Origin of the sequence: Micromonospora pattaloongensis, assembly GCF_900107255.1 — a bacterium.
GTDB lineage: Bacteria > Actinomycetota > Actinomycetes > Mycobacteriales > Micromonosporaceae > Micromonospora_I > Micromonospora_I pattaloongensis.
Genome location: NZ_FNPH01000002.1, coordinates 171350 through 228708, shown reverse-complemented (window position 1 = coordinate 228708; position 57359 = coordinate 171350). Strand labels below are relative to the sequence as shown.

At 69.5% G+C, this 57359-nt stretch carries 55 protein-coding genes and 2 pseudogenes (2 of these 57 running past the window's edge); 32 read left to right on the top strand and 25 right to left on the bottom strand.

What is annotated here, in order from left to right:
* Positions 1-78 carry the beginning of a transposase gene (locus BLW47_RS26015; RefSeq protein WP_425435370.1) on the bottom strand. It extends 438 nt beyond the left edge of the window, so the window shows 78 of its 516 coding nt (coding positions 1-78); the start codon lies at positions 76-78; its stop codon lies beyond the left edge, outside the window.
* Positions 79-359: 281 nt separating this feature from the next.
* On the opposite strand from BLW47_RS26015, the gene BLW47_RS07035 reads away from it, so the two are divergent.
* The 4 genes from BLW47_RS07035 to BLW47_RS07020 all read left to right on the top strand — a co-directional run bounded on the left by BLW47_RS07035 (position 360) and on the right by BLW47_RS07020 (position 7940).
* Positions 360-2405, top strand: coding sequence for a PAS domain-containing sensor histidine kinase (locus BLW47_RS07035; protein ID WP_091553111.1), 2046 nt, complete (start codon positions 360-362; stop codon positions 2403-2405).
* Between the two features lie 186 nt (positions 2406-2591).
* Positions 2592-4841: a catalase/peroxidase HPI gene (katG, locus tag BLW47_RS07030; protein ID WP_425435369.1), complete on the top strand. Its 2250-nt coding sequence runs from the start codon at positions 2592-2594 to the stop codon at positions 4839-4841.
* A gap of 107 nt (positions 4842-4948) precedes the next feature.
* Entirely contained in the window at positions 4949-6187 is a 1239-nt protein-coding gene (locus tag BLW47_RS07025; RefSeq protein WP_245736488.1) for a DUF2786 domain-containing protein, read from the top strand.
* Positions 6188-6356: 169 nt separating this feature from the next.
* Positions 6357-7940, top strand: coding sequence for a DHA2 family efflux MFS transporter permease subunit (locus BLW47_RS07020; RefSeq protein ID WP_091553100.1), 1584 nt, complete (start codon positions 6357-6359; stop codon positions 7938-7940).
* 132 nt (positions 7941-8072) lie between these two features.
* On the opposite strand, the gene BLW47_RS07015 is transcribed toward BLW47_RS07020, so the two are convergent.
* On the bottom strand, positions 8073-9281 hold the full coding sequence (locus BLW47_RS07015) for an MFS transporter (protein WP_091553097.1): 1209 nt from the start codon (positions 9279-9281) through the stop codon (positions 8073-8075).
* A 162-nt stretch (positions 9282-9443) separates the two neighbouring features.
* Between BLW47_RS07015 and pdxY the strand changes: the two genes are divergently transcribed.
* Positions 9444-10295, top strand: a complete 852-nt coding sequence (gene pdxY / locus BLW47_RS07010) for a pyridoxal kinase PdxY (RefSeq protein WP_091553094.1) — start codon at positions 9444-9446, stop codon at positions 10293-10295.
* A gap of 46 nt (positions 10296-10341) precedes the next feature.
* Here pdxY and BLW47_RS07005 read toward each other — a convergent pair whose 3' ends face one another.
* The 11 genes and pseudogenes from BLW47_RS07005 to BLW47_RS06955 form a co-directional block, all read right to left on the bottom strand.
* Positions 10342-10659, bottom strand: coding sequence for a helix-turn-helix domain-containing protein (locus BLW47_RS07005; RefSeq protein WP_091553091.1), 318 nt, complete (start codon positions 10657-10659; stop codon positions 10342-10344).
* Positions 10656-11017: pseudogene (locus BLW47_RS07000) on the bottom strand (type II toxin-antitoxin system RelE/ParE family toxin). The gene BLW47_RS07005 and the pseudogene BLW47_RS07000 overlap by 4 nt, the downstream one beginning before the upstream one ends.
* Positions 11018-11305: 288 nt before the next feature.
* On the bottom strand, positions 11306-12079 hold the full coding sequence (locus tag BLW47_RS06990) for an enoyl-CoA hydratase/isomerase family protein (protein ID WP_091553087.1): 774 nt from the start codon (positions 12077-12079) through the stop codon (positions 11306-11308).
* Positions 12080-12140: 61 nt separating this feature from the next.
* Positions 12141-12587: a DUF1707 SHOCT-like domain-containing protein gene (locus BLW47_RS06985; RefSeq protein ID WP_175543535.1), complete on the bottom strand. Its 447-nt coding sequence runs from the start codon at positions 12585-12587 to the stop codon at positions 12141-12143.
* Positions 12588-12672: 85 nt separating this feature from the next.
* Entirely contained in the window at positions 12673-14280 is a 1608-nt protein-coding gene (locus BLW47_RS06980; RefSeq protein ID WP_091553080.1) for a glycoside hydrolase family 64 protein, read from the bottom strand.
* Between the two features lie 92 nt (positions 14281-14372).
* Positions 14373-15458 carry a sulfite oxidase gene (locus BLW47_RS06975; protein WP_175543534.1) on the bottom strand — a complete coding sequence of 362 codons (1086 nt, stop codon included), beginning with the start codon at positions 15456-15458 and terminating at the stop codon, positions 14373-14375.
* Positions 15459-15514: 56 nt separating this feature from the next.
* Positions 15515-15679, bottom strand: coding sequence for a hypothetical protein (locus BLW47_RS25055; protein ID WP_175543533.1), 165 nt, complete (start codon positions 15677-15679; stop codon positions 15515-15517).
* A gap of 85 nt (positions 15680-15764) precedes the next feature.
* On the bottom strand, positions 15765-16283 hold the full coding sequence (locus BLW47_RS06970; protein WP_091553074.1) for a pyridoxamine 5'-phosphate oxidase family protein: 519 nt from the start codon (positions 16281-16283) through the stop codon (positions 15765-15767).
* Positions 16284-16402: 119 nt separating this feature from the next.
* A complete protein-coding gene (locus BLW47_RS06965; protein WP_091553070.1) occupies positions 16403-17014 on the bottom strand; it encodes a GNAT family N-acetyltransferase in 612 nt (203 codons plus the stop codon).
* Between the two features lie 10 nt (positions 17015-17024).
* Entirely contained in the window at positions 17025-18488 is a 1464-nt protein-coding gene (locus tag BLW47_RS06960) for an APC family permease (RefSeq protein ID WP_245736486.1), read from the bottom strand.
* A gap of 11 nt (positions 18489-18499) precedes the next feature.
* On the bottom strand, positions 18500-19312 hold the full coding sequence (locus BLW47_RS06955; RefSeq protein WP_139307181.1) for a GOLPH3/VPS74 family protein: 813 nt from the start codon (positions 19310-19312) through the stop codon (positions 18500-18502).
* 283 nt (positions 19313-19595) lie between these two features.
* On the opposite strand from BLW47_RS06955, the gene BLW47_RS06950 reads away from it, so the two are divergent.
* From BLW47_RS06950 to BLW47_RS06935, 4 genes and pseudogenes are all read left to right on the top strand, one after another.
* Complete coding sequence (locus BLW47_RS06950; protein WP_091553066.1) at positions 19596-20963, top strand: helix-turn-helix domain-containing protein; 1368 nt, start codon at positions 19596-19598, stop codon at positions 20961-20963.
* Positions 20960-21874, top strand: coding sequence for a phosphotransferase enzyme family protein (locus tag BLW47_RS06945; RefSeq protein ID WP_091553064.1), 915 nt, complete (start codon positions 20960-20962; stop codon positions 21872-21874). The genes BLW47_RS06950 and BLW47_RS06945 overlap by 4 nt, the downstream gene beginning before the upstream one ends.
* Before the next feature lie 96 nt (positions 21875-21970).
* Positions 21971-22149, top strand: a pseudogene (locus BLW47_RS06940) (transposase family protein); the annotation flags it as partial.
* A 32-nt stretch (positions 22150-22181) separates the two neighbouring features.
* On the top strand, positions 22182-22697 hold the full coding sequence (locus tag BLW47_RS06935; RefSeq protein ID WP_091553061.1) for an NUDIX domain-containing protein: 516 nt from the start codon (positions 22182-22184) through the stop codon (positions 22695-22697).
* Positions 22698-22836: 139 nt separating this feature from the next.
* On the opposite strand, the gene BLW47_RS06930 is transcribed toward BLW47_RS06935, so the two are convergent.
* Together BLW47_RS06930 and BLW47_RS06925 are read right to left on the bottom strand one after the other, a co-directional pair.
* Positions 22837-23478, bottom strand: a complete 642-nt coding sequence (locus BLW47_RS06930; RefSeq protein WP_091553059.1) for a hypothetical protein — start codon at positions 23476-23478, stop codon at positions 22837-22839.
* 135 nt (positions 23479-23613) lie between these two features.
* Positions 23614-26022 (bottom strand): ATP-binding protein, encoded by a 2409-nt coding sequence (locus tag BLW47_RS06925; RefSeq protein ID WP_091553057.1) that lies wholly within the window; start codon positions 26020-26022, stop codon positions 23614-23616.
* 226 nt (positions 26023-26248) lie between these two features.
* Here BLW47_RS06925 and BLW47_RS06920 point away from each other — a divergent pair, with 226 nt between their 5' ends.
* Positions 26249-27016, top strand: coding sequence for a hypothetical protein (locus tag BLW47_RS06920; protein WP_091553054.1), 768 nt, complete (start codon positions 26249-26251; stop codon positions 27014-27016).
* Between the two features lie 250 nt (positions 27017-27266).
* Here the strand turns inward: BLW47_RS06920 and BLW47_RS06915 are convergent, their stop codons facing one another.
* On the bottom strand, positions 27267-27776 hold the full coding sequence (locus tag BLW47_RS06915) for a pyridoxamine 5'-phosphate oxidase family protein (RefSeq protein ID WP_091553051.1): 510 nt from the start codon (positions 27774-27776) through the stop codon (positions 27267-27269).
* 1322 nt (positions 27777-29098) lie between these two features.
* Here BLW47_RS06915 and BLW47_RS06905 point away from each other — a divergent pair.
* The 13 genes from BLW47_RS06905 (at position 29099) to BLW47_RS06850 (ending at position 41015) form a co-directional block, all read left to right on the top strand.
* A complete protein-coding gene (locus BLW47_RS06905) occupies positions 29099-29674 on the top strand; it encodes a TerD family protein (RefSeq protein WP_091553049.1) in 576 nt (191 codons plus the stop codon).
* Positions 29675-29852: 178 nt separating this feature from the next.
* Entirely contained in the window at positions 29853-30431 is a 579-nt protein-coding gene (locus BLW47_RS06900) for a TerD family protein (RefSeq protein WP_091553046.1), read from the top strand.
* A gap of 151 nt (positions 30432-30582) precedes the next feature.
* Positions 30583-31725: a DUF475 domain-containing protein gene (locus tag BLW47_RS06895; protein WP_091553044.1), complete on the top strand. Its 1143-nt coding sequence runs from the start codon at positions 30583-30585 to the stop codon at positions 31723-31725.
* Positions 31726-31796: 71 nt separating this feature from the next.
* Positions 31797-32489, top strand: a complete 693-nt coding sequence (locus BLW47_RS06890) for a TerD family protein (protein ID WP_091553041.1) — start codon at positions 31797-31799, stop codon at positions 32487-32489.
* Between the two features lie 53 nt (positions 32490-32542).
* Complete coding sequence (locus BLW47_RS06885; RefSeq protein ID WP_091553038.1) at positions 32543-33118, top strand: TerD family protein; 576 nt, start codon at positions 32543-32545, stop codon at positions 33116-33118.
* A gap of 40 nt (positions 33119-33158) precedes the next feature.
* Positions 33159-34382, top strand: coding sequence for a toxic anion resistance protein (locus BLW47_RS06880; RefSeq protein WP_091553035.1), 1224 nt, complete (start codon positions 33159-33161; stop codon positions 34380-34382).
* Between the two features lie 109 nt (positions 34383-34491).
* Positions 34492-34899: a hypothetical protein gene (locus BLW47_RS06875; protein ID WP_139307178.1), complete on the top strand. Its 408-nt coding sequence runs from the start codon at positions 34492-34494 to the stop codon at positions 34897-34899.
* Positions 34899-35462, top strand: coding sequence for a TerD family protein (locus tag BLW47_RS06870; RefSeq protein ID WP_091553030.1), 564 nt, complete (start codon positions 34899-34901; stop codon positions 35460-35462). Before BLW47_RS06875 ends, BLW47_RS06870 begins: the two co-directional genes overlap by 1 nt.
* 548 nt (positions 35463-36010) lie before the next feature.
* Entirely contained in the window at positions 36011-36403 is a 393-nt protein-coding gene (locus tag BLW47_RS06865; RefSeq protein WP_139307177.1) for a hypothetical protein, read from the top strand.
* Between the two features lie 13 nt (positions 36404-36416).
* On the top strand, positions 36417-37577 hold the full coding sequence (locus BLW47_RS06860) for an HpcH/HpaI aldolase/citrate lyase family protein (RefSeq protein ID WP_091553024.1): 1161 nt from the start codon (positions 36417-36419) through the stop codon (positions 37575-37577).
* Between the two features lie 17 nt (positions 37578-37594).
* Entirely contained in the window at positions 37595-38989 is a 1395-nt protein-coding gene (locus BLW47_RS24620; protein WP_175543532.1) for a phosphoribosyltransferase family protein, read from the top strand.
* Entirely contained in the window at positions 38986-40149 is a 1164-nt protein-coding gene (locus tag BLW47_RS24615) for a cysteine protease StiP family protein (protein ID WP_139307175.1), read from the top strand. The genes BLW47_RS24620 and BLW47_RS24615 overlap by 4 nt, the downstream gene beginning before the upstream one ends.
* A complete protein-coding gene (locus BLW47_RS06850) occupies positions 40146-41015 on the top strand; it encodes an HAD family hydrolase (protein ID WP_175543531.1) in 870 nt (289 codons plus the stop codon). Before BLW47_RS24615 ends, BLW47_RS06850 begins: the two co-directional genes overlap by 4 nt.
* On the opposite strand, the gene BLW47_RS06845 is transcribed toward BLW47_RS06850, so the two are convergent.
* Positions 40981-42003, bottom strand: coding sequence for a GlxA family transcriptional regulator (locus BLW47_RS06845; RefSeq protein ID WP_091553022.1), 1023 nt, complete (start codon positions 42001-42003; stop codon positions 40981-40983). The genes BLW47_RS06850 and BLW47_RS06845 overlap by 35 nt on opposite strands.
* Positions 42004-42108: 105 nt before the next feature.
* Here BLW47_RS06845 and BLW47_RS06840 point away from each other — a divergent pair, with 105 nt between their 5' ends.
* On the top strand, positions 42109-42549 hold the full coding sequence (locus BLW47_RS06840; RefSeq protein ID WP_217634800.1) for a DUF6010 family protein: 441 nt from the start codon (positions 42109-42111) through the stop codon (positions 42547-42549).
* A 193-nt stretch (positions 42550-42742) separates the two neighbouring features.
* Here the strand turns inward: BLW47_RS06840 and BLW47_RS06835 are convergent, their stop codons facing one another.
* Together BLW47_RS06835 and BLW47_RS06830 are read right to left on the bottom strand one after the other, a co-directional pair.
* Positions 42743-43195 (bottom strand): GNAT family N-acetyltransferase, encoded by a 453-nt coding sequence (locus tag BLW47_RS06835; RefSeq protein WP_091553020.1) that lies wholly within the window; start codon positions 43193-43195, stop codon positions 42743-42745.
* Positions 43196-43372: 177 nt separating this feature from the next.
* On the bottom strand, positions 43373-43555 hold the full coding sequence (locus BLW47_RS06830; RefSeq protein WP_091553018.1) for a hypothetical protein: 183 nt from the start codon (positions 43553-43555) through the stop codon (positions 43373-43375).
* A gap of 140 nt (positions 43556-43695) precedes the next feature.
* Here BLW47_RS06830 and BLW47_RS06825 point away from each other — a divergent pair, with 140 nt between their 5' ends.
* Together BLW47_RS06825 and BLW47_RS06820 are read left to right on the top strand one after the other, a co-directional pair.
* Positions 43696-44310 carry a winged helix-turn-helix domain-containing protein gene (locus BLW47_RS06825; RefSeq protein WP_091553015.1) on the top strand — a complete coding sequence of 205 codons (615 nt, stop codon included), beginning with the start codon at positions 43696-43698 and terminating at the stop codon, positions 44308-44310.
* Positions 44307-45578: an MFS transporter gene (locus tag BLW47_RS06820; protein ID WP_091553012.1), complete on the top strand. Its 1272-nt coding sequence runs from the start codon at positions 44307-44309 to the stop codon at positions 45576-45578. Before BLW47_RS06825 ends, BLW47_RS06820 begins: the two co-directional genes overlap by 4 nt.
* A 319-nt stretch (positions 45579-45897) precedes the next feature.
* On the opposite strand, the gene BLW47_RS24610 is transcribed toward BLW47_RS06820, so the two are convergent.
* The 4 genes from BLW47_RS24610 to BLW47_RS06800 all read right to left on the bottom strand — a co-directional run bounded on the left by BLW47_RS24610 (position 45898) and on the right by BLW47_RS06800 (position 50002).
* On the bottom strand, positions 45898-46254 hold the full coding sequence (locus BLW47_RS24610; protein WP_139307174.1) for a hypothetical protein: 357 nt from the start codon (positions 46252-46254) through the stop codon (positions 45898-45900).
* A gap of 270 nt (positions 46255-46524) precedes the next feature.
* Positions 46525-47769, bottom strand: coding sequence for a trypsin-like serine protease (locus BLW47_RS06810; protein WP_175543530.1), 1245 nt, complete (start codon positions 47767-47769; stop codon positions 46525-46527).
* A gap of 334 nt (positions 47770-48103) precedes the next feature.
* The gene (locus BLW47_RS06805) at positions 48104-48847 is read right to left on the bottom strand and encodes a class I SAM-dependent methyltransferase (RefSeq protein ID WP_091553004.1); all 744 of its coding nucleotides are present in this window, start codon (positions 48845-48847) and stop codon (positions 48104-48106) included.
* 69 nt (positions 48848-48916) lie between these two features.
* Positions 48917-50002 carry an ROK family transcriptional regulator gene (locus tag BLW47_RS06800; RefSeq protein WP_091553002.1) on the bottom strand — a complete coding sequence of 362 codons (1086 nt, stop codon included), beginning with the start codon at positions 50000-50002 and terminating at the stop codon, positions 48917-48919.
* Positions 50003-50094: 92 nt separating this feature from the next.
* Here BLW47_RS06800 and BLW47_RS06795 point away from each other — a divergent pair, with 92 nt between their 5' ends.
* The gene (locus tag BLW47_RS06795; protein WP_245736484.1) at positions 50095-51393 is read left to right on the top strand and encodes a DUF1479 domain-containing protein; all 1299 of its coding nucleotides are present in this window, start codon (positions 50095-50097) and stop codon (positions 51391-51393) included.
* Between the two features lie 74 nt (positions 51394-51467).
* On the opposite strand, the gene BLW47_RS06790 is transcribed toward BLW47_RS06795, so the two are convergent.
* Positions 51468-52238, bottom strand: a complete 771-nt coding sequence (locus BLW47_RS06790; protein WP_091553000.1) for a TerC family protein — start codon at positions 52236-52238, stop codon at positions 51468-51470.
* Between the two features lie 230 nt (positions 52239-52468).
* On the opposite strand from BLW47_RS06790, the gene BLW47_RS06785 reads away from it, so the two are divergent.
* Positions 52469-53107 (top strand): GNAT family N-acetyltransferase, encoded by a 639-nt coding sequence (locus BLW47_RS06785; protein WP_217634799.1) that lies wholly within the window; start codon positions 52469-52471, stop codon positions 53105-53107.
* Between the two features lie 7 nt (positions 53108-53114).
* Here BLW47_RS06785 and BLW47_RS06780 read toward each other — a convergent pair whose 3' ends face one another.
* On the bottom strand, positions 53115-54236 hold the full coding sequence (locus BLW47_RS06780) for a winged helix DNA-binding domain-containing protein (RefSeq protein ID WP_091552997.1): 1122 nt from the start codon (positions 54234-54236) through the stop codon (positions 53115-53117).
* Between the two features lie 168 nt (positions 54237-54404).
* Between BLW47_RS06780 and wrbA the strand changes: the two genes are divergently transcribed.
* From wrbA to BLW47_RS06760, 4 genes are all read left to right on the top strand, one after another.
* Entirely contained in the window at positions 54405-55016 is a 612-nt protein-coding gene (gene wrbA / locus BLW47_RS06775) for an NAD(P)H:quinone oxidoreductase (protein ID WP_091552995.1), read from the top strand.
* 283 nt (positions 55017-55299) lie between these two features.
* Positions 55300-56091: a polysaccharide deacetylase family protein gene (locus tag BLW47_RS06770; RefSeq protein ID WP_091552993.1), complete on the top strand. Its 792-nt coding sequence runs from the start codon at positions 55300-55302 to the stop codon at positions 56089-56091.
* 154 nt (positions 56092-56245) lie between these two features.
* A complete protein-coding gene (locus BLW47_RS06765) occupies positions 56246-57310 on the top strand; it encodes an MGDG synthase family glycosyltransferase (protein ID WP_245736482.1) in 1065 nt (354 codons plus the stop codon).
* Positions 57311-57332: 22 nt separating this feature from the next.
* Positions 57333-57359, top strand: the 5' end (the start) of a protein-coding gene (locus BLW47_RS06760) for a DMT family transporter (RefSeq protein WP_091552988.1). It continues 834 nt past the right edge of the window; the window shows 27 of its 861 coding nt (coding positions 1-27); the start codon lies at positions 57333-57335; the stop codon falls past the right edge of the window.

Sequence of the window (57359 nt, the reverse complement as noted above, 5' to 3'; positions counted from 1 at the left end):
CTTACGCCCGGGGTACCAAGGATTGCGCTCAGGTTTGGGCAGCAACGGCTCGATGCGCTGCCACAGCCCGTCCGGCACGACCCGCGGCGGCTGCTCCCCACGCGTCACGGTCCGACGTCGTAGATCACCCTCTACAAGGGACGACGGGCCTGTGGATCATTTTGTTGGGAACTCTTAAGTGCGGGCGTCAGGGGCCGATCAGGACGAGACCAGCGTTGAACACCAGTTTGTAGGAAGAGGGCCATGTCGCCGGTGATCGTGACGCCGTTGGACGGGCCGACGGGGCCGTTGCGGGTGAATGGGCCGGCGGGGAGCACTGCTCCTGCCGCGTCCACTGCCGCCTGATAGAGACGCGCGCCATGTCTGCCAGCCCAGTACCGCGGGACTGTCCGCATCAGGTCGATGACCCGGTTGCCGCCCAGGGGGTGATGTTGCCGGAGAGCGACCTGCGGGTGCTCGCTGATTCGCTCCCGCACATCATGTGGGCTTCTCGGCCCGACGGGTTCACGGAGTACGTCAATCGATGGGTGGTCGAGTACACCGGGTTCCCTGCTGAGGCGAATTGTGGCTGGGGCTGGCTCTCGCTGATTCATCCGGACGACGCCGACCACGCCCGGGCCGCCTGGGAAGAGGCCAGCCGGACGGAGACCTTCTTCGAGTCGGAGTACCGGATCCGCCGCGCCGACGGTGAGTTCCGCTGGCACGCCTGGCGGAGCCTGCCGATACGCGGTGGTGACGGTCAGATCGTCAGGTGGATCGGCACCGCCACTGACATCGACGAGCGAAGGGCGCTGGAGGAGAGCCTGCACCGCTCCGAGCGGAAGACCGCGGAGACGCTCACCCTCCTGGAGTCGATCCAGTCGGCCGCGCCGGTCGGCCTCGGCTTCGTCGACCGCGACTTCCGGTACGTCCGCGCCAACGACTCGCTCGGCGCAATGGCCGGTTGCACTGCAGACCAGATGGTCGGACGAACCATGGCCGAGGTCGTCCCGGCGCTCTGGTCCGGGCTTGAGCCCATCTACCGCGGGGTGCTGGCTACCGGCGAGGCCGCCCTCGGCCGCGAAACGCTGGGACCGACGGCCGCTGAGCCGGACCGCATCCGCCACTGGCTCGCCAGCTGCTACCCGGTGCGCGTCGAGGGTGAGATCGTCGGCGTCGGCATCGTCGTGGTCGACCTGACCGAGCGCAAGGACGCTGAGGCGTTTCGGTCGGTCGTGATGGAGAAAATGGCCGAGGGACTCTACGCGCAAGATGACCACGGGCGCCTGACCTCGATGAACCGGGCCGCTTCGCAGATGCTGGGGTGGACGGAGGCGGAGCTGCTCGGGCGGCGCATGCATGACGTGGTGCATTTCCAGGCGGTCGACGGCACGCTGATACCGGCCAGTGAATGCCCCATGATCAAGGCTCGCGGCGACGGCCTGCCCATCAGGGTCGAGGACCAGGTCTTCACTCGGAAGGACGGGTCGACGTTCCCGGTCTCCTACTCCTCGGCTCCGCTGCATACGGGCTCCGGGACCGGCGGCGTCGTGGTCGTCTTCCGTGACATGACCGAGGCGCGGGAGCGGCAGCGCCGTGAAGTGGAGACCCGCCATGACCAGCAGCTGGAGTCGTTGGGGCGGTTGTCGGCCGGGATCGCGCATGAGATCAACACGCCGATCCAGTTCGTCGGGGACAACACCCGGTTTCTGGCCGAGGCGTGCCAGGAGATGCTGGATCTGCTGCGGGTCTACCGCGACTGCCTGAACGTCGCCAACGGCGAGGTCGACTGGGACGATCGCATCGCGCGGGCCGCGGAGGCCGAACGGGCCGCCGACATCGAGTACCTGACCGAGGAGGTGCCGTCGGCGATCAATCAGAACCTGGAGGGCGTCGAGCGGGTGGCGTCGCTGGTGCGGGCGATGAAGTCGTTCAGCTACAAGGATTCCAGGGACCGTTCGTACGCGGACGTGAACGAGGCGCTGACCACGACGGTGACGGTGGCCCGTAATGAGGTGAAGTACGTCGCCGACGTGGTGCTCGATCTGGGTGAGTTGCCGGAGGTGTTGTGCCACGCCGGTGACCTCAACCAGGTGTTTTTGAACCTGCTGGTCAACGCCGCAGACGCCATGCAGGACAGGCCGGAGCGCGGGGAGATCCGTATCAGTACCCGCGTCGAGGGGCCGATGGTGGTCGTCAGCATCGCGGACAACGGCAGCGGGATTCCCGAGCACCTCCAGAAGAGGATCTTCGAGCCGTTCTTCACCACCAAGGAGGTCGGCAAGGGCACCGGCCAGGGCCTGGCCCTGGCGCGGACGGTGGTCGACAAGCACGGCGGCGGCATCCAGGTGCACTCCACCCCGGGGGAGGGCACCGAGTTCGTCCTTCGCCTTCCCATCGACGGCAAACGCCCAGAACCGAAATGACCCTCACCAGCACCCGCACTCCGTCGTCGTGAACGAAGCCGGCCGTGCGGTGGCCAGGGCGAGTTCGGCGGCGCGGATCGGGACAACAACCACGTCGTCTGCCGGTTCTGCGGCGCGATCGCCGATGGCGACTGTACGGTCGGCTCCACACCGTGCCTGACGGCCCCCGACGACTCGGGCTACCACATCCGGCAAGACGGGAGAAGGGCCGTGTCTGACACGTCTGACAAGAAGGACGTCACCGAGAGCATCAGCGAGAGCGAAAACCCGGCGATCCCCGCGCCCGCTGCCAAGCCGCCGACGCGGCCGAGGACGAACCGGGACTGGTGGCCGAACCAGTTGGACCTGTCGGTTCTGCATCACCACTCGCCCCGAGCCAACCCGATGGGCGAGGACTTCGACTACGCGAAAGAGTTCCAGAGCCTCGACGTCGACGCGCTGAAGCGCGACATCTTCGAACTGATGACGACGTCACAGGACTGGTGGCCGGCCGACTACGGCCACTACGGCCCGCTGTTCATCCGGATGAGCTGGCATTCGGCCGGCACGTATCGCACGCCCGACGGTCGCGGCGGCGGCGGCGACGGCGCTCAGCGGTTCGCGCCGCTCAACAGTTGGCCCGACAACGCGAGCCTCGACAAGGCGCGCCGGCTGCTCTGGCCGATCAAGCAGAAGTACGGCCGGAAGATCTCCTGGGCCGATCTGCTGCTCTTCGCCGGCAACTGTGCGTACGAATCAATGGGGTTGAAGACCTTCGGCTTCGCCTTCGGCCGGGAGGACATCTGGGCGCCCGAGGAGATCTTCTGGGGGCCCGAGGACACCTGGCTGGGCGACGAGCGCTACAGCGGCGACCGGGAGCTGTCCGGTCCGCTCGGCGCCGTCCAGATGGGCCTGATCTACGTGAATCCCGAGGGGCCGGCCGGTCACCCGGATCCGCTGGCTTCCGCCCGCGACATCCGGGAGACCTTCGGTCGGATGGCGATGAACGACGAGGAGACGGTCGCGCTCATCGTCGGCGGCCACACGGTCGGCAAGTGCCACGGTGCGGTCGATCCGCGGTACCTCGGCCCCGAACCCGAGGGCGCCCCGATCGAGCACCAGAACCTCGGCTGGCACAACACCTACGGCAGTGGCAAGGGCCCCGACACGCTCACCAGCGGGTTGGAGGGCGCGTGGACCACCGACCCGATCAGATGGGACAACGGCTTCCTGGACAACCTGTTCAGGTACGACTGGGAGCTGACCACCAGCCCCGCCGGCGCGAAGCAGTGGACGCCGAAGGATCCGGCGGCCCGGGGCACCGTGCCGGACGCGCATGATCCGTCGAAGCGGCACGCGCCGATGATGCTGACGTCCGACCTCGCGCTGAAGGTGGACCCGATCTACGGGCCGATCGCGAGGCGTTTCTACGAGAACCCGGACCAGCTCGCGGACGCGTTCGCGAAGGCCTGGTACAAGCTGCTGCACCGCGACATGGGACCCGTCTCGCGCTACCTCGGCCCGTGGGTGCCGGAGCCGCAGCTGTGGCAGGACCCGGTGCCGCCGGTCGACCACGAACTGGTGACCGCCGAGGACGTGGCCGCCCTGAAGGCCAAGGTCCTCGGGTCGGGGCTGTCCATCTCCCAGCTGGTCGCGACGGCCTGGGCGTCGGCGGCGAGCTTCCGCACCACCGACAAGCGCGGCGGGGCCAACGGCGCGCGGGTCCGCCTCGCGCCGCAGAAGGACTGGGAGGTCAACAACCCGCGCGAACTCGCCGCCGTGCTCCGGACCCTTGAGCAGGTCCGGCAGGACTTCAACGGCGCGCAGACCGGCGGAAAGAAGATTTCGCTCGCCGACCTGATCGTCCTGGGCGGCTGCGCGGCGGTCGAGCAGGCGGCGAAGAACGCGGGGTACGACGTCACGGTCCCGTTCGCGCCGGGGCGTACGGACGCGTCGCAGGAGCAGACCGACGTGAACTCGTTCGCCGTGCTCGAGCCGACGGCGGACGGGTTCCGCAACTACCTGCGGGCCGGGGAGAAGCTGTCGCCGGAGACCCGGCTGGTGGACCGGGCCTTCATGCTGGACCTGAGCGCCCCCGAGATGACGGTTCTGGTGGGCGGCATGCGGGTTCTGAACGCCAACGTCGGGCAATCCCGGCACGGCGTCTTCACCGACCGGCCCGAGACGTTGACCAACGACTTCTTCGTGAACCTGCTCAGCATCGGCACGGAGTGGAAGGCATCCGCCTCGGCCGAGAACGTGTACGAGGGTCGGGATCGCGCCACCGGCGAGATCACGTGGACGGCGACCGCCGTCGACCTTGTCTTCGGGGCGCATTCCCAACTGCGCGCCATCGCGGAGGTCTACGCGTCCAGCGACGCGGGAGAGAAGTTCGTGCGCGACTTCGTGGCCGCGTGGGGCAAGGTCATGAACCTCGATCGGTACGACCTCACCTGATCCCGCGGTCCAGGTCGGCCGCTCATCGCCCAGACCTGGCGCTGTTGACCGTCAGGGTGGTCACATCTTCCGGGGCCAGTCGGACGTGTCGCCGTAGCCTTGGCCGGGTGACATCGGTGCGGGGGAAGATCAGCGCGGTACTCAACGGGGCGGTCGGCTACGAAGCCGGCCTCGACGCGCTGACCATCGCGCCACCGGCTGAGGTGGACCCCGTGCTGATCGCCGTTCTCCATGAGGCGTGCGCCGCGCTGTGGCGGGGCGGCTGGCAGCCGGTCGAGTTGCACCGGGTCGTCGCCCGACGGGGCCAGACGACGCACGCACAGCTGGTCACCGACGCGGTCGCCGCGCACCTACGGCAGTTCCCCCCGCGCGCCGTCGACGAGCGCTGGCTGGCGCAGGCCGACGCGCTCGGCGCGCACGTCTGGTGGACCGGCGACCCGACGTACCTCGACGAGATCGGCACGCGCTGGAAGTTCGACCGGGTGGCCGTACTCGATGTGGTGTTGACCCTGCTCGCCATCCTGTCCGACCTGCCACCGATCGAGGTGCTGGTCCCGCCGCCCGGGACGGCCCTCCCTCCGCGCGACCGCTCCGGCATCGGTGGGTCGCGTACCCGCCGCTCGGTCGACTCGCGACTGCTGGACCGGGTGCGTGCCCTGCTGGCCAAGGCGGAGTCGACCACGTACCCGGCAGAGGCCGAGGCGTATACCGGCAAGGCGCAGCAGCTCATCACCCGACACAGCCTCGACGAGGCGCTGTTGGTGGCGCGGGCCGGTGACGTGGCGGTTGTGCCCCTGGCGCGGCGGATCGGCGTGGACCACCCGTACGAAGGTGAGAAGGCCGCGCTGCTGGATGCCGTCGCCCGGGCGAACCGTTGTCACATGGTGTGGTCGTCCGAGCTCGGGTTCGCGACGGTCTTCGGCTTCGACGCTGACATCGATGCGGTCGAGCTGCTGCACACCTCGCTGCTGCTCCAGGCGCACCGGGCGATGGCCCAATCCGAGCCGCGTGGCGGCAAGGCCGGCCGGGCGCGGCTGAAGACGTTCCGGCAGTCGTTCCTGGTGGCGTTCGCGGTGCGGATCGGTGAGCGGTTGGCCAGCGCCGCCGAGGTGGCCCTGGCGGACGCCACCCGCACCGGCGACGGGACGGAAAGCGCCGACGCGGCTGGTTTGCTGCCGGTGCTCGCCTCCCGCGAGGAGCAGGTTCACGAGGTCATGCGCAGCGTCTTCCCCCGCACGGTGCGGGCCCGGGGCAGCCGGGTCGAGAGCCGCGAGGGTTGGGAGTCCGGTCGCGTCGCCGCTGACCGTGCTGCCCTGCATACCCGTGACGCCTCGACAGCCCGCTAACCATGGTGCGGGCAAGAGCACACGGTGTCATCGCGAAACCGCGCACGAAGTGTCGCTGGTGCTCATTAGTCTGCGTGCCGACGTCACCTTTCGCGGGTGACACCCGGCGCGCGCGAGGCGGGGGCGTTGCTGACCGTGCGCCGGCCGAACTGAACTCAGGAGATTTTTTGTGACGCACCAACCTGTCGCAACATCGGACAAGCTCGACGCGGCGGTTCTCAAGGTGGCGGGGGTCGTCGTTCTTGGGGCGATCATGTCGATTCTCGACGTGACGGTCGTCAGCGTCGCGCTGCCGACGTTCCAAAGCGAGTTCGACGCGTCCTACGCCCGAGTGGCGTGGACGATGACCGGCTACACGCTCGCGCTGGCCACGGTGATCCCGCTCAGCGGGTGGGCCGCGGACCGGTTCGGCACCAAGCGCCTGTACATGGTCGCGCTGGCGCTGTTCACGATCGGGTCCGCGCTGTGCGCCACCGCCGATACGATCGGGCAGTTGATCGGCTACCGCGTGCTCCAGGGGCTCGGCGGCGGAATGCTCATGCCGCTGGGCATGACGATCATGACTCGGGCGGCCGGACCGAACCGGATCGGTCGGTTGATGGCCGTGCTCGGCATCCCGATGCTGCTCGGGCCGATCGGGGGCCCGATCCTCGGCGGCTGGTTGATCGACGTGGCGAGCTGGCACTGGATCTTCCTGATCAACCTGCCGATCGGTGCCGTCGCGCTCGTCTACGCTCAGCTGGCACTGCCGAAGGACAACCCGCAGCCGTCGGAGTCGTTCGACTTCCTCGGCATGCTGATGCTCTCGCCGGGACTCGCCCTGTTCCTCTACGGCGTCTCGACGCTGCCCGAGACCGGCACCTTCGCCGACCCCGAGGTATGGGTGCCCGTGCTGATCGGGGCCGCGCTCGTGGTGGGGTTCGTCCTGTACTCCTTCAAGCCGCGGCACCCCCTGCTCGACCTGCGGCTGTTCACGAACCGCAACCTGACGGTCGCGACGGTGGCCCTGTTCGTGTTCATCATCGCGTTCATGGGCGCCGGCATGTTGTTCCCGAGCTACTTCCTGCAGATCCGGGGCGAGTCGACGCTCGCCGCCGGCCTGCTGATTGCACCGCAGGGCATCGGCGCGATGCTCACGATGCCGGTCGCCGGGATGCTGGCCGACCGGGTGCCCGTCGGTCGCACGGTGCCGTTCGCGCTCGCGCTGATCGCCCTCGGGTTCTTCACCTTCACCCAGATCGACCCGCACACCTCGTACTGGCTGCTGTGCGGGTCGCTGTTCGTGATGGGCCTGGGCATGGGCGGCACGATGATGCCGATCATGACCTCGGCGCTGAAGACCCTGCACGCCGACCAGGTGGCCCGGGGCTCCACCCTGGTCAACATCATCCAGCAGATCGGCGGCTCCGTCGGCGCTGCGGTGATGTCGGTGATCCTCACCAACGAACTGAACGACGCCCGGCCGATCCCCGGCGTCACCGATCCGCACGGCAACCCGGTCACCGAGGCCGGACTGGCCATCGCCGCTGCGCAGCAGCCGCAACTGACCCAGCAGTTCCCGGTCGATCAGTCGCTCATCGAGCGCGGACTCGACTTTGCGGCCAGCTCGTTCGCCACCACGTTCTGGGTCGGGTTCGCGCTCGTGCTGGCCACGTTCATTCCGATCGCGTTCCTGCCCCGCCGACGCGAGCCGTCGCGCCTGCACGGCGACCAGCCGGCGGAGCAGATGAAGGCCCCCCTGGGCATTCACTGACGCCAGGCGGTATCGCGCACCAGGTCAAGAGGCCATGCCCCTGTGCGGGGCATGGCCTCTTGCTGTCTGTCCGGCGCCGCGTGAGGCGCTTCCCGCCTCGCCCGGCGGTGACACCCGAGGCGGACGCCTTCCTCACCTTGTGCGCATGGCGGGTGCCGCCGGCGGCACGGGGGTGGCGCCGAGCCGGGCGGCGTTTCGTCGGTCGACGGCGAGGATCCCGAGCGCGGTCAGCGTCAGCACGCCGCCGACCAGTGCGAGTAGCCGTGGACCCGGACCGGGTAGCAGGGCTCCGCCGAGCAGAGATCCGGCGGCGATGCCGACGTTGAAGGCGGTGCTGACGCCGGCTGACGCGAGATCGGTGCTGCCGGGGGCGAGTTGCAGCATGCGGCTCTGCACGGCGGTGGCGAATGCCGCGTACCCGCCGCCGACGCCGACGAGCAGGACGACCGTGACGGGCTCGAGCGCGCCCAGTGCCCACAGGCCGAGCAGGGATGCCGTGCCGATGCTCAGCGGTGCCAGCAGCGAGGTGACCGGGTGGGCGTCGAGGGCGCGGCCCACGGCGATGGTGCCCGCGACGCCGGCCGCGCCGGAGGCGAACAGCAGCGGTGCCAGCGCGGCGTCGGTGAATCCGCTGACGTCGAGCAGGAACGGCGTGATGTAGGTCTGCAGGGTCAGGAAGCCGGCGACGCCGACGGCGGTCGCGGCCAGGAGCATCCCGAAGCGCCGCGCGTCGGGCGCCGTGCCGCGCGCGGCACCGCCGGCCGCCGGCGGGTACGACGGGATCAGCGCGACCACCGCGGCGGCGATCGCCAGGCCGACCCCCGCCAGGACCGCGAACGCCGCGCGCCAGCTGGCCTGCTGCCCGATCCAGGTGCCGAGCGGGACCCCGAGCACCGGGGCGAGCGCCGCTCCGGTGGAGAACAGCGCGACGACCCGGCCCCGCATGGCAGCCGGGAAGGGCCCGGTCACGGTCGCCGAGGCCACGGACCAGAACAGGGCCTGCGTCAGGGCGGTGACGACGCGGGCCCCGGCCAGCACGGCGTACGTCGACGCGAGCGCGGCCACGGCGTTGGCCGCCGCGAACAGCACCATGGTGACGCCGAGCAGCTGGCGGCGGGGGACCCGATGGGTCAGCCGGGTCAGCGGCACGGATGCGAGCACGACCACGATGGCGTATCCGCTGACCAGCAGGCCGATCTGCGAGCGCGAGCGGCCGAGCTCGGGCGCCATGAGGGTGAGCAGCCCGATCGGCAGTAGCTCGGTCGTGATGAACGCGAACGCGGCGAGGGAAAGCACGACCAGCGCGCCCTTGGCCCTGCGCGGTGAAACCCCGGGCGCCATCTCCCATCCTTTCCCGTCGCCACCGCATGATCCCACGGAAGCCTCCCCACCTGCTTTAACCACACCGACGTGCCGGTCCACCCGCACGACGGTGATCCCGGGTTGCGGCGCGAAACGCTGATCGGTGCGTCCGGCCCGGCGGGGGAGTGGCACCATTTACCGGTGAAGATCTTGTCTATCCAGTCCTCGGTCGCCTACGGCTACGTCGGAAACTCCGCCGCCGTGTTCCCGCTGCAGCGGCTGGGGCACGAGGTCTGGCCGGTGCTGACCGTGCACTTCTCCAACCACACCGGATACGGCGCGTGGCGCGGGCCGCTGCTGACCCCGGCCGACGTGGCCGAGGTGATCGCGGGCATCGAGGACCGCGGGGTGCTCGCGGACGCCGACGCGGTGCTGTCGGGCTACCAGGGCGACCCGGCGATGGGCACGGTGATCCTCGACGCGGTGGAGAAGGTGAAGGCAGCCAACCCGGACGCCGTCTACTGCTGCGACCCGGTGATGGGCGACGTCGGCCGGGGCATGTTCGTGCGGCCGGGGATCCCGGAGTACATGCGGGACACCGTCGTGCCGCGCGCGGACATCGTCACCCCGAACCAGTTCGAGCTGGAGTTCCTCTCCGGCCGTACGACCGGTTCGGTGACGGAGTTGCTGGAGGCGGTCGATGTCGTGCGGGCGATGGGGCCGCGGCACGTGCTGGTCACCAGCGTGCTGTACCGCGACGCCCCCGAGGGGTCGCTGGACGTCGTGGCCGTGTCCGACGAGGGCGCCTGGGCGGTGACCACACCCCTGCTGCCGATCAGCCCGAACGGCGGCGGCGACGTCACCGCCGCGCTGTACCTCGCGCACCTGTCGACGACCGGCTCGCCCGCGGCGGCGCTGGAGCGCACCACCTCCGCCATCTTCGCCGTCCTCGAGGCGACTCTCGCCGCGGGCACCCGGGAGCTCCAGCTGGTCGCCGCCCAGGACGCGATCGCCGAGCCGTCGGCGAGGTTCGCCGCCCGGCGGCTGCGCTGACGGTTCCCTCCGCGGTGGTCAGTCGGATCTTAGTGTGCTGGTTGAGCTATGCGATGGCGGCGATGTCGCCGTCGTCGAAGTAGATCGCTTGGTGGAGGCGCCCGCCGAGGGCTGCGGCGTATCGGGCGAGCACGTCCTGTCCCGAGATCTTGCCCTGTTCGATCTGAGATACCCGGCCCTTGGTGATACCCATGCGGTCGGCGACCTGCTGTTGGGTCAGTCCGCGGGCGCGGCGCACCTCGGCGAGGCGGTGCCCGACGACGCTGGCAAGCAGTTCCTGCTTGCCAGCGTCGACTGCCTGTTCGCCACCGGCGCGCTCGACCTGCGCGGCGCGGATGTCCTTCCAACGTACGTAGCTGCTCATGACTGTCCCTCCTCCTCGGCGCGTTCCTTCAGGTAGGTCTCGTAGCGTTGCTCTGCCAGGGGGATGGCTTCGCGGTACCAGTCGTTCCACCGTCCGGTCTTGTCCCCAGCGACCAGCAGGATGCTGGAGCGCCACGGGTCGAAGACGAACAGGATCCGTACGGTGCCGGGGCGTAGCTCTTTGAGGTTGGCGATGGTCGAGCCGTGGATCGTGTCGACCAGTGGTCGACCAAGCCCGGGTCCGGCCTCGGCGAGGGTGTCGATGGCTTGCACGACGCGGGTGTGGGTGGTCGGGTCGAGCTGTCGAGCCAGTCGCGTACCTCGTTGACGAGGTAGATCTCCCACTCATCGCCATGCACTCGTCGAGTATAGCGGACGCTAAACTCGGGCGACTTGGCGACGGAATTGGTGAACTGTATGGCCGCGGTGCGGGCGCGGTGGTAGCGGGTGATGATGGCCTGCTGGTCGGCAAGATAGGCGCCGACTCGGCGGCGTAGCTCGGGGTCATCGATGGGTTTGCGGAGGGCGCTGCCGCGTAGCAGTCAAAGGCGGCGGGGTGGACGAAGGTCCCGTTGCGGCGCACCTGCTCAGGCACCTTGATCACGGTGAAGACGGCTCATGGAGTAACACGGCCGGGCCAACAGTCGTCAGTGCTGGATCGGTGGTGTCCAGCCGAAGCGGGGTGGGCGGCGGTCGTGGAACGCGGCGACGCCCTCGCGGGCTTCGCCGCTGTCCCGGACCTGCCCCCACCACCAGGCCACGCGATCGTCGTCGGCCCGATCGTCGATGATTTCCTTCGCCGCCGCGATGCTGAGCTGCGAGCGGGCCGCGATCGCGGCGGTGAGCTCGGCGACGCGCCCGGCGAGCCCGTCGACCGGTAGCACCTCGTCGACCAGGCCGATCCGCAGCGCCCGGTCCGCGTCGATCAATTCGGCGGTGAACAGCAGGTGTTTGGCGGCGGCGGGACCGACCAGCCGGGCCAGCCGCCGGGTGGTGGGGGCCGGGTAGACCAGGCCGAGCCGCGCCGGTGGCACCCCGAACCGGGCGTCGGTGGCGGCGATCCGAAGGTCGCAGGCGACGGCGAGCTGGCATCCGCCGCCCACGCAGGCGCCGCGGATCGCCGCGATGGTCGGCTTGGCGAACGCGGCCAGCCGCTCCTCGGCGGCGACCGCGATGCTCGCGTCGCCGGCCTCGACCAGTTCGTCCAGGTCGCCGAGGTCGGCGCCGGCGCAGAACGCGTCGCCTGCGCCGGTGAGCACCAGGGCGCGTACGGTCGCGTCGGCCTCCAGGTCGTCGAGCAGCGCCGGCAGTTGCCGCCACATCGCGGGCGTCATCGCGTTGCGCCGCGCGGGGTTGTGGATGGTCACCGTCGCCACCGGTCCGGTCACGTCGACGACGAGTTCCGAGTCCGCCACCGTCACCCCTTTCCCGCGGGTACGGGTGACCATAACGGCTCCCACCGGCGGCCCGGCCCTGTGGGGGTCAGTCGTCGTCGTCCCTTTTGGCGACCCCGGCTCCGGGCGTACGCAGGTGTTCGATGTAGGCCATCGCCACGGTGACAGCGACCGGCACGATGAGCCCCCACCACGCGTCGTAGACGTACCCGAGCACGACGGCGACCGGCAGCCCCAGCCCCAGCGTCAGGCAGCCGGCCGTGGCCAGTGGGGGGATCGGGATGTTCTCGTCTTCGGCATCCGGGGCAGCGGTGGCGGACGGCATCTCGGGATGCGGCGCCGGAAGATCGGCGAAGATCCGCAGCAGCTCCGCCTGCGTGCTCGCCCGCTCGGACGCCTCGAAGCGCCGCTCGAACTCGGCGACGTCCAGCCGCTTCGCGCTGAGGTGTTCCTCGAGTGCGGTCTGGGCGGCGCGGCGTTCGGGCGTGCCGATGCGTACGTCCGGCTCCGGCGGGCGGTCTTCGGTGCTGGTCACGACATCCAGCCTAGCCGTGATGATCATCGTGACCGCTGAGGCGCGGCGGGCCCGTGACCTGCACGGACCCGCCGCGTCAATGCGATCAGCCCTTGCGCCACTTCTGGTTCGCGCTGCCGCCGCAGTCCCAGAGGTGCAGCTGCGCCCCGTCGTTGCCGTTCCAGTCCTTGATGTCGACGCACCGGTTGGCCTGCAGGTTGACCAGGTCGCCGGCCGCGTTCAGCGTGAACTGTTGCGCCCCGCTGCCGTTGCAGGTGTAGAGCTGCACGACCGCGCCGTTGCCGGTGGCCCCGCCGTCGATGTCGATGCACTTGTTGTTCTGGCTCTGGATCGCGTTGCCGGTGAACGTCCACTTCTGCGCGTTGCTGCCGTTGCAGGTCCACATCTGCAGCCGCGCGCGGTCGACGAAGTTCGAGCTCGGCACGTCGATGCACTTGTTGTTCCAGTTACTCAGCAGCGACACCGCGCCACCGGGGTTGCCGGGGTTGCCCGGATTGCCGCCGCCCGCACCGAACGGGCTGAGGATCAGGCCGGCCGAGCGGGGGTCGCCGTCGTGGACCAGGGACTCGAAGGCGCCGACGTCGTCGAAGGCGAAGGCGTACGCCTTGCCGTCGACCATGTTGGCGTGGATGACCCGGGCGTAGTGGTTGGTCGGGTTGTTGCGGTAGAACTCGGCGGCGTTCGTGCTGGGCTGGGTGTCGACGGTGCCGAGCGTGCCGCGGTTCAGCGCCGCGCAGAGCGTACGCGAGATCGGGCCGACCACCTGGTCGTTCGGCGCGGGCAGGTCGCCGTCGCAGCCCCAGACGCTCGCCGACGAGGGCCGGTTGAACGAGGCGACCACCTGGCCGGCGCTGTTGGTGAACGTCATGACGTTGCCGGAGGTACGGCCGAAGTAGCGGACGTTTGGCTGGTCGCCGAACGGCACCACGGTCAGCGTCTTGGTGGTGTACGCGTTCCACGCCGAGGCGATGTAGGAGTCCAGGTAGGTGGAGCTGAAGGCCCCCACGCCGGCCGCCTTGCCCGGCGCCAGCGCCCGCAGCACCGTGCCGTCGGCGCGGGTGTAGACGGTGTTCGCCCAGCCGGACTGCGACCGGATGCCGTCGATGATGGCGTTGCGGCCGTTGTTGACGACGTCGCCGGTCCGCTTGGTGACGCCGTTCGCGCCGGTCACCGTGACCGCGTGCGGCACCGCGAACATGTCGACCTGCGAGCTGTTCAGCCACAGGCCCGCGTCGTTGTAGGTGAACTCGCTCCAGTCGAAGAGGATGTCGCGGTTCGGGTCGCCGCCGGCCCACGGCGCGGGCTGCACCAGGCCGTTCGGGGTGAGGAAGAACTTGAGCTTCTCGCCGAACGAGAAGTAGACCCGGCCGGAGAAGCCGCGCGGGAACTGGATCGTGGCGGTGCCGCCGTTGCCGGGGCCGGGGATCGACGCGTCCGGCGCGGGCGACGGCGGGTTCTGGCCGCCGGACCACGGGATGAACGTGCCGCCCTGGTTGACGTAGCCGAGGCGGCCGCTGGAGAGCTGAACGCCGATGACGTACAGGTGGACGGCCTCGCCGCGGCCGGTGTTGTTGGTGACCGTGACCGGCAGCAGCGCCGGGCCGACGGCCCGGGCGGGGGCGGCCGCGACGGTCACGGAGGCCGCGGCGACCAGCGCGGAGGCGGCAGCCAGCAGCTTTCTTCGGAGGCTCAAGGGGGCTCCTTCTGGTACGGAGACGATACGAGAGAGCGCTCTCACAGCTTCGCAACTGTTAATAACGTGTGTCAATGGAGGACATCGAAAGATCAGCCCGGACGGCCGGTGACGTGCACCCTCGGCCAGGAGTTGTTGACGTACCCCTGCGGGTTCCACACGTGTCCGGCGCTCTCCGGCTGCGTGCTGGCGCTGGTGTCCCAGGCGCGCGCGACGATCTCGACCGGTCCCGCCGGAACGTCCACGGTCGCGCGCCAGAGCCGCCACGCCCACGGCCCGGCACCGGCGTCCAGCTCCGCCTGCTGCCAGTGCCGGCCGCCGTCGACCGAGACCTCGACCCGCGCGACATCGCGATCCTCGCCCGCGAACGCGTACCCACTGATCCGGGTCGGGCCCGCCGGCACCGGCTCGCCGTCGCCCGGTCGCAGGATCGCGGCGTTCACCGCGACCACCCCCAGCGGCAGACCGCGGCCGGGTCCCGCGTCGTCCCCGGCGGGAAGCAGCCGATAGTTCGTGGCCTGGAAGTAGTTGTCGGAGGGGTGTTCCCGGGCGGTGACGCGCTGGAGCCATTTGACGCTGCGGGCGCCGATGTACCGCGGCACCACCACCCGCACCGGCGCGCCGTGCACGACCGGCAGCGGCGCGGCGTTCATCGCCCAGGCCAGCAGCACCTCGCTCGCCATCGCCTTCGCGACCGGGATGGAGCCGCCGAACGGCTGCGGCGGCTGCGCCTTCGGCGCCACGTCGGGAGCGGTGAACGCGACGTGCCGGGCCTCGGGCCGCAGTCCGGCCGCCGCCAGGACGTCGGCCAGGGCGACGCCGGTCCAGCGGGCGGTGGAGACGGCCCCCGGCCCCCACGGCTCCTGACCGGGCAACGGCCGGACCCGGCCCAGCTCCTCCCGCCGGTTACCCGCGCACGCCAGGGTGGCGACCACCGTGCGACTGTCGAAGCGGGTGCGCAGCTCGTCCAGGGAGAGCGTCAGCGGGCGCTCGACCAGGCCGTCGACCTCCAGCCGCCACGCGTCCGGGTCGAGGCGCGGGATCGGGCCGTGGTTGCGGCTGTAGAAGGTGTCCAGCGGGGTGACCGGATGCCCGTCCAGCGCGGCACGCGGCGGCTCGGCGTTGTACGGGTCGGCCGAGTGGACGATCATGTCGTCCCGTTTTCCCCATGCCCCCATACCGGGATGCTAGGGGCGCAACGGTGGGGAGGGCGGACGGACGTGACACTGTCGGTTCACTGCTGACCCTTGGCCTCCCGCTTGGCCGTCATCGGCTGCACCCCCCGGCCGACCTCTTGCAGCGCCTGGCGAAGCTGGCGCTCGTCCATCCGCGAGGCGCCCTCGATCCGCGCTTCGTGGGCGCGTCGGCGCAGGTCATGAAGTTCTTCCCGGCCAGCCATCGACGTACCTTCCCTTCTGGCGGCGAATGCGTGTGGCGCGCGTACCCGCGCCCGTCCGCACCAAACCGGGGTCAGGGGCCTGCGGTCAGGTGGCGGTCAGCTTCGCGTAGTCGGGGGCGTAGACGGTCATCCAGTGCGGGTGCAGCCGGTAGAAGACCACGCCGTTGTCCCAGTCGAAGGCGTCGCCGCCGTAGAAGTCTTTGAAGTACGTGAGCAGGTCCGGCCAGTCCGAGGCCGATTCGCCATCCTCGGGGTTGAGGATCTCCACCGTGCCGTGCGTGAACACGCCCAGGTCCTCGCCGCGCATGTGCGCGACGCTGGCTGCGGGCCGGGTCGCGAGGTGGCGCGCTTTGGCGGCGCTGCGGGCCGTGCCGAAGTGCCATGTGCCGTGCAGGAAGTGCCCGTCCGCCCCGCTGATCCGCGGCTCGCCCTTCGCGGTCACGGTGGACAGGGCGAGCGTGCACATCCCGGTCAGGATCGACGTGAGCTGCACCGCGCTCAGGGTGCGCTCGGCGACGATCGAGCGAAGGTGCGCGGTGGAGCGGGACAGGGAGGCGTCGAGCAGGGCCTGGAGCTCAAAGAGTTCTTCGGGCGTCTCACGCATCGGGCCACTGTAGCCAGAGCGGGACCATCCTCGGCGCCGGAAAGTAACAGCGGCTCCGCCCGCCGGTTGGAGGGGGCGTCGGGTGTGAGCACGGGGGAGAGGCACCCGACGCCCCCGGCTCATGCGATCGGCGCGGTGTTCGGGTCGCGCCACATCGGATACATGGGTTCGCCCTGGTAGGGCAGGTCGAGGACGGGAGCGCTGTCGATGAAGCCGTGCCGGGCGTAGAGGCGGCGGCTGCGCGAGTTGCTGGCGACCAGGTAGGCGGGCGTGCCCTCCCGGTCGAGTTCGCTCAGGTGGTGGCGGAGCAGGGCGGTGCCGTAGCCGTGGCCTTGCCGGTCGGGACGGACGGCGAGGAACGCCAGGTAGTGGTGGTCGCGGTCGACGGGGTGCGCCCTGTCCATGGCGTCGTCGAGGTGGCGGAACCGGTCGGCCCACTGGTGGCAAGTGGCGGTGACCTTGTCGTCGTAGTCGGTGATGTCGGGGTGGGGAACGGGCAGCCACACGGCGGCGCCGGCCAGGTCGGCGGTGGTCTGCACGGTGCCGTGGGTCAGGGCGTGGTCGACGAAGATCCGAAAGTTGTGCGGCAGGATCGCGGCGCGCTCGTCCGGGTCGGGGACGAGCCACTGGCAGACGTCGAGCGGATGGAACGCGTTGCCGATCAGTGCGGCGACGATCGGGGCGTCGCTTCCGATCGCGTCGCGGACGGTCAGGACGGGGGGCGGGTTCATCGGCTACTCCTCACTGTTCGGTGGGCAGGTTCAGCCCGATGGCGTGGTAGGTCTCCGGTCGGGTGCGGCGCAGGACGTACGCCCAGCCCAGGCCGAGCGCGGCGAGCCCGGCGTAGGCGGCGGGCACGGCCCAGCTCAGCGGCGAGCCGGGGGCGACGCCGAGCAGGCCGGCCAGGTTGTCGACGATCAGCGCGATGACGCCGACCAGCAGCAGCGCCGCCAGGGCCGGGGCGACCACCCGGGTGAACCGGCCGGTGCCGTCGGGATCGCGGCGGAAGAAGCCGAGCACCGACGCCGAGGTGGTGGCGATGAGCAGGAGTACGCCGAGCGCGCCGATGGTGCCGCCCCAGAAGAAGAGCTGCACGAGCGGGTCGGCGTCGGCGGCGGCGTACCCGATGATGACCGTGCCCGCGACGGCGCTGATGGTCAGCGAGGCGGTGACCGGGGCGCCGCTGGTCGGGCGGAGGCGGGCCAGCGGCGCGGGCAGCACGCCTTCGCGGCCGAGCGCGAACGCGTAGCGGGTGACCGTGTTGTGGTAGGCCAGCGCGGCGGCGAACAGCGAGCTGACGAAGAGCACCCGGCCGAGGTCGACGATCAAATCGGAGCCGAGGTGCCCTGCGGCGGTGACGAACGGCAGGTCCGGGCCGTGCCGGCCGGCGGCCGCCTGCAGGTTCGCGGAGCCGACGGTGACGGCCATCGCCCACCCGGAGAGCGCATACAGGCCGAACGCCAGGGTGAGCGCGAGGGTGGTGGCGAGGGCGACGGTACGGGCACCGCGGGACTCCTCGCTGAACACCGCGGCGGCCTCGAAGCCGATGAACGAGGTGCCGGCGATCGCCAGCGCGATTCCCCAGTGCCCGGCCAGCGTGGTCGGGTCCCAGGCGTCGAGGCTGACCCGGCCGGCGTGCGGGTGGGCGAGGTTCACCAGATCGGCGACGAGCACGACGACGACCTCGCAGGCCAGCGCGACCGCCAGCACGCGGGCGCTGATCGAGATCCGCAGCGCGCCGAGCACCGTCACCAGCAGCCAGACGCCCACCGCCACCAACCCCCACGGCACGGTCACGCCGACGGTGTCGGCGATGATCGCCGAGCCGACCGGTCCGATCGCGCCGTAGGTGGCGACCGCCATCGTCGCGTACGCCGGCAGCGCGACGAACGCGGCGGCCACGCCCACCGGCCGGCCCAGCCCCCGGGCGATGTAGGTGTAGAACGCGCCGGCGTTGCGAATCCGCTTCGACATGGCGATGTAGCCGGGGCAGAACAGCCCGAGCACCAGCGCCACCGCCAGCAGGGCGACGGGGAAGCTGGTGACGCCGGTGACCGCGTACCCGGTGGAGATCACCCCGGCGACCACCACCGCGGGGGCGATCGCGGCGCCGGCCGCCGAGAGCACGCCGCCGAGGCCGAGCCGGTTGGCGGCCAGCGTCGCGGTGACGGTGGCCGGCGGGCCGGTGAGCATCATGTCGTTCATGGACACTCCAATTAGGTGAGTCGGGAACAGACGAGACCAGCGTGCACGCTTCCGACCTCGGTCACCAGGGCATAGAGGGCCGGATGCTGGCGCAGACACCAGGTCAGGGCGGGCCGGCAGCTCGGGCGCGGGGTGTGCCACAGCACGAGGTCCAGCAGCCCGACCGCGTCGAGCAGGCCGGCCAGCAGCACCTCCGGCCAGGGGACCGGATGCCCGGCGCGCAGATGCGGGTCAAGACCGGTCAGGAGTACGGCCAGCCGCCCGGACCGCCACGCGATCCGGTTGGTGTTGCGGGGCAGGTAGGCCGTTGAGGTGCGCAGGCCGAGCGACCGGTTCGTCTTGCGGGTGTGGATGTCGACCCAGCCGTGCCGCTGGAGCTGGCCGGCGATCTCCGACTCGGCGGTGGTGGCGAAGAATCGCAGCCAGGTGCGCAGCTCGGTCACGTGTGGCTCGGCGATCAGTCGGGCGAACTTCGCCGCCAGCCAGGTGTCGGGTGGCAGCTCGTGGGTGAGCGGCGCCAGCGCGTCGCCGTTGACGGTGAGGTGGTGTGACAGGACCAGCTCGCCGACCAGAGCGCCGGCGAGGCCGAGACCGAAGGCGTCGGGGTTGAGGCGCAGCTTGCCGGTCCGGTCGTTCAGGGCGATCAGGAAGAACTCGTGACCGACCGCGAGCCGCCCGTCCAGCAGCGACTGGAGTCGTGAGTGGTTGGCGCTGCCGTCAGGATGACGCGTGGAGTTCTCCGTTGCATGCGTCATCGGGTTGCCCGCCCCGAGCCGGGTCTCGGCGTCGTGGCAGCCGAGGACGGGCCGCCACAGCCGGGGCACCACATGCTCGCGCGCTTACCGAGGACGAACCCGGCGACCGCGCCCACCACGAACGCGAGGAACACGGATAAGAGCGACCACATGATGCCTCCCAACGACATTGACATCGTGCGATTGCGCCATGTCCTTGGGTAAGAGCCATGGCTGGTGAGGATCGCCGGTCGCATCTACGACTAGCCAACGTGCCTAGCCGCACTAGTCATCTTGGCTCTGCGTGTCTTCAAGGCGTTCGATTGAAGCGCTAATCTCCGGCTACGGCCCGTTGTCTGATTACGGAGCATCTATGAATCTTGACCGTGCATCGGATCAAGCCATCACCGCCGTGGTTTGGGAGCATCGGGAGATGCGATTAGCCCTGGCGCGACGTGACCTTGCCACGGTGTACCGCAGGCTGCAGTCCGCTGGCGTTTCGCAGCGGCGGATCGCCGCTCTCACCGGCCAGTCGCCGTCCGAGGTCTACGAAATCCTGAACGGCCGACAGGTAATGGCATACGAGCTGCTGCTGCGCATCGCGGATGGTCTTGGAGTACCGCGTGGCTATCTCGGCCTCGCATACGACGAATCCACCGAGCGGGCACTCGATCTGGCAGTTGCCTCATGCTCCGTGTTGCCGGACGAGCGCGAGGAGGTGCGTCAGCTCCTGTCGCACGCGGCCAACGTCACGATGGGGGCTGGCGTGCAGGAGATCGCGAAGTGGTGGCAGCCGGTGGAGGCGGCACGTACGCCGGTCTTCACCCGCGTCGGCCTGCCGGATGTGGTCAACATCGAGAGCATCACCGCAGCGATGCGCGCGTTGGACTACCAGTACGGCGGTGGGGCGTGCCGCGAGGCGATAGTCGCGCAGGTTCGCTGGGCGCAGCAGCTTCTGGCCGCGGATTACGCCGACGAGGTCCGCCACCGCCTGCACATCGCGCTCGCAGATTTACACAACCTTGCCGGCTGGACCTCGTTCGACGTCGGGCTGTACTCATCCGCGCGTTGCCACTTCGCCCGTGCCTTGGAGCAGGCCAGGCACACGAACAACCCATCCCTGGTCGCCAACGTGCTGTACCGGATCGGCCGGCTGCACCTGCACCAGGGCTATTTCCGGGACGCCCTCAAGTTCTTCCAGCTCGGCCAGCTCGCCGCGCAGGACGCGGGCAGCGAGCTGACGGTGGCGCTCCTGTGTGCGAACGAAGCATGGGCCTATGCGCTCTTAGGGGACACTTCCCAGGCACTCAAGAGCATCGACCGGGCGCAGGACGAGTTCACCCGGGCTGATCTGCTTGCGGCACCCGCATGGGTCTGCTTCTTCGGCCTGGCGGATCTGCACGCGATGACGGGCATCGTCTACGCCTCGCTCCCCGCGCGTACAACGGCCTACCTCAGCGCGGCAGTCGAGCACTTGCACCGCGCCCTCGACATGCGCTGCGACGATCAATCCCGCAGTCGCGCATTCGAGCTGACCGCTCTCGCGACTACCCACCTGCGCCTCGACGATTGTGACACGGGAATCGCGCTTGGTAATCAGGCAGTGGCTCTCGCTATGCAGCTGCGGTCCGTGCGGACGATCGATCGGCTAGCGCCACTGCGACGTGAGACCGACAGCCACCTTGAGCGCTCCGAGGCGCGCGAGCTTGCCGAAAGAATTGATACGCTGCAGGCGGAATGACTCCGTACCGCGACGGGCAACCTCAAGCGCGGCTCACCCGTGCCAACCTGGACGCCGTCCTCGCCGAGATCGGCAGGCGACTCGGCCTCGACACGCGAGATGCCCAGCTGATCAAGTTCACCAATAACGCCGTCTTCCGGGTTGCCCACGCTTCGATCGTGGTTCGTATCGCCGGATCGGCAACTATGCGTCAGCGCGTCCCCAAGATCGTCCAGGTCGCCCGTTGGCTCGCGGAACATGATGTGCCGTCGGTGCGCCTGCTGCCGGGCGTCCCGCAGCCACTCGACATTGACGGGCATCTCGCGACGGTGTGGCAGGCCGTTCCGGAGACTGGCCCAAAACCGAGCGGTCGCGCCCTAGCCCTAATCCTGAAGCGTTTCCACGCACTGCCGCCCCCATCGTTCCAGCTACCGCGCTGGAACCCGTTGGAGGAGATTCGGCAAAGGCTGGCTGAGCCCGACGGAATCGCTCCGTCGGATCTTGTCTTCCTCCGCGACCGGTGCGACGGCATCGAGGAGAAGCTGGGAAAACTTCGTTACTTCCTGCCGTCCGGGCCGATCCACGGCGACCCATTCCTCGGGAACGTGATCGGAGGGCCAGGCGGCGCGGTGATCTGCGACTTCGACTCGACGAGCACGGGGCCACGAGAGTGGGACTTGGTGCCGGTTGCGGTTGGCAAGCTGCGGTTCGACTACGCCCGGGACACGCACGGTGAGCTGGTCACTCACTATGGAGTTGACGTTACGAAGTGGAGCGGGTTTGAGACCCTGCGCCAGGTCCGCGAGCTCAAACTGGTGACCAGCGTTGTCCCGATTCTGCGAAGTAACCCTGCTGTCCGTGACCAGTGGGCGTACCGCCTGGAAACCTTTAGACGTGGAGACATGACGGCTAAATGGTCGACGTACGTCTGATAACGCCGGCGTCCCCACCTTGACTCGACGATCTCGAACGCCTTGGGTGGCCCCTCCCGCCGATTGACGTGGCCCGTCGCCCATCCACGGCCGTGACTGCCCCACAGGCAGAAGGCGGGCAACCGTTCGCACGCCACGCTGCGCGCGCTCGGCGAACGCGCCGTGGCCACCCTCAAGGGCTGGAAGATCCTGACCAAACTGCTTGCTGTCCCCGCCGCGCCACCGTGATCGTGCAGGCCATCCTCGTCCTGCATGACATCGAGGCGAACCGCTAACCACGGTGAAAAGGGCTCAGTACCGTGAAGCCGTGACGTTGGCTGACGACCTCTCCGCCGAAGGCGAACCAGAACGCGAGTTCGACCCGGGCATCGCTCAGCGCCTTCCTCGGAAGGGTGTAGCCGGCGGAGCTTTGATCCGCGACACGGCTGGTCGAATCTTGTTCGTCGTGCCGGGCTACAAGCCATTCCTGGACATCCCAGGCGGCGTCGCCGATGCTGACGAATCGCCACTGGCTGCGTGCCGGCGCGAAGTGCGCGAAGAAGTTGGTCTTGATCTGCCGATCAGTCGGCTACTTGTCGTTGACTGGGTGCCCGCTCACGGCGTGTGGCCCGATGGCGTGATGTTCATCTTTGACGGCGGGCACCTCGATGAGGACCAAGCCGCAGCGCTCAAGCCGACGGACGACGAGCTGACTGGGCTTCGCTTCGTTCCGTATCAGGAGGCTGTGCCACTTCTGCGTCCTTCGATGGCACGTCGCGTGGCATCCGCGCTGCGCGCGTTGGACGATGGTCGGCCACGCTATGCCGAGTTCGGTCGGTCCTAGTCCCAACGCCGTTGAGTTAGGGCGGCGGTCAGGGTGTCACGCGGCGGAGCTGATGACATCGAGGCTGGTGGTGGCTTCGTCGGCCAGCCAGAAGGGACGCCGGTCGGCCGCCGCAGTTACGACGCTCGGGCGAGTGGGATCACTGGCCAGAGGGCAGGCCCGGGATGTGAGACTCCACCAGGCTGCGGATCTCCACGAACTCATCGTCAGGGGAACCCAGTCGCTTCTTCGGGCTCAGGAAGGTGACCGTGCCGACGCTGACCCGATCGGCCCAGGCGCACATCGTGACGTAGTACTGGTCGTTGCGGCCGTTACCGCAGCCGGCCACGCCGCCTAAGGGGCCAGGGTCCACCGATCGGACCTCACGCACCCGCGGAAACAACCTGAAAACCTCGTTCAGCGTTGCTTCCTCGTCTCTCACGGTGCCGGCCGCCGCGCTGACCAGTACCGCATAGTCGGCGTCGGTCTGACCGTTGTAGAACTTTCCGGCTTGGTCCCTCGGGTCGTCCACTAACCGACCCAGTTGCTCGACGGTGTCAGCCACGGCGAACGCTAGCGGCCGATGGGAGAACTGGGAGCGATTGCCGAGCCGCATCGGCATTTCGAGGCGAGCCCGCACACTGGAGGGGCTCGCGGAGGGCTGCACCGACGCAGAAGGTGAGGGCGCCGCCGCCTGCCGGCCGGACTGGGGCGAGCAGCCGAACATCGCGCCCCCGACCATCACAGCTAACACTGCCCGGGCGACCCCCGAGGTGAACGGCCCCGTAATGGCCTTGCCCATGCCCGGCTCCCTAAGTGATCAACAGTCGGACGGGACGATACATGAGCTACGACGACCGGCAGCGGTGCCGCGGGGCGGGCATCCCCCGCCTAACAGGCGGGACCGACACAACAGGAGCCGCCGGCGCCGTCCGGGTCAGCCGGGGGGCGCTGCCGGCCGCGCGAGCGGTGTTCCGTCGAGCCGTGCCCGGACGGCGGCCGCTTCGGAGACGCCAAGCTCGTCGAGGATCGTGAGCGCCTGCCGCCACGCACGCCCGGCCGCCTCCGGGGAGCCGGCCGCCTGGTGGGTGTCGCCCAGATGGACCAACATCTCCGCCTCGTTGTTCCGCTCACCGATCCGGCGGATGAGGGCCAGCGCGCGCCGGTAGGCGGTGACCGCTTCCCCGTACTGCCGGAGCCCATGGTGGGCGAAGCCGATACTGTCCCAGGCCTGGGCCTGCCCGAGCAGGTCTCCGACCGCCCGCATCAGGTCGAGGGCGCGGGCGCAGGAGACGAGCGCGACCTCGTAGTCGCCGAGCAACGCATGCTGCCAGCCCAGGCCGTTGTACGCGCGGGCCTGCCCGGGACGGTGACCGGCACGCTCGAAGAGTTCCAGCGCCCGCCGGGTGTGCTCCAACGCGGCCCGGTACTCACCGTTTCGCTCGCAGAGCAGGCTGAGGTGGAACCGTACGTAGCCCTCGTCGACGGGCCGGTCGGCGGTGGCGAAGTTCCTCAGGGCCCGGTTGAAGTGGATGTGGGCCCGGATTCTGCGGTTGTCGATGCTGCTGTAGGCGCGGCCGAGTCCGCGATGGGCGTGGCCCTGGGCCAGCGGGTCGCCGATCCGCCGCGCCGCGGCCAGTGCCACCCGTTGCAGGGCGGCCCACTGCTGGCGGGGCACCTGGCGGTACAGCATCGGCTCACACGCCCACGTCAGTTGCCAGGCACGGGCGTGAAAGCCGGTGCGCGCGGCGCCGTGGATCGCCGCGACCAAGGTGGTTTCCTCGGCCGCATACCAGTCCAGTGCGGCGGCCTCGTCGCTGAAGGCGACCACGGTCACCCCTTCGTCGGGCGGCGGAATGGCGATGGTGTGACGCTGGGGGTCCAGCATCCGGCTGGCGGCGTAGGCGGTGTGGAGCAGATGGTCGAGGAGCCGACCCTGCGCCATCCGTCGACGCGCTCCGGGATCGGTGGCCCGGGCCAGCTCCATCGCGTAGGCGCGCAGCAGATCGTGCGTACGGTACCGGTCACGATGGGGCGCCGAGACGAGGTGCGCGCGGGCCAGTTCCGCCAGGGCCGGCCGGACCTGCCGCACGGGTACGCCCGCGAGGCTGGCGGCGGCGGCCACCGTGACGTCGGGACCAGGGTGCAGCCCCAGCGTCCGGAACAGGGTCGCGGCGATCGGGCTCAGTCGTCGATAGGACCAGGAGAACGCGGTACGGACGTCGGCGCCGTCGGTACCGGTGGACAACGTGTCGAGCACCGCGGTGCCGGTCCGTAACTGCGCGGCGAGCGCGGCGAGTGGTTCGTCGGGGCGGGCGGCCGCGCTGGCGGCGGCGATGGCCACGGCCAGGGGTAGCCGGGCGCAGCGGTCGACGATCTCCGCCACGGCCGCCGGTTCCTCGGCTGCCCGGCCGGTGCCGAGCCGGGACGCGAACAGCTCCGCCGCGTCGGTGGGGGTCGGCAACTCCAGCCTGAGCGGCAGCGCGCCCTCGCCCACGACCAGGCCGGTCAACTGGTTGCGGCTGGTCACCAGAGCCATACAGGAGGGGCCGCCGGGCAGCAGCGGGCGGACCTGGCCCGGGTCGCGGGCGTTGTCCAGCACCACCAGCACTCGACGATCGGCCAGCAGGCTGCGGTAGAGCGCGACGCGCGTGGACAGGTCGTCCGGCAGCCGGTGGGGGTCGGCGCCCAGCGCGATGAGGAATCCCCGCAGGGCGTTCTCGGGGGAGACCTGGGTGCCGTTCGGGTCGAAGCCGCCCAGGTCGACGTGGAGCTGTCCGTCGGGGAACCGGCCGCCGGCCCGGTGCGCCCACCAGAGCGCGACCGTGGTCTTGCCGACACCGGCGGTACCGTCGATCACGACCACGGTGGCCGACCCGTCCGGCTTTCCGCAGCTCGCGGCGGCTCTGTCGAGCGTGGCCAGTTCGGCCGCCCGGCCCACCAGGTGTCGGGCGACCGGGGGGAGTTGCCGGGGCACCGGCCACCGGCGGGACGCCGTCGGCGGGCGGGAACCGGTGCCACCCGGCGGGGTACGCCTGCGCTGGAAGGCGTACTCCAGCATCGCGTACCGGGGTCGCCAGGTCTCCTCGACCCCGGTACGCAGGGACAGCTGGGACAGCCGGTGGTGCGCCCGCGCGTGGTCGTGGAAGCACTGCACCAGGCGACGTACCACGTCCCAGTCGGGTGGCCGGCGGACCGTGCCGTTGAGGATCGCGCCCACCTGGCTCTTGCCGAGACCGACCCGGGCGCTCACCACCCGCAGGCTCGGTCCCTGCGCCTGTGTCCACAGCAGACGCAGATCAGCGCAGAAGTGCCGGAGCAGCTCGTCCGGATCGTCGGCGGGCACGGGCGTAAACCTTCCGCTCGCTCGCTGCTGGGGTCGGCCGCTGGCTGTCCGGTGCTGTCCGGCCGGGGCGGTCGGCAGCGGGCATCCGACCGGCGGCATCACGGTACCGTGACGCGGCGCGTCCGCACCGGCCACTCATCGTCACCCGGATAGCCGACTCTGATGGCTCCCCGACGAGAGGGAGTAGGAAATGACCCGAGGGAAGAGGAGAGCCCGGAGTCGGCCGGTGCGCGTCCTGCTGGCCGCCCTGCTGTCCATCGTGGTGGTGGTGCCCACCGGCGCTCGACCGGCGTCCGCGGCGATCAACTGGACCCAGGTGATCACCGCAGCGATCAGTGCGGTCAGCTCGTGGGCGAGCGCCAGTAACACTCAGGCCGCGATCCAGGAGGCGACCCGGCAGATCCTGACCGCGGTCAACTCGGCCCGCACCGAGATCCTGGCGCAGATCCAGACGATCGCGACGGCGCAGACCCGGGCCTGCGCCAACCATGCCGTGATCGAGTTCTTCGACATCGAGCGGATGACGCCGGACAACATGCAGCGGTTTGCTCAGGACGCCACCGGCTGCGCGGTGGCGACCGAGAGCATGATCTCCGCGCTGACCGACCAGGCGAGCGTGGACCAACTCGGTTTCGCGATGAACATCGTGACGCCGATCGCCCTGGTGGCACGGGCCCGGACCGGCCTGACCACCGACGGGCTGAAGAACACCCTGCGCTCGGCCAACACCCAGCTGGTGCCGAAGCTCGCAGCGTCGCACTGCACCTTCTGGTCACCCAACTTCGACCCGGATATACCGTTGCCCCGCGACGGTGACATCGTCAGCTACGACCTCTACTGCACGGCGTACAACAACGACCATGGATATGCGTACGCGGAGGTCGTCTGGCCCAACCGGCTCCCGGACAACGCCTTCGATCCGGCGGTCGCAGACGCCACCAGAAATACCAGCCGGGCGATCGCCGTCGCGGTGTTGCCCATGCTGGGCGGCTGACCCAGGGGCGGCGGCCCCGGGCAGGGGCAGTCTCGTGCCGGGCACCTGTCACACCTGGCTCGTCGGTGTGGCAGGTGCCCCGCCGCTCGGGCACCAACCGGCTCACACGCAACCGGGCCGTGGCGACCCGCTTCGACAAGCTTGCCGTCCGCTACCAGGCCACCCTGCAGGTCAGCGCGATCAACGAGTAGCTGTGACCGACTTCGACACAGGCTCTGGGCGTGGAGCCGGGCGGGTAGGGCTGTCCGGTTCAGCGACGCCAGAACTGGCGTGGCGCGAACCCCTCACGTCGCAGCCAGTGCTCGGTATAGACAATCCGCTCCGCTTCAACGACCACGAGTGTGTCCTCGGGCGGCTCGGACAGCAGTCGCCCCCGCTCGGCGTGCTCGTTCTCCCATCGGAACGCCGTCCAGTAGTGCGCACGGTCCGGGTGCTCCGGGCCAAGCACCCTGGCCGTTCCGAACAGTTGGGCACCGCGGCTGCTGGCCAGCCCGACCAGCGGCGCGAAGATGCCGACGGACACGCGCGGGTCGGCGGCGATGTTGCGCATCTTCGGCGAACGTGGCGCGGCGGTGAACAGCACCGCGAAGCCGAGCGGGTAGTACCGCACCGGGGTGGCCAGCGGCCCGTCCGGACCCGTGGTCGCGAGCACACACATGTTCTGCGACGACAGTAGGTTGAGAAGGCGCTCTTCAAGCCGTTCACGATCGAGCCGCTTCGCCGGCGTGGGTCCGGACAGCCACGGATTCGTCAACGGCATCCAGCGTCCTCAATCATGGCGAGCACCCTACCCGCATAGCCTGCTACCAAGATCGGCAGGATGCGCGTGAATCAGACGCCCTCTGAGGTCTCGGTCGGGTCGTCGATGTGGAGCCTGCTCGCGTAAGCACCGCCGGCCGGACGGTCCCGTGGGTCGGCGCGCCCGTCGCCGCCGGCCCGGACCCAAAACGCACGGTACGGGTATCCGTCCTGACCCGGCTGTTCCCACTCCAACGAGATCCGCTGCCCCGGTACCAGCGTCCGGTAGCCGGTGTGAACCAGATGACTGAAGTGCGCCCAGCAGCCGCCCGGCGTCGCTGGTGAGGATGACTCCCCAGCCCGACTCGTCATGCCATTCCCATACGGTGCCGCTCGTCACCACGTTGTCCAGTCTTTCATCAGTGCCGGGTCGGTACCCCTTCCCACTGGTACCGACCCGCTACCTGTCGAGTATTTCTGGTAGTGGCCGTCAGTTCTGGAGGACGACCGAACCGGCGATCGATAGCGATCCAGTTCCCCCACTCGGGCGCAAAAGGGGGCGGCGCCGACCGGGTCGGAATCGTCCCCCTCTGCCTCGCCGAGGCTCGACGTCTCCTGGCACACCTGATCACTCGCAGACGGACCTGGATCACATCAATCGATGGTCATGGTGGCCGCGCCGCGTCCGCCGCGCTCAACGCGTCCAGGCTCCACGGTGCGCGGAGCGTGAAGGCGCCAGCGTCGGGCAGGCGTCAACCGAGCCGGGGCAGTCCCTGATGCCAGAGGCGGGTACGGTTCACCTCGGACGATCAACAAGGCGTAGATAAGCTCGATGATCTGAATCGGTCATGGCGGCCCCGCTGCCGCGAGCAAGGGCGCTTCTACATCAACCGATCAACCCGGCCAGCCACGACCTTTCCGGGCCCTGGTCCACCGCTCGGTTCCGAGGAAGTAGGCACGATACCTGTGCTTATGCCGGCAGGTAACCGTCCGGGAGGGTTGCTTCCGGCAGGTGACCGGCTACGTGGTTCGGCCCGTTTGGGACCGCGAACTGCGCCAATGACCCGTTACTCCCGAAGCGATCTTTCGACATCCTCGTACGTGCCCAGACCGGGGCAGTGACGCGTGTTTCTTTCCGCGCCCGCTAGGCCGAGCGTCATCAGGCCAAGGGCGGGGTGGCCAGCGGACTGGTCCGGCGAGGGGCGGCCGGAGCCGCAGGGGGAGTCGGCCTGTCGATGATCAAAACTAGTGCACGTCCCCTAACATCAAACCGCCGTCGCCGGTGGCGGGCGGTCGAGAACGACGCAGGCAATGGTGCTTGCACCTGATGCAACTGGAGATTCCATGGGAGTCAGCCTTACCAAGGGCGGGAATGTCTCGCTCACCAAGCAGGCCCCCGGCCTGAGCGCCGTCATCGTCGGTCTCGGCTGGGACGCGCGCACGACCGACGGCCAGGCGTTCGATCTGGACGCCAGCGCCATCGGCTGCGACGCCGCGGGCAGGGTTCTCTCCGACAAGCACTTCGTGTTCTTCAACAACCTGGTCAGCCCCGACGGCTCCATCGAGCACTCCGGCGACAACCTGACCGGCGACGGCGCGGGCGACGACGAGCAGATCAAGGTCAACCTGATCGGCGTGCCGGCGGAGATCGACAAGGTCGTGTTCCCGGTCTCGATCTACAACGCCGACGCCACTGGCCAGACGTTCGGCCAGGTCCGCAACGCGTACATCCGCGTGCTCAACCAGGCCGACAACTCGGAGATCGCGCGATACGACCTGTCCGAGGACGCCTCGACCGAGACGGCGATGGTCTTCGGCGAGTTGTACCGCCACGGTGACGAGTGGAAGTTCCGCGCCGTGGGCCAGGGCTACGCGTCCGGCCTGGCTGGCATCGCCCGCGACTTCGGCGTCAACGTCTGACCGTCGCCTCAACACCTCATCGCGTTGGTTCGGTGGCCGGCCACGGGCCGGCCTCCGAACTGGCGAGAACTCCTGAGCTTTCGTTCATCAGAACATTCATCCGCGGCGTGCTCCGGGCGATGGGACTCCGGGCGCACGTAGACACCGCAGCTCCTATCAGAATCACGGGAGGCAGTACATGGGCGTCAGCCTCAGCAAGGGTGGCAACGTCTCGCTGACGAAGGAGGCTCCCGGCCTTACCGCCATCATCGCGGGTCTGGGCTGGGACGCGCGGACGACCAGCGGGGCGGACTTCGACCTCGACGCCAGTGCCCTGATGCTGAACGCGTCCGGCAAGATCCTGTCCGATCAGCACTTCGTGTTCTTCAACAACCTCGTCAGCCCTGACGGTTCGGTCGAGCACACCGGTGACAACCGGACCGGCGAGGGTGACGGTGACGACGAGTCCATCAAGCTCAACCTGGTTGAGGTCCCGGCGGAGTGCGACAAGATCGTCATCACCGTCTCGATCTACGACGCGGACAGCCACGGCCACTCCTTCGGCCAGGTCCGCAACGCTTACATCCGCATCCTGAATCAGGCGAATGAGGCGGAGATCGCCCGGTACGACCTGTCCGAGGATGCGTCCACCGAAACCGCGATGATCTTCGGTGAGGTCTACCGCTACGGCCGCGAGTGGAAGTTCCGCGCCGTGGGTCAGGGCTACGCCTCGGGCCTCGCCGGTATCGCGCGCGACTTCGGCGTCAACGTCGGCTGATCGCAGCCCCTGGTCGCAACTGCCAGGGGATTGAGGTGGTGATGCGTCGTGGCTGGTGCGATGTCCGGCCACGACGCATCACCACAACCGCCGTCGAGGCGGAGATGACCACCGCTTTGAGGGCCCCGGTCCCGGTAGATAAGGGAAAGACGTGCTGTTGAAAACGTTCGGCGGATCCTTCGCCGTCACCATCCTCGGTCTCGGTGCGGCCATGCTGTACGGCGGGCCCACGGGTCTGGCGATCGCCGCGATCCTGATCATCCTCGAAATCTCGCTGTCCTTCGACAATGCCGTCGTCAACGCGACCGTGCTGGAGCGGTTGAGCCCGTTCTGGCAGAAGCTCTTCCTCACGCTCGGCATCGCGATCGCGGTGGTCGGCATGCGGCTGGTTTTCCCGCTCGTCATCGTCGGGGTTACCGCCAAGCTGAACCCGGTCGAGGCGGTCCAGTTGGCGCTGGAGAAGGGTGACCCGCACACCCCGGGCACCTACGGGTACCTGATGCATGACGCGCACTCGGCCATCGCCGCCTTCGGTGGCGTGTTTCTGCTGATGCTGTTCCTCAACTTCGTCTTCGAGGAGCGCGAGCTCAAGTGGTTGTCGTGGCTGGAGCGCCCGTTGGCGCGGGTCGGCAAGCTTGAGCAGTTGGCCGTCGTCGTCTCGATGGTCGCGGTCGCGGTCGCCGCCTACGCGTTCGCCCCGGAGGGCAAGACGGCCACCGTGCTCGTCTCCGGCATCCTGGGCGTGGTCACCTATATCCTGGTGAACGGTCTCGGTGAGGTGTTCGAGTCGGACGAGGACGGCCCCGAGGTGCAGAACCTGCCGGGCATCCACGGCAGTGCCGAGCGCCTCGACGAGGTGGTCAACCGCGGTGGCAACAGCCAGCTTGCCGTCAAGGTCGGCAAGGCGGCGTTCTTCTCCTTCCTGTATCTGGAAGTGCTCGACGCTTCGTTCAGCTTCGACGGCGTCATCGGCGCGTTCGCCATCACGAACGACCCGATCATCATGGCCATCGGCCTCGGTGTCGGTGCGCTCTACGTCCGGTCGCTGACCGTCTTCCTGGTCCGCAAGGGCACGCTGAGTGAGTACGTCTACCTCGAGCACGGCGCGCAGTGGGCCATCGGCGCGCTCGCCGCCTGCCTGCTGATCAGCATCAAGTACGAGATCCCCGAGGTCGTCACCGGCCTCGTCGGAGTCGGTCTGATCGCCGCCGCGTTCGTGTCCTCGATCGTGCGAAACCGGCGCAACGGCGACTCTGCCGTGGACGACGACTCGCGCGAGCTCGTCTCGGTCTGACACCCGAGCCGACCGGCCACATCGGGTCGCCCTGCACACGTACGCGGACCGGAAAGAGGAAACAAGGACCAATGGGTATCGACTACACCAAGCGCCCCAAGCCGGACCCGCAGCCGCAGCACGCGGGCCAGGGCGGCCCGGTGTCGCTGTCGAAGGTGACGCTGACCAAGGCTGCGCCGACGGTGTCGCTGACCAAGCAGGGATCCGCCACCGGGGTGCTGCGGGTGAACCTGAACTGGAACGCGCGGCCGGCCGGTCAGGGCGGCGGGCTGTTCAAGCGCATGCTCTCCGGGGCGATCGACCTGGACCTGGGTTGCCTGTACGAGTTCGTCGACGGGTCGAAGGGCGTCGTGCAGGCACTCGGCAACGCCTTCTCCGCCCAGCCATACGGCGCCCGGGAGGCGGTCATCTGGCTCGACGGCGACGACCGGTCCGGGACGAACTCGGCCGGCGAGAACCTGTACATCAACCTGGCGTACGCCAACCAGATCCGCCGGGTCATGGTCTTCGCCCTCATCTACGAAGGTGTGCCGAACTGGGCCGCGGCCGACGGTGTGGTGACGCTCTACCCGGCGGCCGGCCCGCAGGTCGAGGTGCGCCTGGACGACTCCCGCGACGGTGCCCGGATCTGCGGCATCGCGATGATCGAGTCGAACGGCGGTGACCTGTCGGTGCGCCGCGAAGTCACCTACATCAACGGCAGTCAGCGGGACCTCGATCGCGCGTACGGCTGGGGCATGCGCTGGGCCGCGGGCAGCAAGTAGCGCGCAGCCTCACGAAGTCCGTATTCGACAGTGACCAGGAAAGAGGCACGAGCATGAGCGTGAGCCTGACCAAGGGGCAGAAAGTCTCCCTGTCCAAGGCCACCGGCGGCACCCTGACCCGGGTACGGATGGGCCTGGGCTGGGATGCGGCGCCGAAGAAGGGTCTGTTCGGCATGAAGAAGCAGACGATCGACCTGGACGCGTCCTGTCTGCTCTTCAACGCCGGTGGTGAACTGGTCGATGAGGTGTGGTTCCGGCAGCTGAAGAGCCGCGACGGTTCCGTCCAGCACACGGGCGACAACCTGACTGGCGACGGTGACGGTGACGACGAGTCGATCCGGGTGGACCTGTCCCGCGTCCCCGCCAACGTCACGACCCTCGTCTTCACCGTGAACTCGTTCACCGGCCAGGACTTCTCCCAGATCGAGAATGCGTTCTGCCGCCTGATCGACGAGACCGATGGCAAGGAGATCGCTCGGTACGACCTGTCGGGCTCGGGACGGCACACCGCCCAGGTCATGGCGAAGGTCGCCCGCGACGGGCAGGGCTGGGCCATGACGGCGATCGGCGCTCCTGCCACCGGGCGAACGATCCGGGACCTCATCCCGGCGATCGCGTCCCACCTGTAACCCGCCTTCTGCCATTTTCCGAGTCCAAGGAGTACCCCAGATGTCCGAACTCGACCTCGGTTCGGGCGCAGCACCGGTAACGCCCCCAGCTCCCGGTAACGCGCTTGTCCTCACTCCGCCCGCTCCCGTCGTCACCGTCGAGAAGGAGCAGGCAGCCGGCGCGGTGCCGCTGGACGACGCCAAGCAGGCCGAGCTGCGGACCAAGGCGAACGCGTTCGTCGCCGAACTGGCCGCGCTGGACATGCGCTCGCCCGCCTTCGCCGAGAAGGTCGGCGCGATCGCGTCGATGGGGGACCGGGAGATGCGGGCCGCGGCGAGCGTGTCCAACAGGATGCTGGAGCGCCCCGCCGCGGCGGTGCGCAACGCCAGGACCGGCACCGCCGGTGACGCGCAGACCCGGGTCGCGAACACGCTGGTCGATCTGCGTAACACGGTCACGGAGCTCGACCCGGGACGCGCCGACCTGAGTGGCGCGAAGAAGATCCTCAAGTTCCTGCCGGGCGGTGACAAGCTCCAGCGGTACTTCGCCAAGTATCAGTCGGCGCAGAGTCACCTCAACGCGATCATCAAGGCCCTCGACTCCGGCCAGGACGAGCTGCGCAAGGACAACGCGAGCATCGAGGTCGAGAAGGCCAACATGTGGGCCAACATGGGCAAGCTGAGCGAGTACAACCAGCTCGCGACGGCCCTCGACGCCGCGGTCGAGGCCAAGGTGGCCGAGCTCGAGGCGACGGGCAGGACCGAGGACGCGAATATGCTGCGGTCCGACGCGCTGTTCCCGATCCGGCAGCGCCGGCAGGACATCATGACGCAGATGGCCGTCGCGGTTCAGGGGTATATGGCCCTCGACCTGGTCCGGAAGAACAACATCGAACTGATCAAGGGCGTCGACCGGGCCCAGACGACCACCCTCGCGGCGCTGCGTACCGCCGTCATCGTCGCGCAGGCGCTGGCCCGGCAGAAGCTCGTGCTCGACCAGATCACCGCCCTTAACACGGTCACGTCCAACATGATCGAGGCCACCTCGGCCCAGCTGCGCATGCAGGGCGCGCAGATCAACGAGCAGGCGGCGAGCTCCACCATCGACATCTCCAAGCTGCAGGCGGCGTTCGACAACGTCTTCGCGACGATGGACGCCGTCGACACGTTCCGCGCCCAGGCGGTGGACAGCATGGCCCAGACCGTCAGCGCGCTGGAGCAGCAGATCGAGCGTGCCAAGCCGTACCTGGAGCGGACCCGCCGTGCCGAGGGCGCCGGTTCCTGAGCAAACTGACCAGTCGTAGGAAGGGACGTCTGCCGTGCCATGGTTCGGGGGAGGGCGGGATGCCCGGCCGCCACAGCAGGCGTCCCCTTCCGAGGACAGCCCCCCGGCCTTGCGGCACGGCCTGTACCAGCTCGTCCGGTACATCAACCAGAGCTCCGGTCGGCTGCCGGTGGAGTCGGTCGTGACTGCCCGCCGGGTGACCGACACGGTCCGGGAGATAATCGACAGCTCGGACGTCCGCCCCCTGGACGTCTACGCGGTGGTGCTGGTCAAGGGAATCGTGACCGACTATCTCCCGACCACCCTCCGGACGTTCCTCGCCCTCGACCCGACCCAGCACGACGTGCCGAGGGCCGGGGGCCGCACCCCGGTGCAGTCGCTACAGGAACAGCTCGAGTCGCTGTGGGATTCGGCGTCGGCCGCCCTCGCCGCGAGCCGGGCTCAGGATGCGGACGCGTTGATGGCACAGGGGAGTTTCTTGCGTACCAAGTTTTCTCGATCGGACCTGGACCTCTGATGGCGGCGATGAAGCGGGGCGCGAACGCCGCACTCACCCGGGAAAACCCCCACCTGACCGGAGTCGTGGTCGGGGTGAGGTGGGACGCCGGGGCCGAAACGCCGCTCTCGGACAACCTTGTCGTCGCGACCATCCTGTGCGACGCGGCCGGCAAGGCCGTCTCCGACGAGCACTTCGTGTTCTTCAACCAGCTCAGCTCGCCCGACCTGTCCGTGAACCAGCTGGAGCAGGCGCTCGGCGACGACAACGAGCAGATCGAGATCGACTTCAACGGTGTACCCGACACGATCGCCCGGATCACTCTGGTGTTGTACATCAACGAGGGCACCGCGCGCCGCCGTGCTCTCGGGCAGCTAAAGGAGTGCCGTCTGCGTGTCCTGAACCTGGCCGACAACAGCGAACTCGTCCGGTCCGAGGACCTGTCCGGCATGCTGACCAACGAGACCGCGATCGCGCTCGGCGAGATCTACCGGCACAACGGCGAGTGGAAGTTCAAGGTCATCGGCGAGGGTTACGCCAAGGGGATCGCCGGCGTCGCCGCCGACTACGGGCTGACGCTATGAGCCTGCCGTCGCCCAAGGACGCGCTGATGCGTACCGATCTGCCTTTCCTTCGTCGTCGGTCGCGTCCCAGCGCCGCGCCCACCACGCCTGCTCGGGCCTCGAATCCGGTGCTCGCGGACTTCCTCCAGTCCCGGGGACCCCGGCCGACGCGGAACACGCCGGGCACCGGGACTGTCACCCCGTCCGGTGATCTGGACCTGTCACCTCCGGCTGCTACGGGTCCGGCTCGTGCTCCTGCTTCAGTGCCGGCGCGGGTGTCGCCGGGTGGAACGACCTCGCTCGACCTCTCGGGCCCGCCGCCGAACGCCGGCACGCCGAGCCGGGCACCCGCCACCAGGAAGCCGACGCCGCCACCGGTACCGCTGAGGCCCGTGAACAGAACCCGGCCGGGAGCGCCCACGGTCCTGACTCCCCACGCGCCGACCGTGACGCTCACGCGGCTTCAGTCGGGCATCGGAGCGCTCGGTTTCACCGCGGTATGCCCGCAGACGGTGGGGGACCTCCGGCTCGGCTGCGCCTACCAGCTCCGGTCCGGTCATACGTCCACCGTGCAGTCTGCCGACGGCAGGCACACCGCGCCGTACAACTCGACGCGACCGGTCATCGTGGCGCATCGCGACCAGTACGAACGCATCAGCCTCGACCTGAGACAGTCCCGGGAGATCGAGCGCCTGATCATCTACGGGTACTCGCCGAGCGCCGGTCGGCTGCGCTGGCAGGGCGCGCTCGTCGTGACGACGTTCGGGTACGCCAGGATCAAGGTCCCGCTCGACGCCGCCCCGCAGGGTGGCGTCGTGGTGTTCCTGTCGCTTTACAACGTCCGCGGAGAGTTCGTGCTCCGGACCGAGATGGACGTGGCCAGCGGAACGATTCGCGACGCCTGCAACGCCTACGGCTTCGACCGGATCACCTGGCTCGACGCGAGGACCCCGGTCGGATAACAGAGGAACAGCTATGCGGCACTTCGATTTCCTATCCGATCCCGATCGGGAGCGGCTGTTTCTCAGCGCACCGAAGCACTTCACCTCCGCCGACGACGTTGACCTGCTCGCCGTCGCGCTGGGCGCCACGCTGTACAGCCCGGCGACCCGGACCACCCTGGCCGCGGACATCGCCAGGCGCGGCGCCCAGGGCGTACTGAGCATGGTCGTCTGCCTGGAGGACGCCATCCACGACAGCGAACTCGTGACCGCCGAGGCCAACGCGATCGCGCAGTTGCGCGCGTACGCGGAAACCGGCGCCGACGGACCGTTGCTGTTCGTCCGGGTCAGGTCGGCGGGGCAGATCCCGAGGATCGTGGAGGCGCTCGGCGAGCACCTCGGCGTCCTGACCGGGTTCGTACTGCCGAAGTTCACCGAGGACTCGGGCCCCGCCTTCCTCGACGCCGTAGCCCAGGCCGGTGTGCGGACCGGACGCCGGCTCCTCGCGATGCCCGTTCTCGAGTCGCCGGAAGTCATCTTCGCCGAGTCGCGTACCGACGTGCTTCTCGGCGTGCAGCGACTGTTGACCGAGTACCGCGACCTCATCCTCGCCGTCCGCATCGGTGCGACGGACCTGTCCTCGGCGTACGGGCTGCGCCGCTCCCGGGATCTGTCGGTCTACGACGTACGCGTGATCGCCGATCTCATCTCCGACGTCGTGAACGTGTTCGCCCGCGCCGACGACACGAGCTTCGTCGTCACCGGTCCGGTGTGGGAGTACTTCTCCGGTAGCGAGCGCATGTTCAAGCCGCAGCTGCGGGAGTCGCCGTTTGCCGAGCACTCCGAGCGGGCGTTGCGGACTGAACTGATCGCGAAGGATCTCGACGGCCTCATCCGCGAAATCGCGTTGGACAAGGCCAACGGGCTGACCGGCAAGACGGTCATCCACCCCACCCACGTCGCCGCCGTGCACGCCCTGTCGGTCGTCACGCACGAGGAGTACTGCGACGCCGCCGACATTCTCGGCACCAATTTCGGCGGCGGGGTACGGGCGTCGGTTTATCGGAACAAGATGAACGAGAGCAAGCCGCACGCGGCGTGGGCCGACCGCATCATGCGACGGGCGCAGGTGTTCGGGGTCGCCAACGAGCACATCTCGTTCGTCGACCTGCTCGGCGCGGGACTGCACCAGTGAGGCGCGGTGTGTCGCCGGTGAACGGCGTGTGGAGCGGCCGCTGGGTCGCCGACCGACTCGGTATCCGGCTCGTGTCCGACTCGCCCGAGTCGCCACTGCACCTGACCGACCTCACCGGGCTGGCGCTGCGACGCAACCCCCGCCGGGCGCACCTGCTGGTCTCCTCGGTGCTCGGCAAGCATGTGCCGACAGACCCGAGAATCGTGTACGGCGCGGGCCGCCTGCTCGGTGCCCTGGTCGCCGATGCGCTCACCGGTGAGTCCACTGGGATCGTGGAGACCGGGGGAGGGCTGCTGAAATCCGCTCTCGACGGTTCGCCCGACGCCGCAGATGCGCTGCTGGCGCTGTGCGCTACCCGGGAGTCGGCCGGGTCGATGACCGTTGCCGGGTTCGTCTCGTCGACGACCGTTCTCGGGTTCGCCGAGACGGCGACCGCGCTCGGGCATGCGGTCGCCGACGCGCTGGACGCCGACTACCTGCACTCCACCCGCCGCCGCTGCGCCGGCGCCGACGCGGCCGGGGGGTTCGAGGAGGAGCACAGCCACGCCACCAGCCACCTGCTGCTGCCGGAGGACCGGGAGATCCTGTCCCGGTCCGGGCCGCTGGTCCTCGTCGACGACGAACTGTCGACCGGGCGGACGGCGCTGAACACGATCCAGGCCCTGCATGCGTACTCGCCCCGGTCCCGGTACGTGATCGCCACTCTTGTCGATTTGCGGTCGGACGACGATCGGAAGGCAATGGCCGGGCTGGGAACGTCGCTCGGCGCCGCCATCGAGGTCGTGGCGCTGGTCGCGGGCTGCATCGAGCTTCCCGCCGGCATCCTGGGCGCCGGGCAGCGGCTCGTCGCCGAACACGATACGACGTACGAGGTCCGCTCAGGACAGGCCACGCCGATACCGGTGCCGGTGGCCGGCTGGGGCGGGGCCCGCGAAGGCGGCCGGCACGGGTTCGGTAGCTACGACCGCGCTGCCCTGCACACCGCCGCGGAGAAGGTGGCGGTTCAGCTAGCCGCCCAGCTCACCGGCGAGCGGGTCCTCGTACTCGGGTTCGAGGAGCTGATGTACGCGCCGCTGCTCATCGCGAACCACCTGACGGGCCGGCTGTCGGACACCGCCGACGTACGCTTCTCGGCCACGACGCGGTCACCGGTGCTCGCCGTCGACGACCCCGGCTACGCCATCCGTACCGTGCTCTGCTTCCCGAGCCACGACGATCCGGACGACGGGCCGGCGCCACGGTACGCGTACAACATCGCAGCGGGCTTCACCGACATCGTCTTCGTCGTCGATGACGCTGGTGACACCGATGCCCTGCACGCACCCGGTGGCCTGCTCGACCAGCTTGCCGGCTGCTGTGACCAGGTCCATCTGCTGGCGCTGCCCTCCTACTGCTTCGGAGATGCCGAGTGAACACCAGCCTGCCGGAACCCCTGTACGGACCGGGCTTCGGCTCATACGCGGCGGATGAGGTGGCCTGGCTGCTGACGGACCTCTCGCACGTCGAGCTCGAGGCACCCACCGAAGAGCGCGAGGAGGCGGTCCAGTCAGGCCGTGCCCACTATGCCGAATCGCTGCCGGTGGAGTACCAGCCGAGCGCGGAGTACCAGCAGTTGTTCAGCGATGTGCTCGTCGCATCGGCGTCGCGGCTGGCGCACGCGGTCGGCGTCGTCACCGAAATGGTGCTCGCCGAGCGCGGCAACGACGTCGTCCTCGTATCGCTGGCCCGCGCCGGCACTCCGGTCGGCATCCTGATGCGACGGTGGGCCGCGTTCGCGCACGACCTGGACGTTCCCCACTACTCGCTCAGCATTGTCCGCGGCCGGGGCATCGACACGGTCGCCTTGCGATACCTCGCCGCGCACCACGACCCGACCAGCATCATGTTCGTCGACGGCTGGACCGGGAAGGGAGCGATCACCCGTGAGCTCGCCGAGGCCGTCACGAAAGCCAACGCGGAGCTCGGCCTCGGCGACGGGCAGGGGTTCGCACCGGAGATGGCGGTGCTCGCCGACACCGGCCAATGTGTGGAGATCTACGGCACGCGGGAGGACACCCTGATCCCGTCGGCCTGCCTGAACTCGACGGTGTCCGGGCTGGTGTCCCGGACGGTGCTCAACGACGAGCTCATCGGTCCCGGTCAGTTCCACGGCGCCAAGTTCTACGCACACCTGGCCGACGTCGACGTGTCCCGCCGGTTCCTCGACGCGATCGTCGCCGAGTTTCCGACCGTCGCCGACGCAGTCGCGGCGGAGTGGCCGGCCGTGTTCGCCGGGAACCGGTCGTCGACGTGGACCGGGTGGTCCGCAGCCGAGGCGATTAGCGCCGAGTACGGGATCAACAACGTGAACCTCGTCAAACCGGGGGTCGGAGAGACGACCAGGGTGCTGTTGCGCCGGGTGCCGTGGAAGATCCTGGTACGCGCCGACGCGACCGGCGATCTGGCCCCCGTCACGATGCTGGCCGAACAGCGCGGCGTGCCGGTCGAACTCGTCGACGACCTGCCCTACCGCTGTGTAGGCCTGATCCGGCCGAACTACACGCGCGACACCCCCGGAGAGGTGCCGGCGTGAGCCGCGTACTCGTCGCCAGCGATCTGGACCGCACGCTGATCTACTCCGAGGCGGCGCTCGCGCTGGCGACCGGCGAGCGCCCGCGGCTGATCTGCGTAGAGCACTATCTCGGGCGGGAAGCGTCGTTCATGACCGAGCGAGCCGGCGAACTGGCGCGGCACCTGTCCGGCGTGGCGACGGTGATGCCGACGACGACGCGTACGCCGGAGCAACTTCACCGGGTGACCCTGCCGGGCGGCCCGCAGCGGTTCGCGGTCGCGGCCAACGGCGGAATCTTGCTGGTGGACGGGCAGGTCGACGCGGCCTGGAGCACGCAGGTGCGGCGACGGCTGGCCGAGGCGGCGCCGTTGGACGAGGTGTGGGCGTATCTCGGCCGGGTCTGCGACCAGGCGTGGACGACCAAGCTGCGCAACGCGGAGGACCTGTTCTGCTACGCCGTGATCGACCGGATTCGGATGCCGACGGAGTTTCTCACGCAGACGACCGAATGGGCCGTGCGACGCGGCTGGGGCACGTCGCTGCAGGGCCGCAAGTTGTACTGGGTGCCGAAGACGCTGACGAAGGCGGCCGCCGTGCGCGAGGTGGCGCGCCGGATCGACGCCGCGATCGTGCTCGCGGCCGGCGACTCACTGCTGGACATCGACCTGCTGGAGAGCGCCGACCTAGGGGTGCATCCGCGGCACGGCGAACTCTTCGACACCGACTGGTCCGCGCCGCACGTGACCCGTACCTCGGAGACCGGCGTGCTCGCAGGGGAAGCGATCCTAGAGTGGTTCGCCGCCACCGCGCAGAAATACGATCCCACTGCACCCGCCGACTCAACCTCGACCATCAGCCATGATCCCGAGCGCCGGCTGCCGTGCTGATCGCTCGACTTGTGTCAACGGCTCTGGCGCTCGCCGGGCTGCGCGGTCGGGACGATTGAAAAGCGCGCCGGTACGCCCAGGGGCTGACGCCCACGATCTCCTTGAAGCGCTCGCGGAACGTCGTGGCTGCCGCGAAGCCTGCCCGGATGCCGACCTGCTCCACCGGCACGTCGCTCGTCTCCAGCAGTTGTTGCGCCCGGCGCACCCGGCAGCGGGTGAGCCACTGCATCGGCGTCGTGCCGGTCTGCTCGCGGAACCGCCGGATCAAGGTCCGGCTACTGACAGCGGCTCGGGCCGCCATGTCACCGAGGCTGAGGTCGCGGGCGGCGTTCTCGGCCATCCACTCCAGCAGTGGTTGCAAGGATGAACCGTCCGCCGTCGGCGGCTCATGCGCGATGAACTGGGCCTGCCCGCCGGCGCGTTCCAGCGGCATCACCGATAGCCGGGCAGTCTCGGCGGCGACTGCGGCTCCGTGGTCGCAGCGGACCATGTGGAGGCACAGGTCGAGCCCGGCCGCGGCGCCGGCCGAGGTCAGCACGTCCCCCTCGTCCACGTAGAGGACGTCTGGATCGACGTTCACGGCGGGATAGCGCCGTGCCAGCGCGGCCGCCGCGGCCCAGTGGGTTGTCGCGCGGCGGCCGTCGAGCAGGCCCGCCGCGGCGAGGCTGAACGCGCCGACGCAGATGGATGCCACGCGTGCTCCCCGGGCTGCAGCCGCCCGCAGGGCGTCCAGCACCTGCGGCGGGACGGCGGCCCCGGGATCGGCGACCCCGGGCACGACGACGGTGTGCGCGGCGCTCAACGCGTCCAGGCTCCACGGCGCGCGGAGCGTGAAGGCGCCAGCGTCGATCTGGTCACGGTCGGCGCACACGCGGACGTCGTACGCGGGTCGCCCGTCGAGCCGGCGGGCTCGGCCGAACACTTCCAGCGGGGTTGCCAGGTCGAAGCCGATGACGCCATCGAACGCGACCACCGCCACTATGTGCACCCGCTGATGCTATTCCGGTGCCAAGCCGGGGCGTGGCGCTCATCCGTCGAGGGTTGGCGATGCCGCCACTGTTGTTGCCGCAACCGTCGCTTTAGCGTGCTGGTGGTGACCGTGATCGCGCCCATTCTGATCGGGCTGGCATACGCCGCCCTGAACTCCCTCGTTCGCGTCGAGCATCGTCGGCCTCTCAACGCCGTCGTGGTCGCCGGTGCCGGCGCCGCCTACCTCGGCGGCGGCTTCGGCGTATGGGAGTTGCTGTTCACCGCAGGCATGACCTATGTGGCCTTCCGAGGGCTGCGCTCCTGGCGCTGGATCGGCGTCGCGTGGCTCCTGCACACCGCTTGGGACGTACTGCACCATCTTGACGGCAAGCCGATCCTGCCCTTCGCGGCCCACTCTTCGCTGGGGTGTGCGATCTGCGACCCGGTCATTGCCGTCTGGTGCTTCGCCGGCGGCCCGTCCGTGAAGGACGTCTTGCGGCGGTGGTCTCCACGGGGTCGCGATACCAGCCGGGCAGCGGAAACCACGACCGGCGCGACGGCATAGTGGGCGGGTTCAAGCGGTGCGCGACAGCTCGATGCCGGTGACCGGTACGCCGCGTTCGGTGGCGAAGTCGTCGAGCGGGTGTTGACCGACAACGCCTCCGCCTACAAGTAACGTCCCTGGGCAGTACGGCTAACCCGTGGCCCGGCAGTCCGCTGCCCGGGCGGCCGATTCCCGGCGGCCCGGGTCGACGAACTCACAACGCCAGCTTGTAGCCGATGTGGGTGGCCTCGAAGCCGAGGGACTCGTAGAAGCGGTGGGCGTCGGTCCGCGCCCGGTCGGTGGTGAGCTGTACCAGGCGGCAACCGCGGCGGCGGGCCTCGTCGATCGCCCAGCGCAAGAGCTCCGTGCCCAGTCCGCTGCCCCGCTCGGAGCTGGACACGCGGACGGCCTCCACCAGCGCCCGCGTGGTGGCCCGGCGGGAAAGCCCGGGCAGGATCGTCAGCTGCAGCGTGCCGACGATGCTGCCGGCGCGTTCGGCGACCACGAGCGTCTGGTGCGGGTCGGCGTCGATCACGGCGAACGCCGTCAGGTACGGCTCCAGGTCGTCCGGTGACTCCCGGGTCGCACCGAGTACGTCGTCGGCGAGCATCGCCACAATCGCGGCGACATCCTCCGCAGCGGCCGGCCGTATCGTCAGGTCTGACATCCTGGTCCTTCCTTCCCGCGCACCCTGTCACCGCTGGCGACCCGTGCACGGGCGGGACTGCGCGGGGTTTGGTTGACTCGCGGGGCTGAGTGGTTCAGGCCGCGTGTGCGGCCTGTTGCATGGCGGGCGTCCTTCCAGCGAGGAAACATCCTCCCAGGTCCGGTGACGCCGCGCGGTTCACCACCAGCTCGGATACCAGCGCAGCCGCTTCTCGATCGAGTCGGTCTCCGGTCTGGGATCGTTGCTCCGGTCGCGCCACAGCGGCCCAACGAGCAGGAGCAACGCAACGCCCGTCAGCACCCACTGCAGGGCGGGCCAGCCCTGCCACAGCGCTACCCCGGCCAGGATCCAGGCTGACAAGCCGAGCGAATATCGCAGCCTCCGAGATGGACCCTTCACCAGATGATCTTACATCGCCGCAGGCGGTAGTCGGTGTCGGTCGAATTCTGGAGCTCAACCCGGGCTTGCTAGAGATACCTTTCTAAAATATTCTTTAGAATATGACGGACGAGGCGCGCGAGCGTTCCATCAAGCTCACCGACCCGCGCACCCTGCGGGCGTACGCGCATCCGCTGCGGCTGCGTCTGATCGGACTGCTGCGCAGGGACGGCCCGATGACCGCAACTCAGGCTGCCGCGCGGCTCGACGACAACGTGCCGAACTGTTCGTTCCACTTGCGACAGCTCGCCAAGTACGGGTTCGCCGAACGCGTTCCCGGGGCGGACGGCCGGGAACGGCCCTGGCGGGCCACCACGCGATACACGTCCTGGGACGACGACTCCGACGACCCGGCCATGAAGGCCGCCACGGACCAGCTCAACAGCGTGATGCTCGCCGTCTTCGTGCAATACGCCCAGGACTACCTCGCGGTCCGGGGCGACGAGCCCGTCGAATGGCGGGCCGCCGCCGGCTTCGGCGACGCGCTGCTGCACGTCACCGCGGCTGAGCTGCGCGAGCTCACCGAGGAGGTCGACGCGCTGCTGGCCCGGTACGACGACCGGGCTGCCGACCCGGCGAGACGCCCGGCCGGGTCTCGCCCGGTGCAGATCATCCAGATGGCGGTGCCGCGTGGGCCGGTGCCCCCCGATGACCGGCGATCGGAGACGGAGCCGTGACCGAAACCCTCGTCCTGGCCGACCCGGCACCGCCGCGCCGGCCGCGCATCCCGCGGCTGCTACAGCAAACGGCCTTCCGTCGCTACTGGTCCGCGCAGACCGTGTCGCTTTTCGGTGACCAGATCACCGTGCTCGCCGTGCCGCTGCTGGCCGTGCTCGCGATCGGCGCCGGACCCGCCGAAATGGGATACCTGACCGCCGCGTCGCTGCTGCCGAACGTGTTTCTCTCCCTGCCGGCCGGCGCCTGGGTGGACCGGTACCCGCGCCGACGCCAGGTAATGATCATCGCGGACCTTGGTCGGGCGGGCCTTCTGCTGGCCGTGCCGCTGCTGTGGTGGGCGGACGCACTGAACCTGCCGCTGCTCTGTGTCCTGGCCTTCCTGGTCGGGACCCTCTCGGTGTTCTTCGAGGTGGCGCACAGCAGCCTGTTCGCCGCCCTGGTCCGGCGAGCGGACTATGTGGACGCCAATAGTCTGATCAACGGCAGCAGAGCCATGTCGTACGTGGCCGGCCCGAGCATCGGTGGCGTGCTCGTGCAGGTGCTCACCGCCCCGGTCGCACTGGTCGCCGACGTGCTTACCTACCTGACGTCGGCTGTCTTCCTGACCCGGATAAGGGTCACCGAGCGTCCCGTGCAGAGCGGCCCCGGCCTGGGCATGTTCGCCGGCGTCCGGTACGTCGCCCGCTCTGCGGTGCTACGGGCGATCCTGCTCGGCACCACCACCCTCAACCTGTTCAACTACATGTTCGCCGTGCTCTTCGTGCTGTACGTGACCACCGAGCTGGACGTCTCCCCGGGCGTGCTGGGCCTGATCATCGGGGCCGGCGCGTTCGGCGGACTGCTCGGCGCAGCGATCACCGGCCCGGTCAGTCGCCGGATCGGCATCGGCCCCGCGCTGATCCTCGGCCTCGTCGTCTTTCCGGCCCCACTGGTCCTCGTGCCGCTGGCCGGGGGACCGCGGCCGCTGGTGCTCGCGCTGCTGTTCGCCGCCGAGTTCGTCTCCGCGCTGGGCGTCATGGTCCTCGACATCGCGGCCGGATCGGTGCAGATCGCGGCCACACCGGAGACGATGCTCGCCGTGGTCTCCGGGTTCAAGCGCACCGTCAACTACGGAATCCGGCCGGTCGGCGCACTGATCGGCGGGGCACTCGGCGCCGCGATCGAGGTACGTCCGGCCCTCTGGATCGCCACCCTCGGTGCCCTGCTCGGGGTGTTCTGGGTCGTCTTTTCCCCGCTGCGCACCATGCGCAACCTGCCCGAGCAGTGATGGCCCGCCGCGTGGGGCCGCGCAGCAACTGGGGACATGAGCTTCAACTGGCGCCTTCCCGGTAGCAGTACTATCCACCACCACTACCGAGGCCATATCTCACTCGCTCAGGCAGCGGGAGCGGTTGAGAGCGTGTGTGGCATCTTCCCCGCCGGCTAAACGGCAGTAACACGACAAGTTCGTAGGATGACCTCTATGGACAACAACGCGATCTGACCGGCAGCAAGCAGTAACGCCTCCGACCGACTCGTCCGAGGCGCTATTGCTTTGCCGACTGCCGCCGTTCTCAGGCGCGCATTGAACTACTGCTGCGCCCCGGTCAGCGGTTGGGCCAGAACGCCAGCAGTTCCTTGAGTGGTGCGTCGTACCGCACCACCCCACCGCTTTCCACGGTGCCGCAGCCTACCGTCACCACGGCCGGAGGCCGGTTAGGGTATCCCAGCACGAACAGGTATTGCTCCTTGCCGCCGGCCAGACAACTGCTATCCAGATTCGGTGCCGGCGGTGTGTCCGGCGCCGTGTTCAGCAGTTTCGCAACGCCGGCAGGGTCTTTGGCTGTGTGTGTTTTCCCGAGCGGCATTGGGTCGGTACTGACGAACGGGTACACGCACAGCAGTGCTGTCGTGGCGCCAGGTGCCACCAGAGTCCCAGTCCGCGTCCCCTTCAGCACGTCCATTCCCCGGTTAGTGGTCGACGTAGGGCACGCCGCTGGCCCGGGGGTACTGGTGGGCTGCGGTGCCGCAGCCGCCGAGGTTGTCGGCCCGGCGCTCGCCGCCGCGGGCACTCCGTCGTTGCTGCTGCCCGCGCTGTTACAGCCTCCGGCGGTCGCTGCGACGACAATGGCCGCAGCCAGGACCGGCAGGATGCTGTTTCGCCTGGCGGAATTTGGGAGCGTGCGGTGTGACGCTTTGGGGTGCGGCATCATGTCCTCTTTTCTGGGTCGGTTCTAGCCGACTAGCGGGTAGCAGCCGAAGAGTCGGATGACATCCGCCCAGTCCTGGAAGTTCAGGACACTTCCGCCGCCGCTGGATGAAATGCCCTTCGCTCTCACGCCCGACCCGTCGAGGGAGAAGACCGGTCCGCCACTGTCGCCTGCCTGTGCGGCAGTCTTTTTGTCAACCTGCGTGGTGCGGATAAGGCCGTCGACTATGTAGCCGTAGTCACCGTCGGAGTCTCCGGGATACGGAACCTGGACACGGGTGGGGCCTTCGGTACGCAGCCCGCAGACCGTACCGGACGTCGCACCGGACTGGCACAGCAGCTCGCCGGAGGCATGGTATCCCCAGCTTCTGACGATCTTGTAGTTGCTGGTCGTCGGAGTACCATCGAAGATCCGATCCGACCCGGGAGCGTCGATGAGCATCAAGTCGTACTGCCACTGGTCGCTGTGAACCGGGCCCATCCGGTAGCGGGAGGTGCCCTGGAAGGCTTCGTCGGGAATGCTCCCGCAGTGCGCCGCGGTCAGAACGAACTTGCGACCGCTTCCGTTACTTACTCCGTAGCCGGTGGTGCAGGCCATCCGGAAATCCTTACCGCGCCAGGTTTCGTAGTAGCCGCCGCCGTTCCAGTTCGGTACGTCTTCCAACCTGCTGGTCATCGGTTTGATCGCGTCGGCCGCTGTCGTCACCTTCACCGGAACGCTGAGCGGCAGGCCGGTGAGGATCTCGTTAGCTGACGCCAGCGGAGCTTTGCCGGCACGGGAACGGTCGCTGGACAACTTAGACGCGGCGGAGGCAGGCATCTGCTCCGCCACCAGACCGCTGCCGTCGGCGTTGGTGACGATCGCCTGAATCTGGCTGCCGCCGCGAGATTTGATGCGAGCCGTGATCGTGTCCGCTGCGGCTTCAAGCTCGGCCAATGAGTAGTTGGCCTGCTGGATCTTGAGCGGTCCGGTCTTACGTGCGGTGTCGACGGCAGCTTGCATACCGGGTGTCAGGGTGCCCTTCCAGCGCAGCGTCAAGCCGTTGCCTTCGAAGGCGATGCTGGTGAAGCCGGACGCCTGCGAGCGGACGTACTCGGCCTGGATTGCCTGGACGGCAGGCTGCAGTGCCTCCTGCTGCCGCATCGTGGCAAGGATCTTCGGGTCGATGTTGTCGACCGACTGAGGGTCATTGCTCGGGGCCCCGTCACCGCCGGCTGATGCGCCGCTGACCGGCATGAGCGCGATCGGTACGGCAACTAGAGCCGCCACGCCCAGGCTGAGTCGCCTGTTTCGGGTGACTCGGAATATGCTTGGTCGCGTTCTCATGGTTCCTCCTGCGGGGAGACGTGTGAACATCAGAAGCGGCGGCCCTCGGGTCCGCGGCCATGCTTCCCCGGGGGTCGTCGCTTCTTGCTCGGGAGCGTAACGGCGACCTCGCGTACTGTCCAACCACAGTGGACAACTGGCGCTACCTCCCGCGAGTGTTGCCTGATCCGACAAGCGCGGGCGCGTTGAATACCGCTGGTCGTACCTGTGCTGCCGGCGCCTGGTTACGAAGTTTTGAACGATGCTTATCAACCATTGCGCCGGCGTCGGGAAGGCGTCAGCGGTGCGGCGGCAGGCGGTAGACCGAGACGTGCGACCCCGACTCGGCGGTGAACTCCGCTCCGGCCCAGTCCGCATGGCGGCTCTCCAGCTCGAACCCGGCCACCTGCGCCATCAGGTCGAGCTCCGCGGGCCAGATGTAGCGGTGCGGGCTGCGGGACAGTCGGGCCCGTCCGCTCTCGTCGAAGGTGAAGTGGTGCGAAACGAGGTGCTGGCGCAGCACGTCGTAGGTGTCCAGCCCGATGTAGCCGGGCTCGACGTGGAAGACCGCGGCCTGCTGACCCGGTGGAAGCTTGCGCAGCTCCGGCACCCCGAGCTCGATCACGATCCGGCCGCCGGGGGAGAGGTGCCGGGCCGCGTTGCGGAAGCACGCGATCTGCTCGGCCTGGGTCAGCAGGTTGGAGATCGTGTTGTAGACGAGGTAGACGAGCGTGTACGTCCCGGGGGCGCGGACGCTCGCCATGTCACCGACGATCACCGGGATCGTCGTCTCATCCACCTTCGTCCGCAGTTGGTCGATCATCGGCCGTGACAGCTCGATGCCGGTGACGGGTACGCCGCGTTCGGCGAGCGGGACGGCGACCCGACCGGTCCCGATCGCGAACTCGAGCGCCCGTCCACCGCCAGCGAGTTCGGCGAGGCGGTCGACGGTCGGCCCCAGAACCTCCGGCGCGAACATGCCGGTGCCGGGAGTGTCGTAGCGCGCGGCGGCGTCGCCGTCCCAGATGTCCTCCTGTCGCATGCCGACAACGATTCCCATCGACATGCGTCAGGTCCACCGATTTTCCGGCGCCTCCGTTGGCGAATCGGGTCAGGTGGTCGCGCCGATGATGGCCGCCCGCAGCCGGTGCAGGGCGTCGGCGCGGGCGCCGGCGAGCGCCGGCTCGTCGGTCAGGGTGGCGGCCCGGAGCGGGACGCGGCGCGGCAGGTCGGCGACGGCTGCGGCGATGTCGTCGAGCAGGGGCGGGCCCCACGACCCGCCGATGACGACCAGCTCCGGGTCGGTGAGCGCGACGATCGCCGCGATCGCCCCGCTGACGGCCCGGCCCACGGAGCGCCGGACGGTCGGCGAGTCGGCGAGAACCCGGTCGACGTCGATCGCGGTGGAATCCGGCTGGCGCAGGCCGAGCTGCCCGAAGACCTCGATGAGCCGTACTGCGGAATTGTCCGGCCCCACGGTGAGAAGGTGGGCGATCTCGCCGGCAAGACCGGTGCGGCCCTGCTTGACCTCGCCGTCGCTGACGACGGCGCAGCCGAGCCCTTCGCCGAGATACAGGTAGGCGAAGTCGGTCGGACCCGGTTCGGCGCGGGCCGCCCAGTTCACGTCGTTGTCCACGGTGACCGGTCCGTCGACGTACGGCCTCAGCAGCGCGACGGGGTCGAGCTCGCCGATCAGGAACGGCGCGTCGGGGAGCTGGATCAGCCGGCCGGTGGCGCGGTCGACCGGGTCGGCGGCGCTGACCACCGCCAGTCGGGGCGTGGCGGTGGCGAGTTCGGCGGCGGCCGCCGTCAGCGCGGCGGCGACCTGATCGGGTCGGGCCGGCCGGTCGAGGGGGCGGCAGGCGCGCGCGACGGTGTCGCCGTAGGCGTCCACGGCCTCGGCCACGATGCCCTCGGGCGCGATGCTCACCGCGAGCGCGACGCCGGTGCCGGCGGTCAGCGCGTAGTACGAGCCGACCCGGCCGCGGCCGCGTCCGCCGGGGGTCCGTTCGCCGGTGTCGGCGACGAGCCCGCGCTCGGTCAGCCGGCGTACGCTCTCGCCGGCCGTCGGCTTCGAGATGCCGGTCTCGGCGGCCAGCTCGGCGCGGGTCAGCCGCCGGTGCCGCATCAGCGCGCGCAGCACGTGCTCGTCGGTCAGCGACCGGACCAGCTCCAGCGACGGCTTGGCGGCAACCATTCACCAATTCTAGGTAGGGCTCTTGCCTGGAAGGCGCGTCGACCCGTACCGTCGGTTCAAGTAAGGAGCATTGACTAGAAGGAGTGGTCGCCGTGTCAGCTCCCGTCCTGCCCGCTGCCGCCGCCCTGCCCGCGCTGCCGCACTGGGAGGAGACCCCCGCCGACCTGCGGGCCGCGATCCGCGAGATCAAGGCCGCGCTGCGGGCCCGGATCGCCGCCTCCGGCCGCACCGTCGAGGAGGTCTTCGCCGTCGTCGAGGCCCGGATCCGCGCCGAGGTCGACGAGATCACCGCGGCCCGCGCGCGCGGCGAGCAGATCTGGCCGGTCATCGAGTACGCCGACATCGAGGCCGGCACGGTGTCCGCGGAGCAGTTGGCGCTGCTGCGCCGGCGCGGCTGCCTCGTCGTGCGCGGGCACTTCGCCCGCGCACAGGCGCTGCAGTGGGACCGCGACATCGTCGAGTACGTCGACAGCAACCGGTTCTTCGAGAACTACCGCGGCCCCGGCGACGACTTCTTCGGCAGCGTCGGCTCCAAACCCGAGATCTACCCGATCTACTGGTCGCACGCGCAGATGCAGGCCCGGCAGAGCGACCGGATGGCGCGCGTGCAGGCGTTCCTGAACGGCCTGTGGAAGCACGAGTCCGAGGGTGAGCGGTGGTTCGACCCGCACCGCGACTCGCTCTACCCGGACCGGATCCGCCGCCGCCCCGAGGGCGCCGACTCGGGCGGCCTCGGCACCCACCTCGACCCCGGCACCCTCGACCTGTGGATGACCGAGGCCTATCAGAAGGCGTTCCGGCACCTCTTCGACGGCAGCGTCGAGCAGTACGACCCGTGGGACGCCGCCTACCGCACCGCCGGACCGCAGTACCCGGGCAGCACCATGTGCTCGGCGTTCCGCACCTTCCAGGGCTGGACGGCGCTGTCCGACATGGACCACGACCAGGGCGTGCTGCACACCGTGCCGATCCCGGCGGCCATGGCGTACCTGATGCTGCGGCCGCTGCTGCCCGACGTGCCGGACGACGACATGTGCGGCGTCACCGTCAACCAGGTCTTCCCGGCCGGCGAGAAGTGGCACCCGCTGCTGATGAGGGCCCTGTCCGGCATCCCGGACGTCCGGGCCGGCGACTCCGTCTGGTGGCACTGCGACATGATCCACAGCGTCGCGCCGGTGACGGACCAGAAGGGCTGGGGCAACGTCATGTACATCCCGGCCGCCCCCTGGTGCCCGCGCAACGAGACGTACGCCGCGAGCGTGCGGGAGGCCTTCCTGACGGGCTCCAGCCCGAGCGACTTCCCGGCCGAACACTACGAGCGCGGCTGGGACAACCGGTTCCAGCTCGACGACCTGAACGACACCGGCCGGCGCGGCCTCGGCCTGGACTGAGCACCGCTGGACGGCGTGGGCGTCCTGAACGGACGCGGCGGCGCCGGAGGCGTGAGCCCCCGGCGCCGCGTGTCTCAGTGGGCGCTGTCCGCCGGCGTCGTCTCCTTGACGTACGTCGGGTGCAGGTGCACCGGCTCCGCGCTCTTCCGACGCGCCTTCGCCCTCAGGTTCAGGAACTCGACGAAGATCGAGAAGGCGATCGGGCCGTACACGTAGCCCTTGGGGATGTGCTGGTCGAGCCCCTCGGCGATGAGGCTGCCGCCGATCAGCAGCAGGAACGACAGCGCCAGCATCTTCACCGTGGGGTGCTGGTTGACGAAGCGGCTGATCGCGCCGGCCGAGACCAGCATGATGATCATGGCGACCACGACCGCCGCGACCATGATGCCGAGCTGGTCGACCATGCCGACCGCGGTGATGACCGAGTCCAGCGAGAAGACCACGTCCAGCACGAGGATCTGCGCGATGACCGCCGCGAACGACGCGGTCGCCCGCTGGGTGCCGTGCTCGGATCCCTCCAGGTGCTCATGGATCTCGTACGTCGCCTTGCCGAGCAGGAACAACCCGCCCAGTAGCAGGATCAGGTCCCGTCCGGAGATCTCCATGCCGAAGACCGTGAACAGCGGCGCGGTCAGCCCGATCACCCAGGACAGTGACGCCAACAGGATCAGCCGGGTGATCAGCGCAAGCGCGAGTCCGAGCGTCCGGGCCCGCTTCTGCTGGTCCGCTGGCAGCTTCCCGGCGAGGATCGAGATGAACACGACGTTGTCGATGCCCAACACGATCTCCAGCAGGAGCAGCGTGGCAAACGCCACGTACAGCTCCGGACTGGTCAGCCACTCCATGTCACCCTCCTGGTATTGATCGCCGCGCTCGCGCGCGCCCGGCAGAGCTTAACGATCTTCCCTGTATGGAGAATGTGAACCGCACGAAATGTCTCCATCCGTGCAGTTGCGGCAATTCGGAGCGAGGTCGAGGAGCTACCACGCGACGACGTCTCCGCGACGGCACCCGCGTCGCCGGGGCTGTGCGACCCTGAGCAGGCAGGCGCGCAGTCGGCGGGGGTGGGTCGGACGTGATCGAGATTCGGACGTTCGTGCAGACCGACCGTGGGCCGCTGCGGGAGCTGTTCCTCCGGGCCGGCGAGGGCGCGCCCGGCTCGATGTGGGGGCATGCGGAGTCCGAGGCGGCGATCTACCTCGACCCGTACGTGGAGCGCGAACCGGAGTCGCTGTTCGTCGCGGTGGCCGACGGCGCGCTGGTCGGCTACCTGTCCGGGTGCCTGGACAGCGCCACCTTTCCGACCGACACGGAACGGATCGGCGAAGCGATCAAGAAGTACCGGCTGATCTTCCGACCCGGGACCGTGGCCTTCTTCGCGCGCGCCACGATCGACGTCGTCCGGGCGGGCGTGCGGCGCGAGCCCGTCGCCGGCGACTTCGCCGATCCCCGGTGGCCGTCGCACCTGCACATCAACGTCGCGCCGGAGGGGCGGGGGACCGGGGTGGCCGACGGGCTGATGGAGCGGTGGTTCGACCGGTTGCGGGAGGCCGGCTCACCCGGCTGTCACCTGCAGACCCTGGCCGAGAATACCCGCGCGGTGCGGTTCTTCGAACGGATGGGCTTCGTCAAGCACGGCCCGACGCCGCTGGTCCCCGGCATCCGGGACGACGGCCGCCGACTGCACCAGCAGACGATGGTCCGGACGCCGTGAGCGATCGTCAGTCGGTGACCTCGATGCCGCGCAGCGCGACGCCGCGGTGCGCGGCGAGCCGCTCGGCCTGTTCCGTGACCGCCCGGCGGGTGGCCGTCGACAGCTTCTGCCAGGGCTGCACCGTGACGGTCAATGTCTTGCCGGACTTGCGGGGGCGCCAGGCTCCGACCAGCTCGCCGTCGACCAGCACCGCGCCGGGGCGGCCCAGCACCGGCCACAACTCCTTGGCACGTGCGGGGTCGGGCAGCAGGGTCGGCCGGTCCTTCGCCTGGAGAAAGAGGTCGTACGGGCCGAGCAGCCGGGTGCCGGTGGGGTCGGCCGAGGCCAGCGCGTCGGCGTCGGAGGCGAGCAGCGACCGGCGCTCCCCATCGACGGTCACCTCGACCACGTCGTCGGGCCAGGCCGCCTTGACGTCCCGGACCGGGGCGTCGAGGTAGTCGGCCACGTGGCGGGGGGTCGCCGGACCGAGCAGCCGCAGATAGGCCCGGATGAGGTCGAACCGCTCGCCCGCGGCGGCGGCCCGGCGGAAGCCGGGGATGCGCTCCAGGATCGGCGGCGAGGTGTCGAGGCGCAGCTGCAACCCGGCCCGCAGCGCGGCCAGCCGGAACGGCATCTCGTACAGGTGGGTGGCGTCGCAGGGCCGGCAGAAGCGCAGGTACGGCTCCGGCATGACCCCGGCCAGCCGACCGGACACCTCTCCCTTGACCGTCGGCGCCGTCACGATGGCCCGCATCCGCGCGGCCACCTCGTCGAGCGCGGCCAGGTTGCTGATGCCGGCGGCCTTCAGCGGCTTGGCCGCGTCGTAGATCCGCTTGCCCGCGTCGGCGTCGGAGAACGGCTCAACCGCCGCCGCCACCCGGGCCACGTCGGCGCGGCGGTAGAGATGCGGGGCGCCGCGCACGGTCCAGAGCAGGATCAGATCCTCGTCGGACACCGTCGCCACGTCGACCCCGCGGGCGGCGAGCGCCCACCGGCCGCCATCCGCGCCCGTGTCCTGCACGCCGATGTCCAGCAGGGCGGTGTCGGCGAGCGTGCCGCGCGCCCGGTCGAGCTGCTGCGCCCGCACCCGAAACCTCAGCACCTGACGCCGCACCACCTGACGCGGCACCACCTGGTGTCGGTCGACCATGGCTCCACCCTAGGCGCCGCCTCTGACATTCCCGGTGCGCCGACGCTGATCGTCCGGTTCCGACCCGTTGCGATTACTTCGTCGGGCAGCGGGTAAGGGTGGATTTGTTGACGAAGCAACTAACGGCGGGTCGGGCATCGGCCCGTCACCGGTACAGGGAGTGTCCTCATGAGCGATGTGAAGCTCGCGATCATCTACTACTCGGCCACCGGGACGCTGCACGGCATGGCGCAGCGGTTGGCCGCCGCGGGGGAGAAGGCGGGCGCGGAGGTGCGCCTGCGCCAGGTCGCCGAGCTCGCCCCGAAGGAGGCGATCGCCTCCAACGAGGCGTGGAGCCAGCACGTCGAGGCCACCAAGGACGAACCGCGGGCCGCCGCCGACGACGTGGTCTGGGCCGACGCCGTGCTCTTCGGCTCGCCCACCCGGTACGGCAACATCGCCAGCCAGCTCAAGCAGTTCCTCGACACGCTCGGCCCACAGTGGGCCCAGGGCCAGCTCGCCGACAAGGTCTACGCCGGCTTCACCGCCTCCCAGACCGCCCACGGTGGCCAGGAATCGACGCTGCTGGCGCTCTACAACACCATCCACCACTTCGGGGGCCTCGTGGTCGCCCCCGGCTACACCGACCCGCTGAAGTTCGCCGACGGCAACCCGTACGGCGTCTCCCACGTCACCGGCGGCAACAACACCGACCCGCTCACCGACGTGCAGTTCGCCGCGCTGGACCACATGGCGTCCCGCGTGGTCGCGATCGCCGGTCGGCTCAACTCCCGGGCCTGATCGGCAGCTCACCGGGGCCCCCGCCGCTCGTGTTGATCATGAGGTTCACCGCGCGACACGCGCCGCGAGCTCATGACCAACCGGGCGCCGGGGGCTCTCGGTTGTTGTTGCAAGAGCGGGGAATGCGGTTCCGTGGCGACCGCGAAGCGGGAAAATGCGGCTGTCCGGGCGAGCACGGCCCGATCGGCTCGTGGTCGGGTCGGCGTCGACTGTCGGATCGTGCTGCCCGGGATTCGCATTCTCTGACCCGGCTGCCGACCGGGATATCCATGGACGGTGGCGGATGGTGGGACAGTCGCGGGCGGCACGGCTGGCGGCCGGACTGACGGTCGCGGCGGCCCTGGCGAACGCCGCGCCCGCGGTGACGGGCGTGCCGGCCGTGCGGTCGCGGCTGTGGCCCGGGCTGTCCGGACCCGGTGCGGGCTACGTCGCGTTGACCTTCGACGACGGGCCGGCGCGGGCCTCCACCCCGCTGTTCCTGCGGGCGTTGGCGCAGGCGCGGGTGCGGGCGACCTTCTTCCTGCTGGGACGGATGCTCGACCGCGATCCGGGACTCGGGCGGGAGATCGTGGCGGGCGGGCACGACGTCGCCGTGCACGGCTGGGAGCACCGCAACCTGCTGTGGCGGACACCGGCCGCGACCTACGGCGACATCGCGCGGGCGCGGAACCGGATCGCGGAGGTCACCGGCGTCCTGCCGGTCTGGTACCGGCCGCCGTACGGGGTGTTGACCACCGCCGCGCTGCTGGCCTGCCGGCGGCTGGGGCTGCGACCGCGGCTGTGGACCACGTGGGGCCGCGACTGGGAGTCGGGCGCCACGCCGGCGTCGGTCTTCCGAACCGTGACGCGTGCGCTCGGTGGTGGGGGAACGGTACTGCTGCACGACTCCGACGCGCTGACCGCGCCGAGCGCCTGGCGCGCCACGTTGGGGGCCCTGCCGGTGCTGATCGCCGACGCGCGGCGGCGGGGCCTGACGGTGGGGCCGTTGGTTGACCACGCAACGGGACGCGGGCCTGAATGGGAAGCCCGGCGCTTTGGCCGCCATGCGGCGAATGGTGCCGAAATATGGGGGTAGACGGTGCGGTGTGACGCAGCGGCCAGGAGGCGGGTTGACACGGTACGCCGTAGGGGCAGGCCCGCGTCGGTCCGCGCGGCCGGGGGGCGACGGGTCCGCGCCGCTCGCCGGTGAACGGCCCGTCCGCGCCGCGTCGGTCGCAGGGGGCTCGGTCGTGGTCATCTCCGCGGACATCGGAGCGGGCCACGACGCCGCCGCGGCGGAGTTGGGACGCCGGCTGGCCGTACGCGGGCTGCGGGTGGACCGGGTGAACCTGCTGTCACTGCTGCCCCCGCCGTTCCCGATCGTCGTCCGACAGGTGTACCGGGGGATGCTGCGGTGGCTGCCGTCGGGCTACGAGCTGTTGTTCGGGCTCTTCGGTCGGTCGCCGGCGTTGATGGACGCGATCAGGGGGGTGCTGCGTCCGGCCGGGCGGCGGCTGGTGGCGCGGTTGCCGGCGGACACCCGCGCCGTGGTCACCACCTTCCCGTTCGCGAACCAGGTCGTGGGACCACTGCGCGAGCTCGGCTATTCGGGGACGGTGCTGACCTACGTGACCGATTTCGTGCTGCACCCGGCCTGGCTGGCGGCCGGCGTCGACGAGTACTGCGTGATCCACGACGCGGTCCGCGACCAGGCGCGGGCGATGGGGGTGCGACGGACGCGGGTGGTGGACGCCCTGGTCTCCCCGCGCTTTCCCGCGTCCGGCGGGGTGGGCCGGGCCGAGGCGCGACGGCGGTTCGGGCTGCCGGAGGAGGAACGACTGGCGTTGATCGTCGCCGGTTCGTGGGGCGTGGGGGAGGTCGAACGCACCGCCGCGGACGTGCTGGCCAGCGGGTGCGTCCGACCGGTCGTGGTCTGCGGGCGCAACGAGGCGCTGCGCCGGCGGCTGCGGGGATATCCCGGCTACGTCTTCGGGTGGGTGGGCGACATGCCGACCCTGATGAGCGCGGTCGACGTGCTCGTCGAGAACGCGGGCGGGCTGACCTGCCAGGAGTCGCTCGCCGTGGGGCTGCCCACGATCACGTACCGGCCGATCCCCGGGCACGGGATAGCCAACGCGCGGGTGCTGGCCGGCTGCGGACTCACCCGGTACGTCGAAACGCCGGCGGAGCTGTCCCGGACGCTGCGCGACGTCGTCGCGGCCGGACGTACCGCGCCGCGCGCGGCGACCGGTCGCGACATGGCGGCCATGGTCCTCGACGCGATCGCCGCCCAGACGCCGTCGCGGGAACAATGATCACCGCGCCGGTCCGGGACCCATGATCCTGGCGGTCGGGCTCGCCGTG

Coding starts and splice junctions, on each gene's coding strand:
- BLW47_RS06960 (WP_245736486.1), bottom strand. CDS start 18,488: ATGAACGACATGATGCTCACCGGCCCGCCGGCCACCGTCACCGCGACG.
- BLW47_RS06945 (WP_091553064.1), top strand. CDS start 20,960: ATGACTCCGTACCGCGACGGGCAACCTCAAGCGCGGCTCACCCGTGCC.
- BLW47_RS06770 (WP_091552993.1), top strand. CDS start 55,300: ATGGTGGGACAGTCGCGGGCGGCACGGCTGGCGGCCGGACTGACGGTC.
- BLW47_RS07005 (WP_091553091.1), bottom strand. CDS start 10,659: ATGAGCAGCTACGTACGTTGGAAGGACATCCGCGCCGCGCAGGTCGAG.
- BLW47_RS25055 (WP_175543533.1), bottom strand. CDS start 15,679: ATGGCTGGCCGGGAAGAACTTCATGACCTGCGCCGACGCGCCCACGAA.
- BLW47_RS07015 (WP_091553097.1), bottom strand. CDS start 9,281: ATGGCGCCCGGGGTTTCACCGCGCAGGGCCAAGGGCGCGCTGGTCGTG.
- BLW47_RS06800 (WP_091553002.1), bottom strand. CDS start 50,002: ATGGTTGCCGCCAAGCCGTCGCTGGAGCTGGTCCGGTCGCTGACCGAC.
- BLW47_RS06805 (WP_091553004.1), bottom strand. CDS start 48,847: ATGCGACAGGAGGACATCTGGGACGGCGACGCCGCCGCGCGCTACGAC.
- BLW47_RS06905 (WP_091553049.1), top strand. CDS start 29,099: ATGGGAGTCAGCCTTACCAAGGGCGGGAATGTCTCGCTCACCAAGCAG.
- BLW47_RS06900 (WP_091553046.1), top strand. CDS start 29,853: ATGGGCGTCAGCCTCAGCAAGGGTGGCAACGTCTCGCTGACGAAGGAG.
- BLW47_RS06780 (WP_091552997.1), bottom strand. CDS start 54,236: ATGGTCGACCGACACCAGGTGGTGCCGCGTCAGGTGGTGCGGCGTCAG.
- BLW47_RS06970 (WP_091553074.1), bottom strand. CDS start 16,283: ATGCGTGAGACGCCCGAAGAACTCTTTGAGCTCCAGGCCCTGCTCGAC.
- BLW47_RS06890 (WP_091553041.1), top strand. CDS start 31,797: ATGGGTATCGACTACACCAAGCGCCCCAAGCCGGACCCGCAGCCGCAG.
- BLW47_RS06950 (WP_091553066.1), top strand. CDS start 19,596: ATGAATCTTGACCGTGCATCGGATCAAGCCATCACCGCCGTGGTTTGG.
- BLW47_RS06870 (WP_091553030.1), top strand. CDS start 34,899: ATGGCGGCGATGAAGCGGGGCGCGAACGCCGCACTCACCCGGGAAAAC.
- BLW47_RS06835 (WP_091553020.1), bottom strand. CDS start 43,195: ATGTCAGACCTGACGATACGGCCGGCCGCTGCGGAGGATGTCGCCGCG.
- BLW47_RS06930 (WP_091553059.1), bottom strand. CDS start 23,478: ATGGGCAAGGCCATTACGGGGCCGTTCACCTCGGGGGTCGCCCGGGCA.
- wrbA (WP_091552995.1), top strand. CDS start 54,405: ATGAGCGATGTGAAGCTCGCGATCATCTACTACTCGGCCACCGGGACG.
- BLW47_RS07035 (WP_091553111.1), top strand. CDS start 360: ATGTCTGCCAGCCCAGTACCGCGGGACTGTCCGCATCAGGTCGATGAC.
- BLW47_RS06825 (WP_091553015.1), top strand. CDS start 43,696: ATGACGGACGAGGCGCGCGAGCGTTCCATCAAGCTCACCGACCCGCGC.
- BLW47_RS24610 (WP_139307174.1), bottom strand. CDS start 46,254: ATGGACGTGCTGAAGGGGACGCGGACTGGGACTCTGGTGGCACCTGGC.
- BLW47_RS06885 (WP_091553038.1), top strand. CDS start 32,543: ATGAGCGTGAGCCTGACCAAGGGGCAGAAAGTCTCCCTGTCCAAGGCC.
- BLW47_RS06915 (WP_091553051.1), bottom strand. CDS start 27,776: ATGCCGTTGACGAATCCGTGGCTGTCCGGACCCACGCCGGCGAAGCGG.
- BLW47_RS06790 (WP_091553000.1), bottom strand. CDS start 52,238: ATGGAGTGGCTGACCAGTCCGGAGCTGTACGTGGCGTTTGCCACGCTG.
- BLW47_RS06860 (WP_091553024.1), top strand. CDS start 36,417: ATGCGGCACTTCGATTTCCTATCCGATCCCGATCGGGAGCGGCTGTTT.
- BLW47_RS06975 (WP_175543534.1), bottom strand. CDS start 15,458: ATGGGGGCATGGGGAAAACGGGACGACATGATCGTCCACTCGGCCGAC.
- BLW47_RS06880 (WP_091553035.1), top strand. CDS start 33,159: ATGTCCGAACTCGACCTCGGTTCGGGCGCAGCACCGGTAACGCCCCCA.
- BLW47_RS06965 (WP_091553070.1), bottom strand. CDS start 17,014: ATGAACCCGCCCCCCGTCCTGACCGTCCGCGACGCGATCGGAAGCGAC.